This window comes from Sphingomonas sp. (genome assembly GCF_965248875.1).
Lineage (GTDB): Bacteria > Pseudomonadota > Alphaproteobacteria > Sphingomonadales > Sphingomonadaceae > Sphingomonas.
Genome location: NZ_CBDFKR010000005.1, coordinates 55,223 through 110,839, shown reverse-complemented (window position 1 = coordinate 110,839; position 55,617 = coordinate 55,223). Strand labels below are relative to the sequence as shown.

The following is a 55,617-nucleotide window of genomic DNA, read 5'->3' as shown; positions in this document are numbered from 1 at the left end:
CATCCGGACGCGCCGGGCGGCACTGCAGGCGGGCGCTCGATCTGCGCCGCGCCGTTCGACGCGCGGGAGCTTGGGGCCGAGAAGGACCGGCTGCGCCCGCCGCTGGCCGAGATCACCTTCCTGGGCATGATGATCGGCACGGGGAAGGAGCTGGTCCACTTCTTCAACGTGACGCGGTCCCTGCGCTCGGCGGCGGTGGTGGCCGGGCTGCTGGCGCGGCACGGGCGCGACCTGCTGCTGCACCGCCGCGCGATGCGGCTGACCAACGGCAACGCTTTGGTGGGGCGCCTGGCCAAGTCCGCCTTCGACCGCGGCGTGCCGATCTGGACCTCGTCCCCCGTCACGGAGCTGCTGCGGGACGGCCCGGCCGTCGTGGGTGCCATCGTCGAGCGGGACGGCCGGGCGGTGCGGGTCCATGCCCGGTGCGGCGTCGTGCTGGCCGCCGGCGGTTTCCCGCAAGACATCGCGCGCCGCAAGGCCATGTTCCGCCACGCGCCGACTGGGGCCGAGCACTGGTCCCCCGCGCCGCCGGGCAACACCGGGGACGGGCTGCGTTTGGGCGAGGGCGCCGGAGCGAAGGTCGAGGACCGCTATCCCAACGCCGCCGCCTGGGTGCCGGTGTCGCTCGTGCCTCGGCCCGACGGCAGCGTCGGGCCGTTCCCGCATTTCGTGGACCGGTCGAAGCCCGGCATCATCGCCGTCACCCGCACCGGCACGCGGTTCGTGAACGAGGCCAACTCGTACCACGATTTCATCCAAGCCCTGCTGACGGCCTGCGAAGGTGACCCGGAGCCGTGCGCCTGGTTCCTGTGCGGCCACGCGACGCAGCGGCGCTACGGCCTGGGCTTCGCCAAGCCGTTCCCTGTGCCGTTGAAGCCGGTGATCGACAGCGGCTACCTCCTCCGCGGCGCGACGCTGGAGGAGCTGGCGCGCAAGGCCGGCATTGACCCGGTAGGGCTGGCCCGGACGGTCGCGGAGTACAACGGCCCGGCGGCGCGCGGCGAGGACCCGGCCTTTGGCCGCGGCAGCACCGCCTACAACCGTTCTCTGGGCGACGCGACGGTGACGCCCAACCCCTGCGTCGCACCCATTGGGGCCGGGCCATACTACGCCGTGCGGGTGGTGCCGGGCGACCTAGGGACCTTCGCCGGGCTGCGCGGCGACGCCCATGCGCGGGTGCTGGACGGCGACAGCGCGCCGATCCCGGGGCTGTATGCCGCCGGCAACGACTTCGCCAGCATCATGGGCGGCAACTACCCCGGCGGTGGCATCACGCTCGGCCCGGCCATGACGTTCGGCTACGTCGCGGCGCACCACATGGCGGCACGCGCGGCGGCGGGACAGCAGCCCGGCTATCCCGTTTCGACGGCCTCCGATGCGGCATCCAGGGCCACCACCGCCCTGCCAGCCTGCACCGGGAACAGCGAAGCCCATCCCGTTGGCAACGCCCCGGGACAGGGTTGACCGGACAGCTTCGCCGATACGTACAATCTAGCTTGACATGCGGCGCCGTGCTGGCCCAGCCTAAGGCGAAAGCGCGGGGCAACGATGCCCAGACGGCGCGCTCGACGGGTGAGACACCAGACACCGGCAACGAAGCCACTCGCGGCGAGGCGCTATCCTGCGTCCGTCATGGAGGTTCCGCAACCTGTGTCGCATACCCGCCCCCGCATCGGCGTCCTGCTGTCGTCAACCGGCCCCTACGGCGTGGTCGCCCGCTCGATGCTCAACGGCGTCCTGCTTGCGGCCGACCGGGTCCAGGCGGAAACCGGCCAGCCGCTGGACCTGGCCGCCGTTGACCCCGGGGGGCAGCCGGACCGCTACCCCGCGCTCTGCGACGGCCTGCTGCGGTCCGGCATCCGGCACGTCATCGGCTGCTACACCTCGTCCAGCCGCAAGGACGTCATCCCGCTGTTCGAGAAGCATGACGCCCTGCTGTGGTACTCCTCGCACTACGAGGGGTTCGAGACCTCCACCAACACGATCTATACCGGCGCGGTCCCGAACCAGCACGTCATCCCGCTGATCCGCTACCTGCGGGACCAGGGCCGCACCCGCGCCTTCTGCATCGGCTCCAACTACATCTGGGCCTGGGAGAACAACCGCATCCTGCGCGACGAGCTGGCCCGGCACGGCGGCGCCGTACTCGCCGAGCGCTACGTCCCGGTCGGCGAGACGGACTTCGATGCTCTGATCCAAGCCATCCTGCAGGCGGCGCCGGACGTGGTGTTCAGCACCCTGATCGGCACGTCCTCCTATGCGTTCCTGAACGCCTTCCGGGCCGCGTGCGTGCAACGCGGGGTGGACCAGATCGGGCAGATGCCCGTCGCCAGTTGCAGCCTGTCCGAGCCGGAACTGGAGGCCATCGGCCCGGCCGCCGTCGAGGGGCACATCAGCGCCAGCGTCTATTTCGCCTCCATCGCGTCGCCGGAGAACCTCGCCTTCACCGCCGCCCACCGGCGCCGCTTCCCGGACGGCCCCACGATGTCCGCGGATGCGGAGGCGGCGTATGTAGCGACGCTGCTGCTCGCCCGCGCGCTGGACGCCGCCGGGTCGGACGATGTGGCGGCCGTGCGCAAGGCGGTCCTGGCACAGCGCCTGACGGCGCCGCAGGGGGAGGTCTGGATAGACGAGCAAACCTCGCACGCCTACCTGACGCCGCGGATCGGACGGTCGAACAAGCAGGCGCAGTTCGACATCATCATGGAGGCCCGGGCGCCGCAGCAGCCCGACCCTTACCTGGTATGCAGCTCCAGCCGGCTTGAGGCGGCGCGCGCCAGCCTGCGGCTCGTATCATGACCGCGCCGCGGCTGGTCCAGAACTTCCGCGGCGTCCGCGCCGTCATCGTCGCGGACCCTTGCGCCCAACTTGACAGCCTGGTGACGACCCTCGGGCGGCTGGGCCTGGACGTCCAGCGGCTGCCGCCCGCGGATGCGGACGGGCGCTTCGCCGCCCTGCACGAGGACCGGGACGTCCTGTTCGTGGACGGCGACCTGGCCGACCCGGTGACGGTGCCCATGAGCGCTACCGGCTGCCTGCCCCGGGCGCCGGTGATCGGGCTGGTCGGCATCGAGGCGCCGGGCCGCCTGCGCACCATCATGGGGCTGGGCGCGACGGCGCTGCTGCGCAAGCCCGTGCACACCGCCGCAGTCTATTCCGCCCTCTACCTTTGCGTGAACGAGCACCGGCGCCGGCGCGAGCTGGAGCGGCGCATCGAGCGGCAGGAGATGCGCTTGCAGGGCCGGCGCCACGTCATACGCGCCGCCGTGCAGCTCGCGGTCCGGCACGGGCTGGACGACGACCGCGCCTACGCCGTGCTGCGGCGCGAAAGCATGAGGGCGCGCCAAAGCCTGGAAGCCTACTGCGCATCCTTGGCCGCCGGCGGCTGCCCGGCGCCCAGCCCCGTCAACACCGAACCCCAGGAGGCACACCATGCGGCACTACGCCTTTAACGGCCTGCTTGCGTTGGCGCTGGCCTGCGCCGCCGCCCTCCCCGCCCGGGCGCAAGGCGGCACGCCGATCAAGCTCGGCGTGCTGGAGGACCAGTCCGGGGACTTCGCGCTGGCGACCATCGGCAAGGTACACGGCATCCAGCTTGCAACGGACGAGATCAACGCCAAGGGCGGCATTGCCGGGCGCAAGCTGGAGCTGGTGATCTACGACACCCAGTCGGACAACACCCGCTACCAGGAGTTCATGCGGCGCGTGCTGCAGCGGGATAAGGCCGACGTGGTGTTCGCCGGCTTCTCCAGCGCGTCGCGGGAGGCTTACCGCCCCATCGTGGACCAGCTCGACGGCTTCGTCTTCTACAACAACCAGTACGAGGGCGGCGTGTGCGACGGCCACATGATCGTCACCGGCGCGGTGCCGGAGCAGCAGTTCTCCACCCTGATCCCCTGGATGATGGAGCGGTTCGGCAAGCGCGTTTACACCATCGCCGCCGACTACAACTTCGGCCAGATCTCGGCGGAGTGGGTCCGCAACATCGTCAAGGAGAAGGGCGGCGAGATGGTGGGCGAGGAGTTCATCCCGCTCGGCGTGTCGCAGTTCTCCCAGACCATCCAGAACATCCAGCGCGCCAAGCCCGACATCCTGATGACCCTGCTGGTCGGCACCGCGCAGGCGTCGTACTACGAGCAGGCGGCGTCCGCCGGGCTGCGCGTGCCGATGGGCAGCTCGGTCAACGTCGGCCAGGGCTATGAGCACAAGCGGTTCCGCCCGCCCAGCCTGGCCAACATGTATGTCACCGTGAACTACGTCGAGGAGATAGACACCCCGGCCAGCCGCGACTTCGTGGCGCGCTGGCACGCCAAGTTCCCGTCCGAGCCGTACATCAACCAGGAGGCCGAGAACTCCTACCACGCGGTCTACCTCTACAAGCAGATGGTCGAGCGGGCCGGCTCCACGAAGCGGCCCGACATCCTGAAGGTCATCGCCAAGGGCGACGTCTGCGTGGACGCGCCGGAGGGGAAGGTCTGCATTGACCCGAAAAGCCAGCACGCCTCCCACACGATCTACCTGGCGAAGGTCGGGGACGACCACTCCATCACCTTCCCGACCACCTTCCCCGACATCCAGCCGTACTGGCTGGGCCAGGCCGGCTGCGACCTGACCAAGAACGACCCGAGCGCCCAGTACACCCCGAGCAACCCGCCCCCGAAGCGGTAAGCGCTCCCTGGACACCGTACCTTGATGCCAGCCGCTCTCTACCTCGACCCTTTCCGTCATTGCGAGGAGCGCAGCGACGCGGCAATCCAGGGGCCGCCAGCGCAGTCCTGCCGGCCCCTGGGTTGCCACGCCGCGAGCGGCCCGCGATGACGGCCCGCTTGCGCAAAGGTCAGTGCGGATGGCGGTTGGCATGAGCACGCTGTTCAGCATGGCCTACCAGTTCGGGGACGCCTTCGCGTTCCTGATCCTGGCGGCGGCTGGGCTTGCCGTGGTGTTCGGGATGATGGGTGTCATCAACCTGGCCCACGGCGAGTTCATCATGGCCGGCGCCTATGTCAGCGCGACCGCCGCCAGGACCGGGCTGCCGCTGCCGCTGGCAATCCTGTGCGGCGCCCTGGCCTGCGGCCTGATTGGCGTCGTGCTGGAGCGGCTGGTCATCCGGCATCTGTACGGACGGCCCCTGGACACCATCGTCGCCACCTGGGGCATCAGCCTGATCGCGACCCAGGGCACGCTGATCCTGCTGGGGTCCAGCCTGCCGGGCACCGGCACGCCGCTGGGCGGGTTCACGGTCGGCGCCTACTCCTACTCGGTTTACCGGCTGGTGCTGATGGGCGCGGCGGTGGCGCTGGTGGCGGCGCTGTATGCCGCGTTCCGCTTCACCCGCTTCGGCCTGTGGGCGCGCGCCACCATCCAGGTGCCCGGCATGGCGGAGGCGCTGGGCGTCAACACCCGCCTGGTCTATGCGCTCACCTTCGGGCTGGGCACGGCGCTCGCCGGGCTGACGGGTGGCCTGTATGCGCCGACCATGACGCTGGTTCCGACGATGGGCGCGACCTTCATCGTCGAGGCGTTCGTGACCGTCGTGGTGGGCGGCGCCGACGTGTTCCTTGGCGCGACGCCTGCTGCGGCCGGGCTGGGCGTCGTAAAGGCCGCGATGACGGGATGGCAGGGCCAGTTGGCCGGGCAGATCGCGCTGCTGGTGACGGTGATCCTGACCATCCGGATGCTGCCGCGCGGCATCTCCGGCTGGCTGCAGCAGGAGCGTGCGTGACCCGCCTGCCCCGGCTCGTCGCATCCCTGCAGGGGCCGCAGACGCTGGGGCGCGGCCCGGCGTTCTGGGCCGGGTTCGCCATCGTCGTGCTGCTGGCCGCCGCCTATCCCCTGACCACGGACGGCTACACCGTCGGCAACGTCGCCTACTTCTTCACCTGGTGCTTCATGGCGCTCGGGCTATGCCTGATCTGGGGGTATGGCGGCGCGCTCAGCTTCGGGCAGACCGCGTTCTTCGGCCTGGCCGGCTATGCCTATGGCGTCCTGACCATCAACTTCGGCGCGGGCGGCGGCCTGGGCGTCCTGTCGCTGCTCGCGGCCGTGCTGACAGCCGCGGCCTTGGCGGCAGGCGTAGGCTACTTCCTGTTCTTCGGACGCATCGCCGGGGTGTTCCTGGGCATCGTCACCCTCTCGCTCACCCTGGTGTTCGAGCGGTTCATGGCGCAAACCGCCGGCCCGGAGTGGCGGATCGGCAAGGCCCGGCTGAACGGGTTCAACGGCATGGGCGGGATGCCGGCCCTGACCCTGCCCTGGCCCGGCGGCGACCTGGTGCTGATCCCCGACACCGGCCTGTACTACGCCCTGCTCGTGCTGCTGGTGGCAGTCTATCTCGGCCTGCGCGCACTGGTGAACTCCCGCTTCGGCAACGTCCTGGTCGCCATACGCGAGAACCCGGAGCGGGCGGCGATGCTGGGCTACGACGTGCGCCGCTACCAGTTGGCGGCCTTCGTCGTGGGGTCGGCGCTCGCAGGCCTCAGCGGCGTGCTCTACACCGCATGGGGGCAATACATCACGCCGTCCAGCATGGGCATCACTGCGGCGGCGCTGCCCATCGTGTGGGTGGCGGTCGGCGGACGGTCGGACCTGACGGCGGCGCTGGCGGGCACCCTGGCCGTGCTGGCCGGGTTCCAGGCGTTGACGATCTACGGCAGCCAGTATGCCCTGGTGGCGATGGGCGCGCTGCTGCTGGCCACCGTCCTGCTGGCGCCCGAGGGCGTGTTCGTCGGCCTCGCCCGCCTGGCCCGGCGGCGCACGCCATGACCGCCCTGCTGCGCACCGTCGGCCTCAACAAGCACTTCGGCGGCCTGCACGTCACCGCCGACGTGAACCTGGACGTGCAGCCCGGCGAGGTCCACTGCCTGATCGGCCCGAACGGCGCAGGCAAGAGCACCCTGTTCCGGCTGATCCTGGGGGAGCACGCGCCGTCGTCCGGGCAGGTGCTGTACGCCGGGCAGGACGTGACCCCGCTGCGCCCGCACGAGCGGGTCCGCCGGGGCATGAGCGTGAAGTTCCAGGTGCCTGGCGTGTTCCCCTCGCTCACGGCCCGGCACAACTTGGAAATAGCGTTGCAGCACCACACCGACCGCGGCGCGCTGGCGGCGGAAACGGCCCGGCTGCTGGAGCTGCTCGGGCTGCAGGACGTGGCGGGCCAGCCCGCCGGCGCCCTCAGCCACGGCCAGAAGCAGTGGCTGGAGATCGGCATGGCCATCGCGCTGCAGCCTCGGCTGCTGCTGCTGGACGAGCCGGCCGCCGGGCTATCGCCAGAAGAAACCCATGCGACCGGCGAGTTGGTGCAGTCGCTCAACCGCGCGGGCATGACGGTGCTGGCGGTCGAGCATGACATGGAGTTCGTCCGCCAGGTCGCGCACCGGGTCACGGTGCTGCACCTCGGCCGCATCTTCGCCCAGGGCAGCATGGAGGAGGTGGTCGCCAACGAGCAAGTCGCAGCGATCTACCTTGGTGAGCAGCATGACTGAACCGCTGCTGCACGTCGCGGGGCTGCGGGGCGGCTACGGCGGCAAGCCCGTGCTGCAAGGCGTGGACCTGGCGGTGCAGGCCGGGGAGATCGTCGCCGTGATCGGCCGCAACGGCGTCGGCAAGACCACGCTGCTGCGGACCCTGATGGGCCTGCTGCCCGCCAGCGCCGGCACGGTCCGCCTGCGCGGCGCGGACCTGGGCCGGCTTGCGGCGCACCGGCGGGCGCGGCTCGGCATCGGCTACGTGCCGCAGGGGCGCGACGTGTTCCCGCGCATGACGGTGGAGGAGAACCTGCGCGTCGGCGAACGCATCCGCGGCGGCGCGGCGCCGGAGGACTATGCCGCCGTCTATGACCTGTTCCCGATCCTGCGGGAGCGGCGCAGCCAGCGCGCCGGCACCCTGTCGGGCGGACAGCAGCAGCAGCTTGCCATCGGCCGGGTCCTGGTAGGCCGCCCGGACCTGATCCTGCTGGACGAGCCGTCGGAGGGCATCCAGCCCAACATCGTGCAGGAGATCGGGCGCATCGCCGTGTCGCTGAACCGGCGCACCGGCGTGACGGTCGTGCTGGTGGAGCAGAACCTGGACCTGATCCGGGCGACTGCCGGCCGCTGCTACGTGATGGACAAGGGCCGGATCACGGCGGAGCTGGCGCCGGACGCCCTGGCGGACCGCGCGACCGTGCGCCGGCACCTTGCAGTCTAGGAACAACAAAGGGGGGACGTGCCATGGCCTGGACCGAGCACAGCATCATGGCCCGGCGCGGCGTCGCCAAGGGCCAGCCCGGCAAGCAGCACAGCATCACGGAAGCGAGCCAAGGCCGCTACCACTACGTCTATGGCCCCTACGCCGCCCCCGTCCTGCATGTGGAGCCGGGCGCCATCATCAGCGCCGAAACCCACGACGCCTTCGAGGGCCGCATCACCAGCGAGAGCGACCGGCCCAGCGAGATCCTGAACTTCCCCTTCCTGAACCCGCAGAACGGCCCGATCCACGTTCATGGCGCGGAGAAGGGCGACGCCCTGGCCGTCCACATCCGCTCCATCGCGCCCCGCGGCCCGCAGCCCTGCGGCACCACCTGCATGATCCGCGAGTTCGGCGGCCTGGTGGCGACCGGCGCCACCGCCCTGCTGAACCAGCCGCTGCCGGAGAAGGTCCGCAAGCTGCACGTCACCCAGGACGGCGTGCGCTGGAATGACCGCATCACTCTGCCCTACCAGCCCTTCATCGGCACCATCGGCACCTCGCCGGAGATCGAGGCGATCTCCTCCCTTGTGCCGGACTACTACGGCGGCAACATGGACCTGCCGGACGTGGGGGTGGGAGCCATCATCTACCTGCCGGTCAACGCCCCGGGCGGGCTGCTCTACCTCGGTGATTGCCACGCCGCCCAAGGCGACGGCGAGCTGTGCGGCGTAGCCGTCGAGCACCCGACGGTGACCACCGTGCAGGTGGACCTCATCAAGGGCTGGACCCTGGCCTGGCCGCGGCTGGAGACGGAGACGATGCTGATGTGCATCGGCTCCGCCCGTCCGATGGAGGACGCGGTCCGCATCGCCTACCGCGAGCTGATCCGCTGGATGGTGGCCGAATACGGGTTCGAGGAATCCGACGCCTACCTGCTGCTGACGCAGTGCGGGCGGGTGCGGCTGGGGAACATGGTGGACCCGAAATACACCCTGGGCGCGTCGGTGCTGAAATCCATCGCCGGGGAGGCGCGCTGACATGGACCTGGGACTGAAGGGCGGCCGCGCCCTGGTGACGGGCGGGACCAAGGGCATCGGACGCGCCATCGCCGACTGCTTCGCCGGGGAAGGCGCGGCCGTTGCGATCTGCGCCCGCAACCCCGCGGAGGTGACGGAGGCGGTGGCCGCCCTGCGCGGCACGGGCATGGCGGCGTTCGGCCAGGCGCTGGACGTGTCGGATGGCCTGGCGCTGCAGGGCTTCGTAACCGCCGCTGCCGAGGCGCTGGGCGGGCTGGACATGATCGTCTCCAACGTCAGCGCCCTGGCGATCAGCGGCGACGAGGCGGCGTGGCGCGCAGGGTTCGAGACCGACCTGCTGGGCGCCGTGCGCTTGGTGGAAGCGGCGATGCCGCACCTGGAGCGGTCGGACGCCGCCTCCATCACCTTCATCTCCAGTGTATCCGGCCGCGAGATAGATTTCGCCGCCGGGCCATACGGGGCGATGAAGGCGGCGTTGATCCACTACGCGCAGGGCTTGGCGTTCCAGTTGGCCGGCAAAGGCATCCGGGCCAACACGGTTTCCCCTGGCAACACCTACTTTCCAGGGGGCGTGTGGGAACGGATCGAGACGGGAAACCCCGACCTGTTCGCGAAGGCGATGGCGCTGAACCCCACGGGACGGATGGGCCGTCCGGAGGAGATGGCACGCCCGACCGTGTTCCTCGCCAGCCCGGCGGCGAGCTTCGTCACCGGCACCAACCTGGTCGTGGACGGCGCGCTGACGCGCGGGGTGCAGTTGTGATGGCACTTGTATCCAACTCCGGACGGTGTGCCCGTCCCGCACCCGTCATTGCGAGGAGCGCAGCGACGCGGCAATCCAGGGGCCACCAGGACAGTGCTGTCGGCCCCTGGATTGCCGTGCCGCAAGGGCGGCTCGCAATGACGGCAGCAGTCAGCGCAGGGGTGTGCCGCCCTGCCCTGCCCTACTTCCCCCAACCCGCCGCCTAGCGCATGGGTCCGGCGCTCAACCTGGCCTTCGACCTGCTCGCCTTCACCAGCATCATGGTGCTGGTCGTGATGGGCCTAGGCGTCATCGCCAGCATGATGGGCGTGTTCAACTTCGCCCATGGCGAGTTCCTGCTGCTGGGCGCCTATACCGTTTGGCGGGCGCAGGAGGCCGGGTTGCCGGTATGGCTCGGCATCGTCGCGGCGCCCTTCGCCGTGGCCCTGGTGGGACTGGTGATCGAGCAGGCCATCGTCCGCCGCTTCTACGCCGCGCCCATCGTCGGCATGTTGGGCACCTACGCCATCGGCCTCGTGCTGCGCGAGCTGATCCGCGGCCTGACGGGCGGGCAGTTCCACTCGGTGCAGGAACCCATTTCCGGCTCCTTCGCCATCGGCGGCCTGAGCATCCCGGCCTGGCGGCTGGTCATCATCGTGGTCATGCTGGCGGTCGTGGGGTCATGCTGGTTCCTGCTGGCGCGCACGACGCTCGGCCTGCAAGTGCGGGCGGCGCTGGAGAACCCGGCGCTCGCGCGGGCCTCCGGCATGTCCACGCGGCGGCTGTATGCCATGACGTTCGCGTTCGGCGCCGGGCTGGCGGGCTTGGCCGGGGCGCTGGTGGTGCCGCTGTTCTCGTTGTTCGCCGACCTGGGCCTGCGCTTCCTGGTGCAGGGCTTCCTGTCGGTGATGCTGGGCGGCCTCGGCTCGTTCGAGGGGCCGGTGGCGGGCGGGGCGGTCGTGGGACTGCTCAGCGCCGGGCTGCCCTGGGCGGTGCCGCCGGTGCTGGCTGACGTGCTGGTGTTCGTGATCGCGCTGGTGGCGATCAAGCTGCGCCCGCAAGGGATCATCAACAGAGGGGGACGCTAGGCATGGCCGACGATCTACAGAGCGAGGCGGCCGGGTTCGACCGGCGCGGCTTCCTGCGCGGGCTGCGCGCAGGGATGGGCACCTGGGTGGCGGCCGGGACCGGCGCCTGGGTGCTGCGGCCAAGCGATGGGCGCACGCCGCCGCCGGGCCGATCAAGATCGGCATCGCCACCGACATCACCGGCGCCATTGGCTACGCCGGCAACTCCTGCTGGCAAACCGCGCAGCTCGTCGCCGAGGAGATCAACGCCGCCGGCGGCATCGCGGGCCGCCCGGTCGAGCTGCACCTGGAGGACACCGCCAGCAACGAGACGACGGCGGTCGCCAACGTCCGCCGCCTGATCCAGCGGGAGAAGGTGGACGTGGTGTTCGGCGGCATCACCAGCTCCATGCGCCAGGCGATCAAGGACCCGATCGTGACGCGCGGGCGGACGCTTTACGTGTATCCGCAGCTCTACGAGGGCCAGGAATGCACGCCGTTCCTGTTCAACACCGGGCCAACGCCGGCGCAGCAGTGCGACACCTTCATCCCCTGGCTGGTCAAGCAGGGCGCCAAGCGGTTCTGCCTGCCATCCGCCAACTATGTCTGGCCGCGGCTGCTGAACAAGTATGCGCGCAAGGTGATCGAGGCCAACGGCGGCGAGGTGATCTTCGAGGAATACTACCCGATTGACCAGATCGAGTACTCCTCCACCGTGTCCCGCATCAACAGCGAGAAGGTGGATTGCGTCTTCAACACGGTCATCCCGCCGGGCGTGGGGCCGTTCTTCAAGCAGCTTTACACCGCGGGATTTTTGAACCGCGGCGGGCGGCTGGCGTGCGTTTACTATGACGAGAACCTGCTGAACGTGAACCAGCCGCAGGAGATGGAGGGGCTGGCGACCTGCCTCGACTTCTTCCAGGCGTTGGACGACCCCTTCGACAAGGCGCTGGTCGCCAAGTACAACGCCCGCTTCCCCAGCAGCCAGTACCGCTTCGTCGCCGGCAGCGCAGCCACCGGCATGTGGCGCGGCCTGAAGCTGTACGAGCAGGCGGTGAAGGCCACCAACGGCGACACCGCGCGGGAGGCCGTCGCCAAGGCCTACGACAGCGCCAAGATCGCCGAGGGACCCGGCGGCGGCGCGGCCATGGTGCCCGGCAAGTATCATTGCAGCATGAACATGTATATCGCCGTCGCCAAGAACGGCGCCTACCAGGTCCTGGAGAAGTTCGACCAGATGGACCCGAAGGAGTGCTAGACGCCAGCCCGGCCATCGCCGCACCCGTCCGGCGCCCGCGCCTGGCCGTGCTGCCGGCGCTGGAGTTGGCCGGGCTGGCTGTCCTGCTGCTGCTGCCGCTCCGGCTGGAGTCGTTCGGCCTGGCCTTCGTCACCCGGGCGATGATCCTGTCGCTGCTGGCCATCAGCTTCGACCTGGTGTGGGGCTATGCCGGCATCCTCAGCTTCGGCCAGGCGCTGTTCTTCGGCGTCGGCGCCTACGGGGTGGCGCTGCTGGGGCGGGACCTCGGCTGGATGCAGGCGGTAGTCACGCTGCCGCTGGCCGCGCTGGCGGGCGGGATCGTGGCGCTGCTGCTGGCCTGGTTCCTGCTGCTGGGGCGTCGCCCGCCGAGCGTGATCTTCGTGTCGCTCGGCACGCTGACCGGGTCCTATGCGGCGGAGCGGCTGGTGAACGCGTCGGCCTACCTGGGCGGGCGCAACGGCATCTCCGGCGTGCCGGTGCTGCAGATCGGCAATTTCGAGGTGCTGGAGGGCGCGCCATTCTACGGCCTGGCGCTGGCGTTGCTGGTCCTGGTCTATGCCGCCAGCCGGCTTGTCGTGCGGTCGCAGCTTGGGCTGGTGCTGGCGGGCGTGCGGGACGAGGAGCGGCGGCTGCTGTTCCTCGGCTACCGCGTGCCGTTGTTCAAGGCGCTGATCTTCACCTTCGCCGGGGGAGTCGCCGGGCTGGCGGGCGGGATGTACGCCTACCACGAGGGTTACGCCGGGCCGGTCAGCCTGGGAATGCAGCTTTCGACGCAGGCGGTGCTGTATGTCCTGTTCGGCGGCACCGGGACGCTGGCCGGGGCGGTGCTGGGGGCGTTCGTGATCGAGACGCTCAGCCTCGTGCTGTCCGACGCGTCGCCGAAGTTCTGGCCGGTCATCCTGGGGCTGCTGCTGCTGGGCGTCATCGTGTTCCAGCGCACGGGACTGCTGGGCCTGGTGGTGCCGGAGCGCGAGCGCGTCGGGCGGTTCGGCCGCCCACCGCGGGCGCGCTGAGGGTGGCGCTGCTCGACATCCAGGGCGTCGGCAAGCGGTTCGGCGCGTTGCAGGCGCTGGAGGGCGTGGACGTGTCCGTGTCCGAGGGCAGCTTCCACGGCCTGATCGGCCCCAACGGGTCGGGCAAGAGCACGCTGCTGAAGGCCATCGCCGGGGAGCACCTGCCGGACGCCGGGCGCATCGGCTTCCGCGGCCAGGACATCACCCTCGCCGGCCCGGCGGAGCGGGCGCGGGCCGGGCTTTCCCTGAAATTCCAGATCACCGCGGTGCTGCGGTCCCTGACCGTGTATGACAACCTGCTGCTGGCGTTGCAGGCGGCGTCCGGCGTCGGCCCGCTGCTGTTCTCCCGCACCCGCCGGGGCCTGCACGGGCCGGTGATGGAGCAGCTTGACGCCTTCCGCCTGGCGGACCGGGCGGAGGACGTGGCCGGCGTCTTGAGCCACGGGCAGCAGCAGTGGCTGGAGATCGCGATGGCCCTGGCCGCCCGCCCCAAGCTGCTGCTGCTGGACGAGCCGACCGGGGGCATGAGTCCGGAGGAGCGCCGGGCCACCGGCGAGCTGCTGCAGCCGATCCGCGGCCACTGTGCACTGGTGATCGTCGAGCACGACCTGGACTTCATCAAGGATCTTTGCGACGTGCTGACGGTGCTGGACGGCGGCCGGGTGCTGGACCACGGCACCGTCGCGGAAATCGAGCAGTCGGCGCGCGTGCAGGAGGTCTATACCCGCCGTGCCTGACCCCAACATCCTCGACGTGCAGGACCTGCAATCCGGATACGGGCGCAGCCAGGTGCTGTTCGGCGTTTCCCTGCTGGTGCCCCGGCAGGGGGCGCTGGCGGTGTTGGGCCGCAACGGCGCGGGCAAGACGACGCTGCTGCGGACGATCATGGGGGAGCTGCCAGCAACCGAAGGCCGGGTGTTCCTGGACGGCGCGGAGGTCACGGCGGCGCCGACCGAGCGCCGGGTGCGCGCCGGCGTCGGCTATGTCCCGCAGGAGCAGGCGGTGTTCGCCCGGCTGACGGTGCGGGAGAACCTGGAGGTCGGCGCGGTCTCCGCCGGGCGGGGACGGCGGGATCTGGACCGGGCGCTGTCGGCCTTTCCCAAGCTGGGGCAGCGGTTGGCTCAGGTGGCGGGCACGCTGTCGGGCGGGGAGCGCAAGATGCTGGCCATCGGCCGCGCCCTGCTGGGCGAGCCGCGCCTGCTGCTGCTGGACGAGCCGACGGAGGGGGGTGTGGATCGGGGTGATCGAGGAGATCGCCGACCGGCTGGTGGCGCTGTCGGCGGAGATCGGGGTGATCCTGGTGGAGCAGCACCTGGACCTGGCGCTGCGCGTGGGCGGGCGGGCCTGCGTGATGGACCGGGGGACCGTTGCGCTGGAAGGGGGCGAGCGCGGCGGTGCGGGATGATCCTCGGCTGCTGCGGTATTTGGCGCCGTAAGGGCTGCCCACACTGTCCGAACCCGGCGCCCGGTGCATATACTGCACCCGCTAAGGACGAGGCAGAACCGTGGCGAGCACCACCATCGCTGACCTGGACGACGTGCTGACATCCCGCCTTGAATCCCTGGCGGCCGTTCATGGCCGCTCAGTGGAGGACGAGGCGCGCGACATCCTCCATGCCGCACTCAACCGTGAGCCGCCACGCAAGGGCGGACTGGTTGAGTCCATCCGCGCCAAGATCGCGCCGCTGGGTGGAGTGGAGCTGCCCCACATCCCCCGTGAGCCGATGCGTGAGCCGCCGTTCCAGGACGAATGACCCTTTTGGACACCAACGTCTTGTCCGAGGTGCTACGCCCCCTGCCGGACATCCGCGTTGAGAGATGGCTGGACAGCCAGCCGGACGCGAGCTTGTTCACCTGCGCCATCACCGAAGCGGAACTGTGGCTTGGCGTTGGCTGCTGCGACTTAAGCTTCCGGCAAGGGCAGCGTGTTCTGCCACTACCCGGGAGTCGTCCGCTACTTTGGCCGCCTACAACGCCAACAACATGCGAGGTTTATTGTCGGACATACGATTTTCATTGTGATCCCAGACTAAAAGGTTGACGTTCGACGGAACGACACCGGGCGTCTGGGGATGGAAGCACATCATGCAGAACGCGACCACGGCAGCTTCCCAACGGATCGTCATAGCGGCCAGCGAGCCAGGACGCATCCCAATCACCCGGCGCGCTGCGATCCTCGCAACCTGCTCCGCGCTCGCCTTCCCTGAGGTCGCCGGGGCAACCGAGACAATCAAGATCGGCCAAATGGCCCCGCTCACTGGCCCCGCGGCGGAGGCTGGCCTGCGCCAAGTCAATGGCGCGAAGCAGGCGGCCGAGGCGGTCAATGCCGCAGGCGGCGTCCTCGGCCATATGATCGAGTTGTTCGTGGAGGACGATCAGAGCACCAACCCGGGTGGCGTCCTGGCCTTCTCGCGCCTGGCTGCACGCGGTGATCTCGTGGGCTTCTTGGCCTCGCAACGTTCTACGTTGCTGCATGCGATTGCGCCCGACGTCCAGAAGGTGGCCAAGCCGACCATCATGGCCGGCACTGACCCCATGCTGACCCGCCTGGGCTACCGCTGGATGTTCCGTGTGCGGCCGAGCGACCGCTACTCGGCCCGGGTGATTGCCGATTTTGGCACAACGACGCTGAACAAGCAAAAGTGGGCAATCATTCATTCCACGGATGCGTTTGGCGTCAGTGCCGTGCGCACGCTGGCCGACGCACTGGACAGGCTCGGTGCAAAGCCCGTGCTGATGCAAGGTTACACCAACCAGCAGCCGGATTTCACGCCAACTGTTTTGGCGATCAAGCAATCGGGCGCCGATGTCATTTGCACCTATTTTACGTTCGAGAACGACCTTGCGCTATTTGCACGCCAGTTGCGCCAGCTCGGTGTCAGCGCCGCTTGGATCGGCTCGCCCACGATCACTTTCACTACGACGCTCAAGCTGGCTGGCAACGCGCTGCACGGTACCTACGGTGTCACCGACTTCGCAGCCGACGCGAACTCGGAAGCTCGCAGCTTCGCCGACCGCTTCGAGCAGCTCTACAAGGAGAAGCCTGACGTGGGTGCCGCTTGGACCTACGACGGGCTGCTGGTTCTCGCCAGTGCGATCAATCAAGCCGGGAGCACCGACCCCGAGAAGGTTCGAAGTGCGGTCCTCGCAATCCGAGGCTTCAAAGGGGTTGAGGGCGAGTACAGGTTTGACGAAAACGGCGACGGCCTACATGGATACAACATCGTCAGGAACGAGAACGGCCGCATCCTCTTCGACCGGCATATTGAATTCACCGACTGAACCAGAAGCCGACCTGAAGGCCGTGCAGCCAGCCACGGAGGAACACGGCATGGATCCTGACCCCATTCCAGTTTGCTAAACCACAGAGTCCTACGCCACAGTCGCCGTTAATCTCTCTTGTTATTGAGAACAGTAGGCCACACTCGCCACGAGCAAATCCGGTTGGGGGCGATTGTGAGCACAACCAGCTGTTTGCAAGCACGAACCCGAATGATTGCGAGCGCCTATGTAAAGAGGTTGCCCTGCCTCGTGTTATCGCTCCTAGTCAAAGGGATGGCGGCCCGGCGCGGGACGACGGCGTAGAACACTTGCACCGGACGGCCACCGACCTCGCTCACAATTCGCGCATATGGCTGTGCCGGAAGCCGCTGATCCTGCTGAAGCGTGGAAACGACAGGTTGGGGCGACGTCGCTCCAGCAAGCCGATTGAGGCGGTCACGCTGGTGCGCTCGTCCTCACTCAGCGTGTCCCGCTAGGCGCCAAACTCGTTCGTGCACTCAGTTTGGTCTGCCACTCCCGACGAATATGCCCTCTGGAACAACATCAACCATGGGCGCACATCGTCCGACCGATAACCCGCTTGGGGTAAGTTCAGGTTACGTGCAAACCTGGCCGCGAGGGACCACTCGGCGCGGCATTCATCATCGCAGGCCGCCACACACCGCCACCCATCACCAGGAGAACCAGGCATGACGACGCTCACGGTCAAGACGCCCACCCTCGACGAGATGCGCGACGTCGCCTCGGAACTGGGCTTCGCCAACATGAGCGACGCCGACCTGCTGCTGCACCTCAAGATGCTGGAAGGCGGGTTCCAGGCCTACAACCTGGTTGACCAGATGCCGGACGAGCTGCCGGAGGTTCGCTACCCCCGCACGCCGGGCCGCCGGCCCGCGCCGGAGGACAACCCGCACGGCGCCTGGTACGTGAAAGGCAGCATCAAAGGCGCCGCGGACGGTCCGCTCAAGGGCAAGGCGGTCGCCATCAAGGACAACATCTGCGTCGCGGGGATGCCGATGATGAATGGCGCCTCCACGCTGGAGGGCTACGTGCCCGATGTGGACGCGACGGTGGTGACGCGCATTCTGGACGCGGGCGGCACCATAGCGGGCAAGACGGTGTGCGAGTACTTCTGCTTCTCCGGCGGCAGCCACACCAGCAGCAGCGGACCCGTGCACAACCCGCACCGGCACGGATACTCGGCCGGCGGGTCGTCGTCCGGCAGCGCCGCGGCGGTCGCGGCGGGCGACGTGCCGATGGCTCTGGGCGGCGACCAGGGCGGCTCAATCCGGATGCCGGCCTCGTTCTGCGGCATCTACGGCATGAAGCCGACGCACGGCCTGGTGCCCTACACCGGCATCATGCCCATCGAGCTGACGATAGACCACACCGGCCCGATGACCGCGACGGTCGCCGACAACGCCCTGCTGCTGGAGGTGCTGGCCGGCCCCGACGGGCTGGACCCCCGGCAGTACGGCGCCGCGTCGAAGCCCTACCGGGAGGCACTGGGCAAGGGCGCCGCCGGGCTGCGGATCGGGGTAGTGAAGGAAGGCTTCGGCTGGCCGCAGAGCATGGCGGCGTCGGACGGGATCGTGCGACAGGCCGCCGAACGGTTCCGCGGCCTGGGCACGGCCGTGGAGGACGTGAGCATCCCCATGCACTTGCTCGGCAGCGCCATCTGGCTGCCGGTCGCGGCGGAGGGCGCGACGGTGCAGATGATGCACGGCAACGGCTTCGGCTTCAATTGGCAGGGGCTTTACGTCACCAGCCTGCTGGACGCCCACAGCGCCTGGCGCACCCGGGCGGACGAACTGTCGGACAGCCTCAAGAATACCATGCTGCTCGGCCACTACATGACCACGCGCTACCGCGGGCACTACTACGCCAAGGCGCAGAACCTGGTGCGCCGGCTGCGCGCCGCCTACGACGACGCTCTCGCCCGCTACGACCTGCTGCTGATGCCAACCCTGCCGATGACGGCGTCCAAGCTGCCGGCGCCGGACGCCCCGGTGGACGAGGTGATCACCCGCGCCTTCGAGGTCCTGCCCAACACCGCCCCCTTCGACTGCACCCACCATCCCGCCATGAGCCTGCCCTGCGGCACCGTAGACGGCCTGCCGGTCGGGATGATGCTGGTGGGCGCGATGTTTGCGGAGGAGACGATCTACCAAGCCGCCGCGGCCTTCGAGGGCGGGATGGACTGGAAGGGGATCATGGCGTGACGGATGTCGTGGAGCTGACCGTCGAAGGCGCGCAGGCCGCCTTTGCCGCCGGCGTCACGTCGGAGGTGCTGACCCAGGCGTTCCTGGACCGCATCGCCCAGTACAACCCGGCATACAACGCCATCATCTTCCTGAATCCCGATGCGCTGGCCGACGCCCGGGCGATTGACCGCCGCCGCGCAGCCGGGGAGGCGCTGGGGCCGCTGGCCGGCATCCCCGTCGTGGTGAAGGACCCGATGGACATGGTGGGCTTCCCCACCACAGCCGGCTGGTCCCTGCTTCATAGCAAGTCTGGCGGGGTGGACCTGATGCCCGGCACGGACTCGCCCGTCGTCGCCCGGATGCGGGCTGCCGGGACGGTGATCCTGGGCAAGACCAACGTCCCCGTGCTGAGCCACACCGGCAGCCACGCCAACGACAGTTGGGCCGGGCCGACCTACAACGCCGCCGGCCGCGATTTCCTGCCCGGCGGCAGCAGCGCCGGCACCGCCACCGCCGTCGCCGCCAGCCTGGCCGTCCTGGGCCTGGCGGAGGAAACCGGCGGCTCCATCCAGAACCCGGCGTCCGCCCAGGCGCTGGTCGGGATCAAGCCGACCTTCGCGCTGGTGCCGAACGCCGGGGTGATGCCGCTGTCGGCCAACCGGGACGTGGTGGGGCCGATCGCGCGTTGCGTCCGCGACGCGGCGCTGACGCTGGACGTGCTGGCGGGCTACACGGCGGAGGACCCGAAGACGGTCGCGGGGATCGGGCATCGGCCCAAGCGGGGCTACGCGTCCCGCCTGCACCCGGACGCGCTGCGCGGCAAGCGCCTTGGGCTGTATGGCCCGGGCTGGCGCAACATGCCGCTGTCGGCGGAGGCGGCGGAGCTGTACGCCTGCGCCCAGCGGGAGCTGCGCGATTTGGGCGCAGAGTTGGTGGAGGACCCCTTTGCCGGCTCGGGTTTTGCGGAGCTGCGCCGGGCCACGCCACCCTTGCTGGAGTTCGACGCGCGGGGACTGGAATCCGTGCCGTACGACCTGCAGAAGTACCTGGAGCGCCTTGGGCCGGACGCCGCGCTGCGCAGCTTCGCCGAGTTTGCGGCGGCCACGGCCAAGGGGGACGCCTTCGGCCCGAACAGCGTACTCGGCTTCATGCACAACCTGCCGCAGTTCGGCCCCTGCCTGGCCGACCCGGCGCGACCGCCGGACCTGTCGGACTTCACCGCGGTGAAGGAGGCCTACCTCGAAACCTTCGGCGCCGTGTTCAACCGGGAACGGCTGGACGCGCTGGTGTTCCCGCAAATGCGCGACCAGCTTCCACCCCTGCACGGACCCGATACGATCCACGAAACCACGGTCGGCGAGATCAACATCGCCGGGCTGCCCGGCGTCACGGTCCCGGCCGGCTACTACGCCTCCAGCGCGCCGTTCTGCCTCATCTTCGTGGGGCGGATGTGGAGCGAGGCGGACCTGCTCGCCTGCGCCTACGCCTATGAGCAAGCCACCAGGCACCGCCGGACGCCTGACCTCAGCATGTCCTGAACCCTTCCGTCGTTGCGATAAGCGCGGCAATGGGGCCACCCGGGGGCTGGCAGGACTGCTTGCGGCCCTGGACCGCCGCGCCGCCAGCGGCCTGCAATGACAGGGACGCGTCGGAGCGAACGGCGGTTGCCATGCACCCATCGAGGGCCGGTAGCCAATGCGGGTCAACGGTCGCACTGCCCTGATGCGGCAGGACAGCGCCTCATTCTTAATGGAAGCTTGGGGCCGTCACGTCGTCATACCGGACGGTGATGACGATCTGGACAGCGCCCTCCTGGGACTCGATGCGCCTGGGAAGGCCGTCCTCCCCGGCCCACAGCCGGGTTGCCGCGCTGCCCGGCCCGGAGACGTCCTGCCGGTAGGTGTGCAGCCGCACGGGGACGCCATCCAGGGTGCTATCCGTGACCACGCAGTCATGCGGCGGGTAGCGGGACAGCGCGGCTGCGAGTTCCTCGCGTCCCGTCGCGTTGATCGGCAGCTTCATCCAGCGCCCGCCTGCCGGGGACGTGGCATAGAGCGTCTGTCCGATGACCACCTCCTCCCGCTCCATGGGACGCCGGCGGTTCGGCGCCTTGGCGACCATCACGGAATGGAACTGGGGTGCGGCGCCAAGGGCGCGCGCTGCGGTCAGGAGCGCGGAGCAGTCCGAGCTGCCGGCCTGGACCGGCCCGTCTGCTGCCCGAACGGCCGCGCCGGGGACGGCGAACGCTGCCGCTATGACGGCGCTCCGGCCCAGCCAGAGGACGGATGACAACGGCCCCTGCCCCCGAACGGCCCTCACTCCGACCGTCATCATGGGCCGCCCGCACCGCATCGCAAACGGGAACCCCATGGAGCGCTGCCGCTACGGCCCATCAAATCCTCCCTCGACCCGTGACGGCAGCCGCGCCCGCCGCCCTGGCGGGCGCGGCCCCGCTCAGCGCTAGCGCTTCCGCAACGCGAAGACCCAGACCACGCCGCCCTGCGGGACCTGCTGCCGGTAGTCGGCGCTGACCTTCGCCAGGCTGTCCTGCATGCGTTGGGCGTCCACGCCCCAGCCGCTCTGCACGGCGATATACTGGGTGCCGTCCACCTCGTAGGACACCGGGACGCCGGTCACGCCGCTGTTGGTCTTCTGTTCCCACAGCACCTTGCCGGTGCGAGCGTCGAAGGCGCGGAACGCCCGGTCGTTCGTGCCGCCCATGAACACCAGGTCGCCGGCGGTGGCGAGCACCGGACCCCAAAGCTGGCTCTTCTCGAACGGGTGGGTCCAGGCGCGCTTGCCCGTGGACAGGTCCCAGGCTTGCAGCTCGCCGACATGGGTCGCACCCGGACTCAACGTCAGCCCGATGTCGTCCAGCCCGGCGCCCAGGAACAGTTGGCCCGGCACGTAGTCCATCGGCTTGCCGGTCAGCGTCCCGCACAGGTTCTCGTTGGCGGGAATGTAGATCATGCGGGTGCGCGGGGAGTAGGCGGCCGGCGGCCAGTCCTTGCCGCCCCACAGCGACGGGCAGAAGTCCACCAGCTTGTTCAGGGCGGGCTTGCGGGCCTCGTCATAGGTTGGCCGTCCCGTCTTGGCGTCCAGCGACTTGAACACGTTCTGGCGTACAAACGGCACGCCGGAGACGAAGTTGATGCCCTCCGCGCCGCGCTCCAGCGTCCAGAGGTAGCCGTTGCGGCCGGGGTGGACCATGCCCTTGATGGTGCGCCCGTCGCGCTGGATGTCCACCAGCATCGGCGGGTCCACCTCGTCCCAGTCCCAGGAGTCGTTCCAGTGATACTGGTGCGACGACCGGATCGCGCCGCTGTCGGGGTCGAGGGCGAGCACCGAGGTGGTGTGCAGGTTGTCGCCGGGCCGGGCGTCACCCATCCAGGGCGCGGCGTTGCCGGTGCCCCAATAGGCCAAGTTCTGCTGCGGGTCGTAGGTGCCGGTGATCCAGATGGAGCCGCCGCCGGTCTTCCAGGTGTCGCCGGTCCAGGTGTTGCCGCCGGGTTCGTTCGGCGCCGGGATGGTGTAGGTGCGCCAGGCCTGCTCGCCGGTCTTGGCGTCGTAGGCGGCGACGAAGCCGCGCACGCCGTACTCGCCGCCGGAGCCGCCGATCATGACCTTGCCGCGAGCGACCAGCGGGGCCAGCGTCATGTAGTGGCCCTTGCGGTAGTCCTCGACCTCCTTGGCCCAGATCTCCTTGCCTGTTTTGGCGTCGAGCGCCACGAGGAAGTTGTCCACCGTGGCGACGTAAACGCGGTCGCCGAGCAGGGCGACGCCGCGGTTGGTCGGGTGAAGCTGGGTCAGGTCTTCGGGAAGCTGGCGCTTGTAGCGCCAAAGCTGGTCGCCGGTCCTAGCGTCCAGGGCGATGACCTGGGCCTGCGGCGTCGTGATGAACATGACGCCGTCGTTGACGATGGGGGGTGATTGATGGCCCTCGGTCACGCCGGTCGAGAAGGTCCAGGCCGGCTGTCAGGTCGGCCACGTTGGCTGGCGTTGACCTTATCGAGCGGGCTGTAGCCCTGGCCGTCATAGGTGCCGCGGTACATCAGCCAGTTGCGCGGCTCGGGGTTCCGCAGGCGCTGTTCCGTGACGTCGGAGTAGGCCGCCACCTGCGCCCTGGCCGGTGGCCCCCCTGCCAACCCCACGAGCGCGACGCCTGCCAGTAATGCTGTTCTCAGGTCCATCATTGCTTCCTCCCGTTTCTGGAACGCCCGTGTCAGTTGCCGCCGCGCCGCCCGTGCGGGTCTCGCGCCGCAGGCTAGGCCGTCTGCCCTCCCACCTTGCCAAGGAAGGGTTGCGCGACCTCCAGCCTGCCGTCCGCGCCGAGGCGGAGCGGCAAAGGCGGGAGACGGCGCGTTGCCGGGCCGCCCACCACGCGGGCGCCGGCGCGCGGGTCGAATTCCGAGTTGTGGCAGGGGCAGTGCAGGACGCCGGCCTCCTTCTGCCATTGCGTCACCGGGCAGAGTGCATGGGTGCAGGTGGCGGAGTATGCGACCACGCCGTCCACGGACCTTGCGAGGGTTTCCGCATCCAGGCTTGCCGGGTCGAGGCGCAGCAGGAGGACCTGGTTCAGCCGCGAGCGGTCCCGTATGGCGCCGCTCCCGGCGTCTTTCGGCCAGGCCAGAACCTGCGGCTCACCTAGCACGATGTCACCGGGGCGGAGGGCCTCGCCGCTGCTTTCCAGGCCGGCGACGCGCACGAGGCAGTCTCCCACCTGGGGACGCATGGCCTCCGGCGCACCCGCCTGGCTCCATGCCGGCCTGGCGGCCGCGGCCAGGATGCCGCCTGCAGCCAATGCGGCCCGGCGGGCGAGTAAGGGTCCAGATTGCGCCTTGGCGTCGGGCATTTCCTCACTCCCGGGCTATGACGGGTTGTGTCGTTAGGGTGATGTTTACCCAACCGTGTAGGGGATGGAAGGAATATTTGTATGCTGCCGTTACATTCCCTTTCTGGTTGCATTCCGGGTGCGTCGGTGCTGGGGTTCCGGCCAGCGGCGACCGCGGGCCTTTGCGGGACGTTCCAGGGGCCGCAACACACGGCGGCACCGGAGACGTCGCAACTTGCAGGCCGACCTATGTCCATGCCGGCGTTGTCCGGCGTCATTGCGGGCCGCTTGCGGGCCGGCAGCCCAGAGGCTGACAGGGCTGGGGACCTGGACGGCTGCGCCGCTGCGCTGCTCGCGAGGATAGGAAAGGCCGGGGCAGAGGACGCCCGAGGCCGGATTACAGGCGTGACGCGAGAGTGTGCAGGGCTGGGTCGGCGCGGTTGCCCGCGGCAGCCGCGGCTGCCGCCACCCGGCACGGGACCGCAACGCGGCCCGGCGTGAACAGCCGGACGCTGGGTGTTCCGAGTTCCCGAACCTGTGATGCCACCTGCGGTTATCGTCACGATAGCGTGCGCACGTCGGGAGGCGGCACCATGATCAAACTGCGCGTGAATGGCCAAGACCAGGCTTGGGACGGCGACCCGTCCCTGCCGCTGTTGTGGTTCCTGCGAGATGAGGCCGGGATGACCGGCACCAAGTACGGTTGCGGCCAGGCGCTGTGCGGCGCCTGCACGGTCCATATTGACGGGCAGGCCGTCCGCGCCTGCATCACCGGGATGTCGGACGTCGAGGGCCGCAACGTCACCACCATCGAGGGCCTGCATCCCACTGGGGACCATCCGGTGCAGAAGGCCTGGCGCGAACTGGGGGTGCCGCAATGCGGGTTCTGCCAGGCCGGGCAGATCATGCAGGCTGCCGCCCTGCTGAGCGAGACGTCGCATCCGACGGATGGGCAGATACGTGACAACATGTCCGGCAACATCTGCCGCTGCGGCTGCTACCAGCGCATCGAGGCCGCGATCCGCCTCGCCGCCACGGGGACCTAGCGCCATGTCATATCCGATCATCAAGAACGTGTCCCGCCGCACGCTGCTGCGCGGGACGGTTGGCGCCGGGGCGCTGGTGCTCGCGGCGCCGATGCTGCCGCGCCGGGCTTTTGCCGCTGCGGGGTATGCCACCGGGGCCGGGGCGATGCCGCACGGGACGGTCAACAACCCGCGCATCTTCGTCGCCATCGCGCCGGATGGGATCGTCACCATCGTGGCGCACCGGGCCGAGATGGGGACCGCGTCGGGCACCCGCCCCTCGTTGCGCAGGTCGATCGTGTAGCGGATCAGCGCCAGCGCCGAATCCTCCATCGCGATCGACCAGTTGAGCACCGGCCCCGACGCGGCCTCGGCCACCATCTCACCGATCGCGACACGGCGCGCCGTCGTCAGCTCGTCGCGCGGCAGCCAGCAAAAGGCGAACAGGTGCCGCCCGAGCGCCGAGCGGACCAGCACCAATGCCGGGCGCGGCCGGTCAGCCAGGCTCATCGCGGTCAGCGTCAGCTCCTCCAGCTGCTCGGGCTCGAACGCGGTGGCGAGATCGTGCGGCAGCGCGCCCAGCGCATGGGTCAACGCCTTGCCGGTATGGCCCTTGGGATCGAAGCCGAGCTTCGCCTCCAGCGCCGCCAGCCGCGCGCGCAGCACCGGCACCGCCGTCGCCGGCGCGGCGAGCGCGGCGGAGGTCCACAGGCCGACATGGATCGACAGGCCAGTGACGTCGCCGCCGGACCGGATCGGCAGGAGCACCAGATCGAGCGGCGTGGCCCGGTGAACGGTGGAGATGAGGCTCGACTTGAGCAGCAGCGGCGCCTCACCGCCCGCCGCGAACCAGCGGATCGCGAGCGTGCGCGAGAACTCGGCAAGGATCGGCGTGTCGTGCAGATTGCGCGCGATGCCGAGCGCCTCGCCGGCCGTGAACCCGTTCGCGCCGTCTGTCTGCCAGCGCTGATGCCCGAGCAAGGTCAGCCGCCCGTCGAGGAACCATTGCAGCAACGCCGCGCCCTCGCCCTGCGGCAGCGCAGCCTCATCGGCTGCGACGGCTCGCTGCAGCCGCGGCCAATCGGTCACCGCCGCGCGCACGTCGGCCAGTACGATCGCGAGGCGGGCGAGCAGGTCGCGCCGCTCGCGCGCGTCGGCGCGTTCCAGCTCCAGATAGATCATCGACTCTGCTGCGCCGGCGCCGCCGACCGCGTCCAGCACGCCGTCGGCGCTGCGCTGCGCGCGGATCACGGGGTGGATGATGCGGTCGATGTCGAGCCCCGCCTCGCCGATCGCGGCGGCGATTGAATCGACCAGGAACGGCATGTCGTCGTTGACGATCGCGAGGCGCATACGGCGGCGCGTATCCTCGCCCGTCCCGCTGATCGGCTCCAGCGCCAGGGCAGGTTCGTGCGCGCCGCGCCGGGCGGCGGTGGCGACGATGAACCTTGCCGCTGCTGTCACCTCCGCGAGACCGAAGCCGATCAGCTCGCCCGGCAGCGCGCCGCGCGTAAGGCGGGCGGCAAGGTCGCCGGCAAGAGCATCGAGGGGGATGGCGAGGGCGGCGGCGGGGGAGGGCGAAAGGGAGAGATCGGCCATCGCGGCCCTATGCGCCCGGGTTGCAGGCGGCTCAAGCTTTGTGGCGGTGTAGCATCGTGCTGCGCACGGACGCCGCGGCGCGGACGAACTGAGCTATGCCGCCGCTTTTCGGATTACCTGGTCGACCAGGGCTCCGCCAACCTGTGCGACAACGCTCAACTCCTCGCCGTCGCGCCGGGCGACGAGCAGCACGAACTCGCCGCCCGTCATTGGCTCAAGATCCTTCAGTGTAACCTGCGCCAGCACCGGGCGCGCCCGCAGCTCGGCCCGCGCCTGTTCGTAGACGTCGACCGTAGCCTGTGGCCGCCGGGCGGCGCGTTCGGCAGCGACCACGGCCTTGATGCCGCCGCGGTGCAGCTCGAGAAACTGCGGCAGCGCGCCCGGGGCGACCGCGTTGCGGCGCGCATTGTCGAGCACGGCGGCGAATTCGGTGAGCCGCGTCTTGTCGTAATCGGGCCCGAAGACGAGCTTCACCATCGGCGTCATCGGCGCGCGTGCCTGCACCCTGATCCCTGACTGCGCAAGCAGGTCCAGATAGGTGTCGCCGTCCGCATCGGCGGCGAGCGCGAAATCATGCGCACGTCCAAGTGCGCGATACAGCGCTGCACGGCTGCGGGTGTCGGCGGCGCGTACCGCCGCGGCGGACTCACGCGCCATCGCGAGCTGATCGGCCAGCGTGCGACCCCCGGTGTCAGCGGCGGCATCGTGATCCGCGGCGGGACCGTCGGCCCAGACCGGCGCCTCGACGGCAGGCGGCGCAGCGCGGGCGGCGGCGAGCTCCGCCGCAATGCCAGCCTTGGTCGCGGCGTCGGCCATCTCCTTCCAATTGATGACGCCGTAGATGAAATCGATGCAGTCGCCGTCCGACGAAAAAGGCATCAGGATGCCGCGGTACAGCGTCGGCGTGCTGCGCGTACTGACGAACTCGGCCTCGAAGCCGATCGGCGCGCGGTTGGCGATGATCTGCAGGTAATGATCGGTCAGCCGTGACAGCAGCGACCGGCTCGGCACGTCGGCGACGTGCGTCGGGGCGCCGTCCAGCCCGCACTCCTGTCGCAGCGCGGCGCCCAGCCAGGCGATGCGCGGGTCGTCGAGGCCGGCCGAGAAGTCGAGCAGCACGCTGTTGGGGCCGAAATCGGCGATCGAGGCGGGATCGAGATCGTCGATTGCCGGGTACGGGCGACCCTTCAGCAGCGACACCCAATGATTATAAGCGCGCACGTGCATGCGCCGCTCGTCACCGCCGAGATCGAACATCTGGTCGCCGACGCCTTCATCGGCGGCGTCGTTGACCACCGCATCGGCAGCGTCATCGATCTCCGGGCGCTCATCGCTCAGGCTGTGCGCGGTCATGTTGTCGGCGTCCCATCTCATCGGTCGTGCCAGCACCATGAGCCCGCCATGGTAAACGCCGCGTAAACCGTAACGCGATCCGCCATCGGCTTGCCACCCCCGCCGCCCGCTGCTATCCGCCCGCGTCTGTTTCGGCCGATGGCCGGCGCGACGGGCCGCCTTAGCTCAGCTGGTAGAGCATCGCATTCGTAATGCGGGGGTCACAGGTTCGAGTCCTGTAGGCGGCACCACCCTTCTCAAGTTATACTCAGCAGGTTGGCGGCGACGACTAATGCGAACGGGCGTTCGCGTTGGAGGCTGGCGTGGGTTCTTAATGGGACCCTTTCCGCCGTCTAAGCCTGCGAGCCAAGGTGTGGTGTGTCGCTCGTATCGACAGTGCGGCAACGGGGCTATGTGGCCACCAGTTCCGCGATTTTGGCTGCTACCTCCGCCATCGTCTCTTCGGCCGTGCTCAGCCCGGCGCGGGAGGCCAGCAGGAGACTGACCTGCTCAAGCTCGTCATAGTTCGTGCCGTGGACCACCGGGACGAGCCGCTCACGCCGGAGGAGCGCCGACAGCTCCTTGTCTGCTATCCCTTCCGCCGGCAGGCGGCGCAACATGGCCGGCGTCACCAGAACGATGCCGACGCGCGAATTTACCAAGCCCTTGTCAATCGCGCGCATCATCGGCACCCCGAGACCGAGGTCCTTCTCGCTAAACCAGACGCGGACACCGCGCGCTTCGAGCAGATCATGCAGTTCCTTGGCGGAGCCCTGCCTGTCATCCCACGCGTGACAAAGGAACACGTCTCGGAGGTCGGGCTGCGTTGCAGCTAGCTTCTCGACGTTCTCGCGAACGGGCGTGAGCGCCTGCACCTGTTCCGGCGTATACCATGCAGACGAGCCGGCTCCCGACCAGCGCGGTTTTGCGCTGCGTCGGCCGGAGCCGCCGCTGCTCCGGCCTCCGCCGCTCCCTGATGATGGATATTGCTGGGACGTATACGCCGGAGCGCTGGTGTAGTCGCCATTATAGCGGGAGTAACCGCTAGGGCGGCCATAGCGACTACTGCAGGCGGGACAGTCTGCTCCGCCGCCTCTAATGTGGCCCCTCACGGGGGCTGTGCATCTAGCCATGTAATTAGTCCTCCACTTCATCGATCGAAGGCAGCGTCGCCCGCAGTAGCAACGCTGCCCTCATTCTTACTTTTCGTGAGTGGTCGTGCCGGGGCTGCTCTTGCCGTGCGCCGCCGTTACAAATCGGCCAGTCCCTGCGCTCCGGTAGGAACCCCCGGTGCTGCCGCTCTTGCCGCCGGCTTCATGCACCGTTGTGCCAGGGCTGCGCTGTCCGTGAGCCGTGGTGACGTACCGACCTGAACCCGCGCTGCGATAGGAGCCGCCGCTGTTACCCTTGCTCATGCCAAATTCCTTCCGCCGTTTGTCAGAACCGCAGACCATCCCGCCTGACACGCCCGATTTAGAGGGCGTGCTTGCAATGTCAAGCAACATCAAGCGCGCTTGCGATTGCGGGCGCGGGAGCGTACCGCCACTATATGCAAACGGCATGTATGATTTACCGTGGTTGAGCAGACACGACGGCCTGCATCTACGCTTGGGGGCTATCTTGCGGCAGTTCGATCTGATCGGGGGCTATCGCTTCGACAAGTTGAGGAGCAGACCCGCAAAGAGGTGTCGAATGCTTATCTTAGTCAGCTTGAGAATGATAAAATTAAGCAGCCTTCGCCAAACATTCTACACTCCCTTTCGGTTACATACGGCATTGATTATGTCGGCCTGATGGAACGGGCTGGTTATCTGAATGCGCAACAAGCACCTGAAGTGAGCAAGCGACACGGGCGGCTTGCGACGTTCGCTGACATCGACCTTACTTCTGACGAAGAGGCCGAGCTGCTTCGTTTCTTAAAGTTCATGCGCAGCGAGAAGAAGTAGTCATGCGCAAGGACGATTACTCACTTAGTCATGCAGAAAGGGAAAACGTAGAGTCGGCAGCAAGAAAGCTGCTGGAGCGTTCGGATGCGTGGGGTGTCGTTCCCGTACCTATTGAGGAGCTTTTATTCACAGCTAACTTACGAGTTGCGCCCTACAGTGTTTTTGATCCCCGCGCTATTGCGGCATACGCACTCGCGCAAGGTAAAAAGGCGGCTAGCGTTGTTAAACGTGCGATTGGAAAGTTATTTGGAGTTTTGGACGTTTCTGAGCAGATAATCCATATCGACGATAGCGTCTTGGAAAGTAGACAAAGATTCTTGAAACTGCACGAGGCTGGACATTTTCGATTACCTCATCAGCGTAAACTTTTTCATTTCTTTGAAGACAGCGAGCAAGAGCTTGATCCTGATATTGCAGACAAGTTTGAACGCGAGGCAAATAACTTTGCGCGCTTTGCAATCTTTAATGGTAATAGCTACGCTGATCAAGCTGCAGACCTACCGCTCGCGTTTTCTTCGGTAAAGAAAATACATAAGTCATTTAAGGTATCGTTGTACGCTGGGTTACGTGAGTATACGAGAACTCATCGTCACGTGTGTATCGCGATGGCCGTGGAAGAACCAGCGCGGTGTCCGGTCAATGGACTATCTGCTGCGATTCGTAGGTTTGAGACATCGCTGGCCTTTGAGGAGCAGTTTGGACGCCCTACAGCTTCGCAAATCTCCAAAACGCATCCATTTTGGCCACTGATTCCGTTCGGTAGCGCAACGAAGCCGACGCTCTTCCATCTTACAGACTTAAATGGTGACCGTCACCAGTTCATCGGGGAAGCGTTGAATACAACTTTCAATATACTTTTATTTGCCTGCCCTACTTCCATGTTTAAGCAATAAACATAGTCAGACTATCTGCCGTCTTACGGCAGATGCTGGGCGAGAGTCTTAAAAGAAACAGCACGATGGGAGGGACTGCCGTTGCGAGCTCGTGCATTCTAAACGGCACATCTCGAGAGGTTCAACGATGCGCGTCATGATCTTCGCGAAGAGAGGCGCAGCCAATGTCTAAGTCCGTTCCAGGGCGCGGACCCACTGCAACAGCGCGGGACTGGTGCCGTATGCGATCTCACCCCCCGAGGTACGAGCGTAGGCATGGTCAAACCCGTCATCGGGCAAGTCCCGCGCCCAGCCTACGACCGATGCACTGTGCCGGGGTTCGATGCGCATCGGCAGTGTCCCACTCACTATGCTGTGTGGCGGAATTACAGCACGGCGGGGCAAGCTCCCCTTCGGTTTACCTACGGTCAGACCAACCTCGTTTACGGTGATCGGAAACGAACTGAGGTTCGTCACCTCAATAGATAGGCAAGTAGGCGCGGGTCCGCCAAGTCCGATCGCCTGCGTAACTCTCACCTTATATCGGACAGATCGGTCGCGCCCAGCCTGCCAAGCGTTCCATACGCCCAAGCCCGCGCCCAGGATAGCAATGCAAAGCGTGACCCAGTCAGTCCATTTCATATGACATGAGTAGCCAGTCTTGCAGCGTGATCTAGGTGTATGTGCACAGCACGCGCAATACCGGCCATCTTATATGAAGGCGTGACAGCCGGCGGGACCAGCCCGCAAACGGCTATTGCGAACCGCTCGCTTGCCTTCCATGATCGCCGAGCCTCCCGTGAAAGCCGGGGGGCGGGGCGTGGAAACCTCTTTGTACAGCAACTCGGTCGCCGCTTTGAGCGGGGCCGGGTGGCATGCGCGCATGTCCAGCCGGCAACGGTAAAGGCGCATGCGCTCTGTGCTGTGCCAGGGTTTCCAACATCCGGCTTCGGCCGCCGCCCCGAGAGGAACATAGGGGCGGCACGAGGTGCGAACCGGCGACCGCCCCGCGACAGGGGCACCACCACCATGCGGCATCAACAGCAACGTCGGCGCGTCCAGCGCATCGGCGCGATGCCGCGCGTCTGACCCACAACAAACACCGATAGGAGAGGCTAAAATGGCCACCGATAACGCACGCTCGCAGCGAACCCCGCCCGTGGGCATCGATCACCCAGTCCAGTGGGTGGTCTGCATAGCGACCGCCTTGTTTGCGGCCGTGGCGCTTATCGACTTCCCGCACCTTGACGCGCCGGGTGCTCCCGCTGGCCTACTCTACCTTGCGACCGCAGCAGTGCTGGTTGCCGCGGCGCTCAACTTCCCGCCTCTATTCTTCCGCATGCCGCACGTCGCGCGGTGGCTTTCCTTCGGCGCGGTCCTGGGCGCGGCAGCGCTGATCAGCACGGCACATGCGCAGGTAGCAGCGGCATGGACGCGGACCACGCAGGGAGCTGCAGAAGCGGTGCTACAGGCGACCGTGGAGGCTCAGGCGAAGGCGGCAGCCGCGCAGCAAGCCTCGGCAGATCGCGCCCGAACTGCTGGTGATGCAGCGGCGGCGTTGGAGGCGCGGAAACCGCACCTTTGCCAGACACTGGTCGGGCAGGTTGTCGACGGAAAGCGTGTCGTGGAGATCAACAATGTGACAGTCGCGCCGTCTGTCCAGCCGAATGAGGTGCTCACCTGCACCGGCGATGCAATTACGTCACAGGGCAACAGGCGTATTGAGTACGGGTTGGTGCTCACGCCACAGGGTCGGCAGCTGGTTTCGACCCGCTTTCCGTAAACCGCTCCAACAACGTCCGGTCACCTCGGCCCTCGGCTTCCTAGCCGGGGGCCTTTTCTTTGGAGCAAGCGAATGACCCGTCACCCAGAACAGTCAGGTACTCGCTTTCCCAGTCTGCGACCTATCAGGGTAGGAGCGCGATGACCGCGTGGAAGCTCCTAGGCTTCTTAGTCATCGTGGCACTGGCAGTGGTCGCCATCAAGATCGCCTTCGCCTTTCTCTTTCTGGCCGGGCTCATCTTCAAACCCAAAGAAACGCTGATCCTGCTTGCCTTACTCGGCATGCTGGCCTTGTTTCGGAACTACCCCGCCACGTGCTTTACTTTGGCAATCATCGTCATCGTCCTAACGCTCGGCCGGATCGTCAGCAAGGAAGGCGACACCGGCGGCTGATCCAAGCCAACCTGCACCGCCCTTCAACCCTGAAGCCCTCGCCCTGACCGGCGGGGGCTTTGTCATTTCAGGAGACATCAATGTTGATCATCGACAGCGCCTCCGCACTGGCGGCCGCCCTCGCGCGTCCGCTCGACCAACCCCTCGCCCGCTTGCTCGCGCTCCGCGGCAGTCAGCTAGGCGTGAACATAGAAGACGCCGCCCGCTTCATTATCGTGGAGCCGCCTGACACCTTGGCCGCTATCGAGCAAGCGGTTGGCTTCCCGTTTAGCTGGACCAACGCCGACCACCCCGGCCCGACTTGGGAGTGGGCGGAACGGCACGACGGCGGCTGGACCGAGATCGTGTTCGTCCTTTCCGATGACGGCGCGGCCGAAGTGCTGCTCGTGCCCGACCGTGACGACCTCGACCCGGCGCTGAGCGACATCATCCGGGAGCACGTCGCACCGGCTGACGATCGCCTGCACGCGCAGACGCCCTGAAGCGACGCGCCGCCGCCGCGTCTCGTCTGCGAACGGCTCGGAAAACCTCGAGACCCGCCCCGCCGCCCCCGCGCGGCCCCCCCCCCCCCCCCGCGTCCCGGCAATCCCGCCGAGGGCGCTTTTTCTTTGTCTGGAGAAGATCGATGCTCTCACTGTTCGACACGCCCTCACTCGAGCGCGCCCTTTCCCTCCCCCTCGACCGCAAGCTCCGTCAGCTGCTCAACGACAGCGTGACGCATATTAACGAGCTCGACTTCGACGTGCGGGAGACCACCTACTACCTCGTTGTCCCTGCCGGCTGCAGCGCTGTCGACGTTGCGGACGAGCTGGGCTGGTCCCCGCTGGTCAGCCCGCTCGACGGCAGTGTCTTCGGCAGCGAGGAGTTCCAGCCGTACCACGACTTCCTCGCCGACCAGGGCGGCTGGTTCCAGCTGATCTACTCGGCCGGCAACGACGCCGCATTCGTCATCTTCGTTCAAGACGACGGCCAAATCGAAACCGACCTGTTAGTGCTGTGCCGCCGCTACGTAACGGACTCGCGCTGAGCTACCTGTCCTGTCCCGAAACGGCAAGCCAATCCCGCAACATAAACAGAACGGGTAATCAGATACCCGTCCGGAGAATGGCAGAAATCCTGGGAAAACGAACCCGTTGTATTAGCCCTGACAGGGCGAACGCGAACGGTACCCGCGGCCGCGCGGCAGGGCCCACGGAAACAACAAAGGACAAAGACGTGAAGCTCTACACCATCAGCGACCTCGACCGAGGCGCGGGAGCCTTTGACCACGTGATGCGAAGCTTCCAGGATTTTCCGAGCCGGCACCGCGACATGCCGGGCGCGGAAGCGATCGGGTTTGTCGCGGCCGCGATGAGCAGCGGCCTGAACGAGAGGGAGGTCAACCACGTCATCAACGGATACTTCGACGACCCGACCGGCAAGCTGCTGGGGAGCGTCCGCGATATGTACTTGGGGGAAGACCAGCGGATTCACATGTGGAGCAGACAGAAAGACAAGACGTACAGCCTCTGTCCGCGCCTGCGGTGCTACTCCGCCCCGAATTGGCGTGTCGACCGGCAGAGCCCGCTAGTTCCGTACTGAATTGAGGGAGCGCGCCGTCGCCAAAAGGCGGCGGCGTGTCTTCCTGGAAGGACGCGATCACAAATGAAGATAAAGAATTTTCCTGACGATCCGATACGACCGGGCTCGCTCGTCCCGCCGACCACGATCAGGAACGTCGCGCACCTGCTCGAACGCGAAGGCATCAGGTGTCGATACAACGAAGTGAAGAAGAAGGTCGAGATCGAGCTGCCCCGGCATCACGGCACGTCCGACAACCGCGACAACGTGACCATGGCACACGTCATCAGTCGGGCTGCCGAGGAAGGAATGCAGACAGGGCACGTCGGCGAGTTCGTCAACGCCGTCGCCGACCAGCACGCATACAACCCAGCAGCCGACTGGATCAGAAGCCAACCCTGGGACGACGTCGACCGCCTGCCGTCGTTCTGCGCCACCGTCACGGCGCAGCCTGACTACCCCGAACGGCTGAAGGAGGCGCTGCTGAGGAAGTGGCTGCGCAGCGCGGCGGCGGCAGCCGCCACCAAGGGCTACAAGGGCAGGGGCGTGCTCACGCTCCAGGGAGAGCAGGGCCTCGGCAAGACCAGCTGGGTTCGGGCGCTGATCTCCGATCCCGAGCTACGTGAGTCCCTGATCAAGATCGACCACCACCTCGACGCCGGCAGCAAGGACTCGATCATCACGGCGGTGTCGCATTGGATCGTTGAGATTGGTGAACTGGACAGCTCACTGAAGCGCGATGTCGCCCGTTTGAAAGGCTTCCTAACCGCCGATAGCGACAAGTTGCGGCGTCCGTTCGACCGTCGCGACTCGGAATACGCGCGTCGCACAGTGTTCACGGCGACGGTGAACGACGGCCGGTTCCTCGTCGACCAGACCGGCAACAGCCGGTTCTGGACGATCGCTTGCGCGGGGCTCGACTACCGTCACACGATCGACATGCAGCAGCTGTTTGCTCAGGCGCTGCTTGAGGTGGACGCGGGCGAGCCGTGGTGGCTGGATCAGGAGGAGGAGCGGCTGCTCGCCGACTGGAACCAGCGCCACATGGCCGTCAGCGTCATTGCGGAGGAGCTGGAGGAATGGCTCGACCGCGACCGGATCGGCGCAGAAGGTCTGCCCGCTATGACCCCAACCGTAGTGCTCAGAGTGCTGAACTACGACCGCCCGACCAACGCACAGGCGAAGGAATGTGCCGCCGCGCTGCGTGAAGTGCTCGGCCCATCGAAGCGGATCAATGGTGCCGACAAGTGGAGGGTGCCCCTCAGGAACGCGACCGCCGCCGACCTGGAGCTGGATCCGCTGAAGGCTGCAATGGCGACCGCGCGAGCGCCAGCCGACAAGACCGTCTGCACGAACGAAATCTACTAGCCGCCTCGCTCACCCTCCTCTCACCTAATCTCTCAAGAGGTGGGGGGAGGGGTAGCAGAAAAGGCGAATGAGGGAGGGAGGGGTAAAAAGGGGAAGGGGGGCCCGGCTCCCGCCCCTCCCTCCCCCAGCGACACCGCAGAACGCGGCGTCGAGCCCCGCCGCCTGTGCCTGAACACCCCCGCTGTGACCCGTCGGGGCCCCGCCCGGCGTCGACCCGGCACGCCGCGTGCCCGCACCCCACGCGGCCGGCGGCGGGCCTCCTCGCGCCTAACGCTCAAATCACATTCAGAAAGGAACCAAGCGATGCCCAAGGCACGGCTCGACCATACCACCTGCCTGCTCGCCCGATGCGAGGAGGGAAAGAAGAAGACCGACTACTACGATGATGCGGTTACCGGCTTCGTACTGGAGTGCCGCGAGTCTGGCGGCAAGACGTACTACCTGCGCTATGACGTCAACGGCCAGCAGAAGCAGCGCAAGATCGGGCGGTACGAAGATGTGACATTCGCTCAGGCGAAGAAGGTTGCACAGCGGTTCCGTTCAGAGACTGTGCTGGGCGGCGACCCAGCGGCGGAGAAGGCGAAAGCCCGGGCAGTGCCGATCTACGCCGAACTGGCAGCCCAGCACATGACGGACGCGAAGCTCCACCAGAAGAGCTACACCACGACCGAAATGTACATGCGCCGGCACATCGTGACCCGCTGGGGCAAAGTTCGCCTCACCGACATTGACCCACGCGCGGTGGCGCAGTGGCTGGCCAACAAGCGGGGGGAGGGGCTGTCTCCAGCGACGGTGCTGAAGATCAAAATGATCTTCGGTCGCAGCTTCGAGCTTGGCCGGCAGTGGGGCGTCGCCGGCTGCGAGCGGAATCCGGTGCGCGGGGTCAAGCTGCCGCCGGTCAACAACGCCCGCAATCGCTATCTTACCGCCGAAGAAGCGGCGCGGCTGCGGGAGGCGGCGTCTGCGTCAAAGAACAAGCAGTTCAGGAGCATCGTGGACCTGTTGCTGCTGACGGGCGCACGTGTTGGCGAGCTGCTGGCCGCGCGCCGGGAGCATGTCGACATTGAGCGTCAAAGCTGGCTCATTCCGACCTCGAAGACGGGGCGGGCGCGGCACGTGCCGTTGTCAGCGGCGGCGCTGGCGGTGATCGAAGGGCTGCCCCGATTCGACGGCTGCCCTTGGCTCCTACCCAATCCGAAGACCAGGCAGCCTTTCACCGACCTGAAGCACCCGTGGCAGACGGCACGGGACGCGGCGAGGCTCCCGGGCCTGCGCATTCACGACCTGCGCCACTCCGCAGCGAGCTTCATGGTCAACAGCGGGGTGGACCTGTTCGCGGTCGGCAAGGTGCTCGGTCACGCCAGCGTGCAGTCGACACAACGCTATAGCCACCTCGCCAATGACACCCTGCTTGCCGCCGTGGAGGCGGGGGCCGCCAAGCAAGCACAACCCGCGTGATTACCCTGCTCGCACTTCGGCTTCGGCTGACGTGCGGGCAGGGGGCACCTTCTTTTTTTTACGACGCATTGCGCCCTCCGGAGTAATAGACATGCAAGACAATCAAGCATCCGCGCATTCATCACCCTCGGTTGCCTTAAAGCCGCGCAGCCAAGCCGAGACTACGGCGATGTTTCACCGATTAAGAGAGCTAAAGGGTCAATCCCAGGCGGGAGCAGATAAACACGTCCAGGCCATCGTCCTCATTTCTGCGCTTATCGAAGAGGGCGTTGACGCGGGGCGCGGTATCGTCGGCGCATTGGTCACTCTGGGCTTCAACCGAAAACACGCAGGAATGATGCTGCAGGAGGGTAAGGGGAACGACCCGGCCCGCCACCGCTGGGCGTGCGGCGACGATGGCCAGTATAGGCTGTTGACTTAGCGGCAGCCAGCATTGCCACTGCACAAGGTTCGGGGCGCAGCAGCGGGCAGAAAACATGTCAAAACGCTGTCGAGCCTTGCCCCCTCGTTGGCCGAACGTGTAGCGCGACTTTATGGGGAGGAGGGCAGTGGCGGAAGAGCAGGAAGATAAGCGCTGTCGCGCTTGCTGTGAACCGATGCCGGTGGCCGCCACGAAGTGCCTCCGGTGCAACTCAGTTCAGGGTTGGGGAAGGTTCGCCACAGTCAGCGGGACTACGCTAGCGCTCCTGACCGCGCTCGTCACTGTGACCGAGCACGCGGCCCCTACAATAATCAGCATGGCTCGGGGCACATACTCGCACTTGGAAGCGACGCCCTTAGACGCCTCTGACAACGTAATGCGTTTGATGGTCGTGAACAGCGGCACCAGCGCTGGCGCGCTTCAAGAAGGAACCTTCGCACTTAAAACTTCGGACGGCCGCATTGATGTGCCGCTTCAGGTTCAGGCCTCGTTGGGGCTTATTAAAGCGGGTGAGGTCCGAGAGATGAAATTGGTGTTGTCCGAAGGTCAGATGCCGAAGATCATTTCGGCGCTTTCGGAGGGTGACCCAGACGCAGTAGATGCCAATGGCCGCCACTGGCTGCGTGTATTTCCAACTTACCGCGCAAACATCGTGGGTTCCGCACGAAACTATGATGGATCGGGGCAACAATTTCGATGGACTGTAGGCCTGAGTTGCAACTTAAACAGTTGCGGGTTCGATCTGACCGACCCGACAACGCCGGGTCCTGCAGCGGGTAAGCCGACGGTGCGGCCGTAATGGAGCCAGGTTTGCAGCGGTAGCTTGCCATCCAGCGCCTTGTCACAGATCGCGCTGCCCGGCGCGTCATATTCGGTGGTTCGCTGACCGGAGCAGCATGGGGGGGGTGACCCGGAACGCGGATGCTGGGGCCAAATTGCGACCCGGCTTCACCTACTCCCTTGAGCTACGTTCCTGCTATGTTCTAGAAGCGGCTCGCTCAGGAGAATCAGCATGGCAACCCGGATCGACCCCGCACGTGTGGCAGAACTGATCGCCTTCAGCCCCGGCTGGGCACGGGTGGCGCTGACGGCCGGCAACGCTGAACTGAGAGAGGCCGCGGCCGATGAGATCGCCTGCATGATCGCCGATCGCCATGACGATCCGCCGCTCTGCCGGCACGTCGATCAACTCGCCCTCCCGCTCGCGTAGAACGTGGTTCCGCGTGCGTATGCGCGAGATCGCGCGCGATCGCCAACGAACTACGCTGGTTCGGCTACCGGCGGCTGGCGATCCTGCTCAAGCGGGAGGGCGCGGGCATGACCATGAAGAAGGTCTACTGGCTTTGTTGCGAGGAACGGCTGACAGTACGCAAGCGGGGCGGTCGGAACGGGTGGGCAGCGCGGCCGATTGCTCGAAGTCCACGCTGCCCTGGATGTGACAAGTCACCGCATGCATCGTGGGGCTGGGCCTGCCATTTCACCCATCCTAGCTTTACAACCGAACCAGCTAATTATTAGAACCTCGAGGAGTCCCGATTCGCTTCGGCGAGCTTTCTTCGTCGGCGCTCATTGTAGCGCGTTTCATCGGGTGGGCGGGGGAAACGCGATGCTGACAAGGCGGGACTGGCTTCGAGCGACTTTGACAGGCGTCGCGGGACTCGCTGTTCCCGGACTGGCGCAGCCTGGGTCTGATCAAAACGCCGCCGCTGCCTCACCGGGAGAACCACCTCAGGTCGCTGGCTTCGCCGACTTCGCTGGCGCGTGGAGTCCAAATACCGAAGACAGCGTTACCCTATTCGCTGCAGAACCTGACATCGCCACGGGCATCGCGGAATTGTTTGGATCGATCCGGTTCGCCAGGTATGCTGAAATTGAGTCTTACTTTCAAAGAAAGACCCAAGCGTCATATATCGATTGGTTTAATCGGACCCTCGCGGGCCGAGGGGATTGGCGAGGACGAAGAATTGGGGGCGAGGCTGCCTCCTCGAATTTCGAGCTCTTCTGGACGCAGTACCTTCAACAGCAGCCCGTGACTTTGCTTGAATTCATCGCCTATATGTCAATTTTTACAAACGAATGCGGTGGAAACTTAATTTCCAAAACCGAGGTATTTGGAAACTTTCCGGGGCATCCCGGCATTTCCTATCTATTCGACCGCATTCGTATTACCCGAAACGGGAGAATATGGTCTAAACGCTCTTACAATGGCGGCGGCAATAGAACCGCGAAATCGTTATTCAACGATGCCAAATTTAATCAGGCGCATGGGGGGCGTGTTTTAGCAGAACGACTGCGTGGAAGCACGGACGCGGTATGGGCGGGAGTCAACTATCCCCAATCGCTTTTCCCCGTGAGTGGTCAAGATACGGTGTCTGGTTATTTGCTTGAAACTGACTTCTTTAAATTTCGGGGCCGTGGCTTGATCCAAACGACTTGGCGAGAAAATTACAGCAAGCTCGTTAGATATATTCAGGCGTATAACGGAACTAGCTCTGTTGTCAGGGAATACCGCGAGCGCTGGTCTCACATGGCGGCGGACGATGTATGCACTATAAGCAGTAACGCTGATTGGGACCGCTTATTTGCGGATACGGAGCGAGTTATTTTATGTCATGCGGTCAAGCGGCATGCTGATGATGGAGGGTATTTCCCCTTAGCGCGATCGTCCGTTGGTATCAATGCTTCGGCCGATCACCGTGGGAGTATTGGCTGTATGGGACTACGAATTGGTGGGGGCAGGGACTATGCTGCAACATTTAAAGGCCGGGTTCGCACGACTTGTGAAGCTCTTGCTCTTGCCGGTGTTGGCTGGACGAAGTTTAGCTGAAAACATTGCCGTGAAGCCTCTTTTGCCTCTGTCAGCGTTGTGCTTTTCTCTTTTTTTTGCAGGCCCATCTTTTGCCAGGGCTAAGAACCCAGCTTGCGTCGAAGAAAGCGGGATCCCACCCGAATACTGCCGCTTTTACGTTCATTATGTCTCCACGAACGTGCCGAGTGACCCTCGCATATTACGGGCAATGCACATGACTGAGGCGGATCATGTGCGATCTATCGCGCTAGTTATTAGCGTATCTGAATATCCAAAATTAGGAATATCCCTTCCCGCTGCAGCAACTGACGGCGAACGCCTTCAGAATTTCTTCTCGAATGACCAAAGATTCGATGAAGTTATCGCGCTGAGCGGTAAGGATGCAACCCGACAAAACGTGGAACTGTTTTTGCGGGAACTCCTTCCGGCTAGAGGAGTCACATTTGGGAAGAATACTAGGCTAGTGATTGCGTTGAGTGTCCATGGGCACGTTGCGACAGTGACGTCACGTGCAGCATTCGTGTTTGCAGGAGCAAGGCGTATAGGGGACTCAGATGGTACTATGCTGATGTCGCAGTTCGCCCAGCTAGTTGACGACTTGTCGGAGACGAACGGACAAGTGCTCACTCTGATCAATGCATGTTACGGCGGAGCGGTATTCAAGACGAGTCAAGGGCAGATGGCTCCTCTCAACTTCACAGTTCCCACATCCTACACAATCTCAGCAGGAGAGTCTAGCGAACCAGTAGTTTCGCTAGACGCGAGGAATGGAAGTATTTTCTTCGACGAATTCATCCGTAGAGTACAGAGCTCTAGTGACGTATTCGCACCTACTGGTAGGCTGGGAGATATCATAAATACTTATGGCGTATTCTCCTTTTTGGTTAAGCGAATGGCTGAGATTAACGAAGACCACCCGGAAGGTATTGGTGGAATCGCTGAACTAAGCTCCCCGGTCATTGGGGCCAACTTTCCAAGCCGATCACTCAAGGCGGGTGGTCCACTATTTTTTCTGCGGCCTAAAGCACGGGAAGCATCGAAGTCGACTATTGGTTTGTGATACCGTCATGGTCGTTGGTCGGCGATCGCTTGGGTGTGGGCGGTCTCCGGGCCGTCGATACGGAGTGGGCTTTCAGTTTTGCAATGGCCCGTCCCATAAACTCGCAAAATGACCGCAATGGGCAATCACGCTCTGACGCACGTCCCATGGTTCGCCTTAGAGCACCGAGGATCGAGACTGATCGCCGCTCGGGATCTCGGTACCGCCTCTTGCCGGTCGCAGGTCGGGAACAGGTCACAATCGGCAAATTTTCCTAGTTAAAGCGACTTAGCTAGGAAGCGTAGCTGAGGAGGCAACAAGTCGGTTTGGGACTTGCATGGGTCAGAGCGATCGAGCAGCCGAAACGCCGATTAAATCGGCAGAAGGCCTCGACTTTTCACTGTCAGTCACACGCCTTCGTAATGCGGGGGTCACAGGTTCGAGTCCTGTAGGCGGCACCACTCACCATGATCCAGCCGGTCGGCCGAAATGTCCTGACCGGGCCGGACGCGTCTACCGTCCGGCGTCCCGCCTCGCTAAGCACAGTCCGATAATGCAAGGGAGAGGGTCGATGGAGCGCTTCGTCGTACGCAATGGGGACGTGGCGCTCAGCGTCCTGAACGCCGGGCCGGCGGATGCCGCCGCGCTGCCGATCCTGTGCGTGCATGGCTGGCCCGAGCTCGCCTGGTCGTGGCGGCATCAGCTCGCGCACTTTGCGGCCGCGGGTCGGCGCATCGCGGCGCTGGACGTGCGCGGCTATGGCGAGAGCGACAAGCCCGCTGCGGTCGAGGCCTATACGATGGCGGCGCTGACGAGCGATGTCGCGGCAATTATAGACGCGCTGGGCGGGCGCGCGATCCTGTTCGGGCATGACTGGGGGGCGCCGATCGTCTGGCAGACCGCGGTGCGCTATCCGGACAAGGTTGCGGCCGTCGCCGGGCTGAGCGTGCCGTATACGCCGACCAGCGACACATCGTTCATTGCCCTGATCCGCACCCTGTACGAGGGACGGTTCTTCTATCAACTGTATTTCCAAACGCCCGGCGTCGCCGAAGCAGAGTTCGCGGGCGATCCAGACACGCTGCTGAAAGTTTATTACGGAATTTCGGGCGAGGGGATGCGTGCGGCGGCGTCCGCCGCCAAGGGGCCGGACAGCGATTTCCTGACCGGGCTTGTCAAGCCCGATACGCCACCCGGCTGGCTGTCGGCGGAGGATCTGGCGATCTACAACGCGGCGTTCGCCAAGGGCGGCTGGACCGGGCCGCTAAACCGCTATCGTGCGCAGGAGCTGGATCACGAGGCGCGCGCGGGTGTAGTCGGCAAGCATGTCATTCAGCCTGCCGCCTTTATCGCCGGCACGCTCGATCCGGTGCGCCGATTCATCCCCGGGCATGACGGCTATGCCGACGCTGGCCGCGCTTGTGACGATTTTCGCGGCACCACATTGATCGAGGGAGCCGGGCATTGGGTGCAACAGGAGGCGCCCGAAGCGGTCAACGCCGCTCTGGGACAGTTCGTCGACGGACTGTGACCCACGACATACGGCCGCCCGGAAGCTAACAGGAAGGTCGTGCGTTTTACCGCCGGAAGGAGCCTGCGTTATGGAAATCATTACGCTGCCGTGGGGACGGCTTGCGCCAAAAGAGAGTGATTGCGTGCATGTGGAGGAGGTGGCCGACGGCCAGTGGACGTTGAATACCTCCGCGCTATCGGCGTGCTCCGCGACGGCGGAGGGTGAGTCCGACGCGACGATCGGCAGCGCGCCCTATGACAGTTACGACGCGGCCGAGGCGGCGGGTCTGGCGATCGCGGCGGATCAATGTGCGGCAACCGTGTATGTGAGCCGGGCGCGGCTGAGCAAGGAACCGGGCTGACGCGACAGGTCGTCCGCGCCGGACCAGGTTGCGGTTAATGCGGGGCTCTGGCGGCGGCGTGCGGATCGACCGAGGGCGCGCCGCTGGCGGGGCTGCCTGTGTTGGCGATATCGGCCGTCGAGGCGCGCCGGTCGGTATCGACGGCGTTGACCGCGGAGGTCGCACCCGGCGCCGCCCCGTTGCCGTGCGGCACATTGCCGCCCGTCGCCGGTGTCGCCCCTGCCGGCGCGGCGCCCGGTGCGGGGGGCGGGGGCAGCGGCAGGTTGGAGCCCTGCGCGTTGAGGTAGGCGATGACGTTGGCGCGGTCCTGCGCGTTCGACAGGCCGGCAAAGGTCATCTTGGTGCCGTCGGCCATCTTGCGCGGTGACTTCAGCCAATGGTCGATCTTCTCGAAATCCCAATTGCCGCCGACGCCGCGCAGCGCGGCCGAGAAGTCGTAACCGCCGCGCCCAGCACCGATCGCCTCACCCAGCACCGCGTATAGATTGGGGCCGACGCCGTTGGCGCCGCCCTGGTTGATGGTGTGGCAGGCCGCGCACTTCTTGAACACGTCCGCGCCCTTGGCAGGATCGGCGCTGGCGAGGCGGGTCGCGATCGGGGTATCCGCCACCTCCGCGCCGCCGCCCGCGTCCGCGACGCCCTCGACCGGGTAGCCGGGCTTGGCCGGCGCGCCATGATGGACGAAGATCATGCCGCCGACGATGGACGCCGCCAGCGCGGTGCCCAGCGCCGCGAGCGTCCAGCCGGCGATCGTGTTGGTCCTGTTGTCCATCGCGCGTCGATGTTCCCGAATGTGGTGCGTGGCAAAAGCCGGAAAAGGTCGCATCGGTCCTTAGGAAAGCGCCGCCGCCACCGCAAGCGGGCCCTACCGGTTTCGGCGCGGCCGGGCTAACGGGCGGCGGGCATGGAGAGTTTCCCCGCCCCCGCCCGCGCGCTGGTCGCCGCGATGACCGCCGCCGCCGCCGCGGCGCCCGAGCGCGCCGTCGCCTTTCAGGGCGCGCCGGGGGCCAACAGCCATGTCGCGGTCGCTCAGGCGTTTCCCGAGGGGTTGCCGCTACCCTGTTTCGACTTCGGCGACGCCATCGACGCTGTGAAGGAGGCGCGCGCCGACTGCGCGGTGATCCCGATCGAGAACTCACTCCACGGCCGCGTCGCGGACATCCACTTCCTGCTGCCGGAATCGGGGCTGGTCATCACCGGCGAGCATTTCCTCCCGATCCGCTATGCGCTGATTGGCGCGGGACCGATCGACGGCGTGACCGAGGCGGTCAGCCATCCGCAGGCGCTGGGCCAGTGCCGCCACTGGCTGAAGGCGCATGGCGTGCGGCCGGTCAGCTACCCCGACACGGCCGGCGCGGCGGCGCTGGTGGCGGAGCGCGGCGACCCGACGGTGGCGGCGCTGGCCCCTCCAGGCGCGGCGGCGCTGTACGGGCTGGCGGTGCTCGCCGACGGCATCGCCGACGCGGAGCACAACACGACGCGCTTCGTCGTGCTCGCACGCGGCGGCGCGCGACCGGTGGGGGCGGGGCCGTGGATGACGACGCTGATCTTCGAGGTGAAGAACGTCCCCGCCGCGCTGTACAAGGCGCTGGGCGGGTTCGCGACCAACGGCGTTAACATGACCAAGCTGGAGAGCTACCAGCGGGCGGGCACGTTCTCGGCGAGCGAGTTCTATGCGGACGTGGAGGGCAAGCCGGGCGACGCGGGCCTCGACCGCGCGCTCGACGAGCTGGGGTTCCACGCGAAATGGGTGCGGGTGCTGGGCACCTACCGGCGGGCGCGCGAACGGGCCTAGTCGCTGGCGGCGCGCGCGCGTCCCACCGCGCTCAGCGCCAGCAGGATCGCGGGCGCGACCACCAGCCCGGCCATGTAGAAGGGCGCGTTGCGGCTGAGGTGCGCAAAGGCGAGTCCCGCCGATAGCGGCCCGGCGAACCGCGCGAACGCCCCGCACGCGTTGTTGAGGCCCAGTACCTGCCCCTGCTTCGCCGGATCAGCGTTGCGCGAGATCAGGGCGCCGACATTGGGCCAGCTGATCGACTGGCCCAGCGCGGTCAGCGCCAGGAACGCCGTGGTCCATTCCAATCCCGTCGAGCGCGTCTGCGCTAGGCAGCCGATCACCGTCAGCGCCATGCCCACCGCGAGCACCCGCGCCTCGCCGTACCGCTCGCTCAACGCGCCGGTAACGAAGAACTGGGTCAGCGCTGAGACGATCCCGGCGGCGGCGAAGCACCAGCCGACCTGCTTCGGTCCCCAGCCGAACCGTGCCTCGCCCCACAGGCCGAACACCGACTCGATGCCGGTGAAGGCGAACCCGACCAGGAAGGTGAGCAGCATCAGACGGCCGATGACGGGGTGACGCGTCACCTCGCCCCAGGCTTGCCAGCGGCTCTGGTGCGGGCGGACGACGCGCTGCCCCCGCGGCTCGCGGATGAAGACGGCGATCGCGAGCAGGCAGGTCGCGGACAGCGCCGCCGCGATCAGCAGCGGGATGCGGAAGCCTGCGGGCCCGGCATGGGGATGCGCGAACAGGCCGCCGATCGACGGGCCGACGACCAGCCCCATGCTCGCCGCCGCGCCAATCCAGCTCAGCCGCCGCGCGCGCTGTTCGGGCGCGGTCACGTCGGCGATGTAGCCCTGCATCACCGCGCCGTTGCCCGACGCCATGCCGCCCGCGAAGCGGATCGCGAACGCGGTCCACACGTCGGGGGCAAAGGCGAGCGCCAAGTAGCAGCACAGAGTCCCGGTCACCGTGGAGAGCAGCAGCGGCTTCCTGCCCACCCGGTCGGACAGCCGTCCCCATACCGGCTCGCCGAAGAATCCGCCCATCGCAAAGGCGGAGAAGATCAGCGCGATCTGCCACGGCGCCGCGTGCAGGGCCTGGCCGTAGAACGGCAGCAGCGGGATGACGATGCCGAAGCCGAGCAGGTTGATGAACATGACGGCGACCAAGCTGGCGGCGGCGAGCGTCGAGGAGCGGTCGGGGGTCACGGGGGCAGCCCGTGCCCAGACACGCGCGCGATGTCGAGCCAATCCTCTCCTTGCAGGGGAGGGTTGATGCTAGCCGAATTGCGACGGTAAGGAGCGCCATGAACGACGACGCCTTCTTCTTCCCCGACGGCGATGTCTATCTGCCGCAGCCGATCTGTCGCGGTCCCTGGGACCCCGGCTCGCTCAACGGCCGCGTCGTCGCGGGGCTGCTCGGCGCGGTGGTGGAGGCGCGGCACGGCGGCGGCGGCTTCCGCCCGGCGCGGATGACGGTGGACATGTTCAGGCTGCCGCGCTTCGACCCCGTCGCGATCGAGACCGAGGTCGTCCGCGACGGCGGACGGCTGCGCCTCGTCACCGCGCACTTCGTCTCTGGGGGCACGCCGATGGCGCTCGCGACGGTACAGTTCCTGCGCGAGGGCGAGAATGCGGCGGGCGACGTCTGGCGGCCCGAGCCTTGGGCCGCGCCGCCGCCCGATCAGGTGCCCCGGGGTGAGCAACAGTGGCGGATGTGGGAGTTCCGGCCGGTAACGGGCGCGTTCGGCACCGATGGCCAGCGCAGCGGCTGGATGCGCGAACTGCGCCCGGCGATCGCCGGCCTGGCGCTGACGCCATGGGCGCGGGCGGCGGCGGCGTGCGACTTCGCCAGCCCCTTTTCGCACAGCGGATCGGCCGGGCTCGGCTATATCAACACCGACGTCACGCTGGCGCTGCACCGGCTGCCGGCGGGCGAGTGGATCGGGGTCGAGAGCGGGTATCACGGTGCCGATGACGGCATCGCGCTCGGCCAGTGCCGGCTCTACGACGAGGCGGGGGCGATCGGCCTCGCCACCTGCCTGGCGCTCGCGCAGAAGCAGGCGCTCAGCCCACGCTGACCTCTTCCGGCTCGCCGAGATCGGTTGCGACCACCGGCCGCACCTTGCGCCGCGGCTCGTGCACCCGGGTCAGGATCAGCACGAACGACGCGAGCAGGAACGCGCCCGCCGCGCCCATCAGCGGTCGATAGCCCAGCGTCGTCGCAACCAGCCCGCCGATCAGCGGCCCGATCGCGGAGATCGTTCCTTCGATCGTCGTCGACAGCGCCAGCCGCATCGCAACGTCGGTGCGCTCGCCGAACTCCAGCACCATCGTCTGCTGGCTCATCTGATAGCCCAACGCCCCCGCGCCCAGCCCGCAGAACGCGACGAACACCGCCCAGGGCTGATGCACCGCCAGCAACAGCGCGATTGCCGCGCCCCACAGGACGGTCGACGCCATCAAGGTCAGCCGGTAGCCGGTGCGGTCGCCCAGATTGCCCCAGAGCAGGTTCGACGCGGTGTCGGCGCCGAGGTAACAGAGCGACAGCTCGCCGATCACGCGTCCGGACAGCCCCAGCTGCTGTCCGGCATAGAGGATGTAGAAGGGCGACGCGATCCGCGCCGCAACGCACAGCGCCTCCGCGATCACGAACCAGCGATAGTCGCGGTCGGCGAGCAGCCGCGGGAAGTCGCGCAGCCGTTCGCCGAACGACGCCGCCGGGCGAACGCTCACCGGGTCGGGCTCGACCATGAACAGCCGCAGCGCGGTCAGCCCCAGGCTGGTCAGCACGAACGCAAGGAAGATGGTGGTCGCATAGCCGTTGCCGCCGACGTCGCGCTCGATCAGGTAGCGCCCGGCCGCGTAGGACAGCAATGCCGCGATCGCACCGCCGACGGTGTTGCGATACGCCTGCAGCCGCCCGCGGCGCTGCAGCGGGATCACCTTCGCCATCAGCATCTGGAAGGCGACGCGCTGCGTCCCGTTGAAGGCGCCGAGCAGGAAAAGACAGGCGAGCGTCGCGACCAGCAGCGTCCGCCCGGTCAGGAACCACCCCGCCAGCGCCAGCCCAAGGATGGACAGCCGCATCGCCATGCCGGTGCGGATCGCATAGGGCAGGATGCGCGGCTGATGCTCAAAGCGCGTGGCGCTGAAGATCGGCGAGATGATCGCGCCCAACTGGAGCAGCGCGGTGCCGAGCCCGACCAGCGCGTCGGACCCGGTCAGCCGGTGGATGTAGCTGGGGATGAAGGTCGGCGCGTAGATCAGCCGAAACCCGGTCATGCCGAGCATGCCGTGGACGAAATGGCCGGTGAAGTTGCGGCGGAGGTTGGCGGCAACGAAGGCGTGGTAGGCGGCTTCGCGCTCCCGAAGCTCCTGCGGCGCGGACCCAGCAACCGCAGCGTTACCTTCGACGGATGAAGCCGCCGCGGCGGTCACGCCGGCGCGAACATGGGGTAGGGCGCGTCGCCGTCGGAGGGGGCGAACCGCACCCGCACCCGCTGCCCGATCGCGAGCGCGTCATGGTCGCCGGTCGCGATCTCGGTCAGCACCGCCGGTCCTTCGTCCAGCGCGACATAGGCGAGCGTGTAGGGCGCGTCCTTGCCGCGGCGCATCGTCGACAGGCTGTAGATCGCGCCCGCGCCGGCCGTCTCTTCCCACCGGGTGTCGGCCGACAGGCAGAAGGGGCATAGCGGACGTGGATAGTAATGCCGCTCCCCGCACGCGCCGCAGCGTTTGATGAGCAGCCTGCCCTGAGCCGCGGCGTCCCAGAAGGGCTGGGTGTCGGGCCCGATTTCCGGCGCGGGATGGGTCCGCATCACTGGCGCTCCAGGATCAGCGTCGCCGCCGCGTGCCGCGCGCCGAGCGAGCCGCCGATCCCGGTCGCCACCGCCAGGCGGCAGTCCAGCGCCTGCACCGCGGGATGCGCCTCGCCGCGCAGCTGGCGCACCGCCTCGATCACCTTGGTGATGCCGCCGCGGTTCATCGGATGGTTGTTGCACAGCCCGCCGCCGTCCGTGTTGAACGGCAGCCGCCCGACCCCGCTGATGAGGTTGCCGTCGGCGACGAACCGCCCGCCTGCGCCCTTGGCGCAGAAGCCCAGATCCTCCAGCTGAATCAGCACGGTGATCGTGAAGCTGTCGTAGATCGACGCATAGTCAATGTCCGCAGGCGTCACCCCGGCCTCTGCGAACGCCAGCGGCCCCGACACCGCCGCGGCGGAGGTTGTCAGGTCCAGTCCCAACCCTCCCCGCGGCCCCCTCACCGCCTCGCCCGCGCCGCGCACCGCGACCAACGGGCGATTGAGTGCGCGCGCGATCTGCGGCGCGACGACGACCAGCCCGCCGCCGCCGTCCGACACGACGCAGCAGTCGAGCCGGTGGAGCGGGTCGGCGATCATCGGCGAGGCGATGACGTCCTCGACGCTCACCACGTCGCGCAGCATCGCGTGCGGGTTGTGCTGCGCATGGGCCGACGCCGCGACCTTGATCCACGCCAGCTGCTCGCTCGTGGTGCCGTACTCGTGCATGTGCCGCGCCGCGCACATGCCGTAGCTGGTGTGAGTCGTCATTCCGACCCAGTTCTCGAACGGCCCCTCCGGCGCGCCCGTCACCGGCGGACGGCCCTGCCCGGAGCGCGGCCGCCCGGCCAGCGTGATGAGCGCGACGCGGCATTTGCCCGCGGCGATCGCTTGCGCCGCGTGCGCGACGTGGAGAATGTAGGACGAGCCGCCGGTCTCGGTGGCGTCGAGGTGGCGGACTCGCAGGCCGAGATAGTCGACCATCGACAGCCCGCCGAACCCCGGCGCGTCGCCCGCGCAGAAATAGCCGTCGACGTCGCCCACGCTCAGCCCCGCATCGGCCAGCGCCCCCGCCGCGCACTCGGCATGCAGCTGCGGCGTCGACTTGTCGGGCGCGAGCCGGGTCGGGTGCTCCCACGCGCCGGCGATATAGGCCTGATTGCGGATCGTCATGCCCGGCCGCCTTGGCGGCGCGGCGGGGGCGGGGTCAAGCGGGCAGAGCGCTTGACGCGGCGCAGCCCGGCCCGCACGTCACCCAAAACAGGAGAGGCGATGTGGCGATCGACGCCGCGCTTGAACAACGGCTGGACGCCGCCGCATTGCTGGGGATGCGCTTCGCCATCTGGGCGGGGGAGCAGCCGGCGCGGACGGCGGTCATCGATCCCGACGGCACGGCGCACGCCTATGCGGCGGTTAACGCGCGCGCCAACCGGCTGGTCGGGCTGTTGCGCGCCCGCGGGCTGCGCGCGGGGGACGGCGTCGCGCTGATCGCATCGAACCGGGTCGAGTTCGTCGAGGCGTTGGCGGCGACCCAGCGCTCTGGGCTGCGGCTGACGCCGGTCAACTGGCACCTGACCGCCGACGAGATCGGCTACGTCGTCGCCGATTGCGAAGCGAGGGCGGTGATCGCCGAGGCCGGCCGCGCGCCGGTCGCGGCGGCGATGGCAGGCGCGCCGGACGTTGCGGTCCGGCTGGCGGTCGGCGGCGCGGTCGAGGGGTTCGAGGAATATGCTGCGGCGCTGGCGCCGTTCGACGGCGGCGACATCGACGATCCCGTGCTGGGCAGTCAGATGCTCTACACCTCGGGCACCACCGGCCGGCCCAAGGGCGTGTACCGACCGAACCCCGTCGTCGCGCCGCAGGCGGCGTACACGCTGCGTGGTTACGACCCGGTGACCAGCGTCCAGCTCTGCGTCGGTCCCGCCTATCATGCCGCCCCGCTGCTGTTCGACCTCAACGGCGCGATGAACGCGGGCGTGCCGCTGATCTTTCGCGACAAATGGGATAGTGAGGGGACGCTGCGCACCATCGCCGAGGCGCGCGTCACCCATCTCCACATGGTGCCGATCATGTTCCAGCGGCTGCTGGCGCTGCCCGCCGAGGTCAGGACGCGCTGGCCGGTCGACAGCGTGCGCTGGTTGATCCACGGTGCCGCGCCTTGTCCGCCGGAGGTTAAGCTGGCGATGATCGACTGGTTCGGGCCGGTGCTGACCGAATATTATGGCGGGTCAGAGGGCGGAGCGGGCTATCTCATCGACAGCCACGAATGGCTCAGGAAACCCGGCAGCGTCGGCAAGCGGCCGATACTGCTCGGCACGCGCATCCTTGATGAGCAGGGCCGCGAACTGCCCGATGGCGAGGAGGGCACGATCTATCAGGAGATCCCGCCCGGCGCGGACTTCAGCTATTTCAACGACCCGGCGAAGACCGCGGCGATGCGGGTCGACGGCTATTTCACGATGGGCGACGTCGGCTATTTCGACGCCGACGACTATCTGTACCTCACCGGGCGCAGCGCGGAGACGATCATCTCCGGCGGGGTCAACATCTACCCGCAGGAGATCGACAACGAACTCATCAAGCACGAGGCCGTCGCCGACAGCGCCACCGTCGGCGTGCCGCACCCCGACTGGGGCGAGGCGGTGCGCGCGGTGGTCGAGCTGAAGCCCGGCTACACCGCGTCGCCGGCGCTGGCCGAGGAGATCCTCGCCTTTGCGCGGCTGGCGCTGCCCGCGTTCAAGGTGCCCCGCGCGCTCGACTTCGCATCGAACCTGCCGCGGAGCGAAGCGGGCAAGATCCAGCGCGGCAAAGTGCGGGCGCCCTATTGGGCGGGGATGGATCGCAATATCTGAGCGTTGCTCGACCGGTCGCCGGTGAAGCAGGCCGGCTCAGTGCGACTACCGATGCACGATCGATGCCGCGCCGACCAAGGCAGCGACCAGCAACAGTCCGACGCACAGGATGATCGCGCTCAGCATCAGGCTCCGTGCCGGCATCCGGCGCGCCTGCTCCATGCGCGCCGCTTCCGCCTCCTCGCCGAGACCGCGCCGGTACAGCTCCTCATAGGCCGCCCGCCGCCGGTCCTCCGACCACAGGCCCGGCAGCGTGCGGAACAGCCGGATCAGTTCGCCCTTGGGCATGGCGGCGAAGCGGGCGGCGTGCTCGTCGAAACTCGGCATTGCATTACGATGTCACGATCGTCGCCACCGGTCTTGGCGGTTTCGGCCATTGCGGCGCTGGCGACCCCCGCGCCTCGCGTCAGAGCAGGGCGATCCGCATGACGACAAACAGGACAACGCCGCCCACGAGCGCCAGCATCATCAGTCCATAGAAGCGCCGCCAGCGTGACCGGCGGGCGGCGAACCCTGCCTGCGCCTCTCGCCACAGACCGCGGTGGTGAAGCTCGTCATACCCCGCCTGGATCTTACCGGGCGTCCAGATATGCCCGAGGTCGCGCCAGGCCGCGACCAGATCGTGATCGGACAGCCCGGCCAGATAGCGGCGCTGCGCCGTGTAATTGCTCGACATCGACGCATTGTGCCGCGATCGGGAGGAGCGGTATTGGCGAAAGCGGCCGGGTTGCGGGATGACGCGCGCGTGCGCACTCGATAGAAAGCCTCATGCGCGCGCTTCTTTCTCTTCTCGCTCTTCCTTTCCTGATCGGCGCGACGCCTACGCTGGTGGAGCCCGGAATCGTCCACGTCCGGCTCGACACTGCGGCGGGCGCGATCACGCTGGCGCTGGACGCGCGGCATGCGCCGCGGACGGTCGCCAATTTCATGCTGTATGTCGACGACGGGCGGCTGGAGGGCACGCGCTTCTTCCGCGCGGCGCGGTCGCGGGGACGTGCTGGCGGGTTCATCGAGGGCGGGATCGGCACCGATCCGCGCCGCGTCCTGCCGCCCGTGCCGCTGGAGCCGACCAGCCGCACCGGGCTCCATCATGTCGATGGCGCAATTTCGATGGCGCGCTTCGATCAGCCCGACTCCGCAACCGGCAATTTCTCGCTGTATGTGGGCGCCAGCCCCGGCATGGACGCGCACGGCCGCGATGGGGGCTATGCGGTGTTCGGCCGCATCGTGGGCGGGATGGACGTGGTCCGCCGGATCCTGGCGATGCCCGCCTCGGGCGGCAGCGGCGCGATGCGCGGCCAGGTGCTCGACCGCCCGGTGACGATCGTCCGCGCTGTGCGACTCGACGGCGTCGCGCACCCCACCGGGCGGCCGAAGCCGTGGACGCTGGGGTTGTGAAGACCGCGTTCATCACCGGCGTTACCGCCGGCATCGGCGCGGCGGCGGCGCGACGGTTCGTCGCGGGCGGCTGGCGCGTGGTCGGGACGGGGCGGCGGCGCGAGCGGCTCGACGCGCTGGCGCAGGAGCTGGGCGACTCGTTTCGTCCACTTGCTTTCGACATGCGCGACGAGCGCGCGCGCGAGGCGGCGGTGGTGGGGCTGCCGCAAAACTGGTCGCCCGACCTGCTCGTCAACAATGCCGGGCTCGCGCTCGGCACCGCGCCCGCGCAGACCGCCGATCTGAACCAGTGGCGGACGATGATCGACACCAACGTCGTCGCGGTGGTCGCGCTGACCCACCGCCTGCTGCCCGGGCTGATCGAGCGCAAGGGCGCGATCGTCAACCTGTCGTCGGTCGCGGCGACCTATCCGTACGCCGGCGGCAACGTCTATGGCGGCACGAAGGCGTTCGTGCGCCAGTTCTCGCTCGGTCTGCGTAGTGACCTGCACGGCACCGGCGTCCGCGTCACCTCGATCGAGCCGGGGATGGTCGAGACCGAGTTCACGACGGTCAGGACCGGCTCGCAGGATGCGTCCGATACGCTCTACGCGGGCGCCGATCCGATGACCGCCGAGGACATCGCCGAGACGATCTGGTGGATCGCGACGCTGCCGCCGCACCTCAACGTCAACGCACTGGAGCTGATGCCGGTGAGCCAGTCGTTCGGCGGGTTCCAGGTGGTGCGGACGTAGCGCTCCTCCCCGCTGGCGGGGAGGTGGCGCGCGGCGCAGCCGCGTGACGGAGGGGGCTTGCCACTAGCGGGTCGCTCGTGGCGCGCCCCCCTCCGTCACCTGCTTCGCAGGCGCCACCTCCCCGTGAACGGGGAGGAGCTATGTCGCGTTAACCATGACGCTGCTATGCGGCCGTATGGCCACCCCGCGCTACGACCTCCTTGTCATCGGCTCCGGTCCGTCGGGCCGCCGCGCCGCGATCCAGGCGGCGAAACTGGGCAAGCAGGTGCTGGTGATCGAGCGCGGGCGGCGCGTCGGCGGCGTCTCCGTCCACACCGGCACCATCCCGTCCAAGACGCTGCGCGAGACCGTCCTCAACCTGTCGGGCTGGCGCGAGCGCGGCTTCTACGGGCGCGGCTATCGCGTGAAGCAGGACATCTCGGCGGCCGACCTGATGCGCCGCCTCCACAAGACGCTCGATCACGAGGTCGAGGTGCTGGAGCATCAGTTCGCCCGCAACGGCGTCCATGTGCTCAGCGGCGCCGGCCGCTTCACCGATCCGCACACGATCGAGGTGACGAGCGCCGAGGGCGAAGCCCGCTGCGTCGCGGGCGACAAGATCCTGATTGCGGTCGGCACCGAGCCCTATCGCCCCGCCTATATCCCCTTCGAGGAACCGAGCGTGTTCGACGGCGACGAGCTGATCGAGCTGCCCCGGCTGCCACGCAGCTTGACCGTCATCGGTGCGGGCGTGATCGGGGTCGAATACGCCACCATCTTCTCCGCGCTTGACGTCGCGGTGACGCTGGTCGAGCCGCGCGACACGATTTTGGACTTCGTCGACCGCGAGATCGTCGCCGAGTTCATCCACGAGCTGCGCGACCGCAATGTCGGCCTGCGGCTCGGCACGCCGGTGGAGAGCGTCGCGGTGGAGAACGGCCGCCCGGTCTGCCGCCTCAAGGACGGGCGGGTGATCGCCAACGAGATGCTGCTGTTCGCCGCCGGACGGATCGGCGCGACCGCGCAGCTCGACCTCCCCGCCGCGGGCCTGATCGCCGACGAGCGCGGGCGGCTGCCGGTCGAGCCGACGACCATGCAGACCAGCGTGCCGCACATCTATGCCGCGGGCGACGTGATCGGCTTCCCCAGCCTTGCCTCGACCAGCCTGGAGCAGGGCCGCCTCGCTGCCTGCCACGCCTTCGGCCTCGCGCCGCCGCCGCCGCCCAAATACTTCCCCTACGGCATCTATGCGGTGCCCGAGATCAGTACGGTGGGGCTGACCGAGGAGGAGGTGCGCGCGCGGCATATTCCCTATGAGGTCGGCACCGCGCGCTTCCGTGAAACCTCGCGCGGGCACATCATGGGGCTCGATTCCGGCATGATGAAGATGCTCTTCTCGCTGAAGACGCACCGGCTGCTCGGCGTCCACATCATCGGCGAGGGCGCGACCGAGCTGATCCATATCGGCCAGGCGGTGCTCAACCTGAAGGGCGGGATCGACTATTTCATGGAGAACACCTTCAATTATCCGACGCTGGCGGAGGCGTACAAGATCGCCGCCTTGGATGCGTGGAACCGGCTGCAGGCGGCGGGCGCAAGCGTGCCGGTGGAGAGCGCGGCTTCTGCTTAAGGCGCTGTCGAAGTGTCTGGCGGCGCTGCTGCTGTTTTCATCGGCGGCGCACGCCCAGATCGAGTCCACTGACGCCGCCCGCGTCCGCGATGCGCAGACCTGGGGGCTGGCGGCGGGGCTGACCGATCGCGACGCGCAGGCGCAGCTGGCAGCGCAGCAGGCCACGATCGCCGTCACGGGTGCGATAGAGACGGAGTTCGCCGGCCGCCTCGCCGGGATCGCGGTGTTGCACCGTCCGGCGTACCGCATCGACGTGCTGCTGACCGGCGTTACACCGGAGCCTGACCGGCAGATCGACGCCGCGGGCATGCAGGTGACGGTCGCCTTCCACACCGGCGCACTCGCCACGCGGGCGCAGCTCCTCGCCG

The 55,617-nt window shown here is 67.3% G+C and carries 56 protein-coding genes, 1 tRNA gene and 2 pseudogenes (2 of these 59 only partly in view); 45 read left to right on the top strand and 14 right to left on the bottom strand.

From position 1 onward, the window contains the following. The 19 genes from ACP2AD_RS04315 to ACP2AD_RS04225 form a co-directional block, all read left to right on the top strand. Positions 1 to 1,464: the 3' portion of an FAD-dependent oxidoreductase gene (locus ACP2AD_RS04315; RefSeq protein ID WP_425228855.1), read on the top strand. 378 nt of this gene lie to the left of the window's left edge; only the last 1,464 of its 1,842 coding nucleotides appear in the window; its start codon lies off the left edge, out of view; the stop codon is at positions 1,462 to 1,464. A 168-nt stretch (positions 1,465 to 1,632) separates the two neighbouring features. Next, complete coding sequence (locus tag ACP2AD_RS04310; protein WP_425228854.1) at positions 1,633 to 2,799, top strand: transporter substrate-binding domain-containing protein; 1,167 nt, start codon at positions 1,633 to 1,635, stop codon at positions 2,797 to 2,799. Next, positions 2,796 to 3,452, top strand: coding sequence for an ANTAR domain-containing response regulator (locus ACP2AD_RS04305; RefSeq protein WP_425228853.1), 657 nt, complete (start codon positions 2,796 to 2,798; stop codon positions 3,450 to 3,452). The genes ACP2AD_RS04310 and ACP2AD_RS04305 overlap by 4 nt, the downstream gene beginning before the upstream one ends. After that, a complete protein-coding gene (locus tag ACP2AD_RS04300) occupies positions 3,433 to 4,668 on the top strand; it encodes an urea ABC transporter substrate-binding protein (RefSeq protein ID WP_425228852.1) in 1,236 nt (411 codons plus the stop codon). The genes ACP2AD_RS04305 and ACP2AD_RS04300 overlap by 20 nt, the downstream gene beginning before the upstream one ends. Positions 4,669 to 4,858: 190 nt before the next feature. After that, positions 4,859 to 5,722 (top strand): ABC transporter permease subunit, encoded by an 864-nt coding sequence (locus ACP2AD_RS04295; protein WP_425228851.1) that lies wholly within the window; start codon positions 4,859 to 4,861, stop codon positions 5,720 to 5,722. Continuing rightward, the gene (locus tag ACP2AD_RS04290) at positions 5,719 to 6,762 is read left to right on the top strand and encodes a branched-chain amino acid ABC transporter permease (protein ID WP_425228850.1); all 1,044 of its coding nucleotides are present in this window, start codon (positions 5,719 to 5,721) and stop codon (positions 6,760 to 6,762) included. The genes ACP2AD_RS04295 and ACP2AD_RS04290 overlap by 4 nt, the downstream gene beginning before the upstream one ends. Continuing rightward, the gene (locus tag ACP2AD_RS04285; RefSeq protein WP_425228849.1) at positions 6,759 to 7,478 is read left to right on the top strand and encodes an ABC transporter ATP-binding protein; all 720 of its coding nucleotides are present in this window, start codon (positions 6,759 to 6,761) and stop codon (positions 7,476 to 7,478) included. The genes ACP2AD_RS04290 and ACP2AD_RS04285 overlap by 4 nt, the downstream gene beginning before the upstream one ends. Continuing rightward, positions 7,471 to 8,181: an ABC transporter ATP-binding protein gene (locus ACP2AD_RS04280; RefSeq protein ID WP_425228848.1), complete on the top strand. Its 711-nt coding sequence runs from the start codon at positions 7,471 to 7,473 to the stop codon at positions 8,179 to 8,181. Before ACP2AD_RS04285 ends, ACP2AD_RS04280 begins: the two co-directional genes overlap by 8 nt. 23 nt (positions 8,182 to 8,204) lie before the next feature. Next, on the top strand, positions 8,205 to 9,200 hold the full coding sequence (locus ACP2AD_RS04275; RefSeq protein ID WP_425228847.1) for an acetamidase/formamidase family protein: 996 nt from the start codon (positions 8,205 to 8,207) through the stop codon (positions 9,198 to 9,200). 1 nt (position 9,201) lies between these two features. After that, complete coding sequence (locus ACP2AD_RS04270) at positions 9,202 to 9,963, top strand: SDR family NAD(P)-dependent oxidoreductase (protein WP_425228846.1); 762 nt, start codon at positions 9,202 to 9,204, stop codon at positions 9,961 to 9,963. A gap of 209 nt (positions 9,964 to 10,172) precedes the next feature. Beyond that, complete coding sequence (locus ACP2AD_RS04265) at positions 10,173 to 11,030, top strand: branched-chain amino acid ABC transporter permease (protein ID WP_425228845.1); 858 nt, start codon at positions 10,173 to 10,175, stop codon at positions 11,028 to 11,030. An 82-nt stretch (positions 11,031 to 11,112) separates the two neighbouring features. Next, positions 11,113 to 12,267 carry a substrate-binding protein gene (locus ACP2AD_RS04260; protein WP_425228868.1) on the top strand — a complete coding sequence of 385 codons (1,155 nt, stop codon included), beginning with the start codon at positions 11,113 to 11,115 and terminating at the stop codon, positions 12,265 to 12,267. After that, positions 12,261 to 13,280 carry a branched-chain amino acid ABC transporter permease gene (locus ACP2AD_RS04255; protein ID WP_425228844.1) on the top strand — a complete coding sequence of 340 codons (1,020 nt, stop codon included), beginning with the start codon at positions 12,261 to 12,263 and terminating at the stop codon, positions 13,278 to 13,280. The genes ACP2AD_RS04260 and ACP2AD_RS04255 overlap by 7 nt, the downstream gene beginning before the upstream one ends. A gap of 2 nt (positions 13,281 to 13,282) precedes the next feature. Further along, positions 13,283 to 14,017: an ABC transporter ATP-binding protein gene (locus ACP2AD_RS04250; protein WP_425228843.1), complete on the top strand. Its 735-nt coding sequence runs from the start codon at positions 13,283 to 13,285 to the stop codon at positions 14,015 to 14,017. Beyond that, on the top strand, positions 14,010 to 14,825 hold the full coding sequence (locus ACP2AD_RS04245; RefSeq protein WP_425228842.1) for an ATP-binding cassette domain-containing protein: 816 nt from the start codon (positions 14,010 to 14,012) through the stop codon (positions 14,823 to 14,825). Before ACP2AD_RS04250 ends, ACP2AD_RS04245 begins: the two co-directional genes overlap by 8 nt. Continuing rightward, the gene (locus tag ACP2AD_RS04240) at positions 14,786 to 15,034 is read left to right on the top strand and encodes a FitA-like ribbon-helix-helix domain-containing protein (RefSeq protein ID WP_425228841.1); all 249 of its coding nucleotides are present in this window, start codon (positions 14,786 to 14,788) and stop codon (positions 15,032 to 15,034) included. Before ACP2AD_RS04245 ends, ACP2AD_RS04240 begins: the two co-directional genes overlap by 40 nt. Before the next feature lie 331 nt (positions 15,035 to 15,365). After that, positions 15,366 to 16,562, top strand: a complete 1,197-nt coding sequence (locus ACP2AD_RS04235; protein WP_425228840.1) for an ABC transporter substrate-binding protein — start codon at positions 15,366 to 15,368, stop codon at positions 16,560 to 16,562. Between the two features lie 689 nt (positions 16,563 to 17,251). Beyond that, positions 17,252 to 18,784, top strand: a complete 1,533-nt coding sequence (locus tag ACP2AD_RS04230) for an amidase (RefSeq protein WP_425228839.1) — start codon at positions 17,252 to 17,254, stop codon at positions 18,782 to 18,784. Then, complete coding sequence (locus ACP2AD_RS04225; RefSeq protein ID WP_425228838.1) at positions 18,781 to 20,304, top strand: amidase; 1,524 nt, start codon at positions 18,781 to 18,783, stop codon at positions 20,302 to 20,304. The genes ACP2AD_RS04230 and ACP2AD_RS04225 overlap by 4 nt, the downstream gene beginning before the upstream one ends. Before the next feature lie 208 nt (positions 20,305 to 20,512). Here the strand turns inward: ACP2AD_RS04225 and ACP2AD_RS04220 are convergent, their stop codons facing one another. The 4 genes from ACP2AD_RS04220 to ACP2AD_RS04205 form a co-directional block, all read right to left on the bottom strand. Further along, the gene (locus ACP2AD_RS04220; RefSeq protein WP_425228837.1) at positions 20,513 to 21,058 is read right to left on the bottom strand and encodes a hypothetical protein; all 546 of its coding nucleotides are present in this window, start codon (positions 21,056 to 21,058) and stop codon (positions 20,513 to 20,515) included. 168 nt (positions 21,059 to 21,226) lie between these two features. Next, entirely contained in the window at positions 21,227 to 22,714 is a 1,488-nt protein-coding gene (locus ACP2AD_RS04215) for a PQQ-dependent dehydrogenase, methanol/ethanol family (protein WP_425228836.1), read from the bottom strand. Then, positions 22,711 to 22,956: a hypothetical protein gene (locus ACP2AD_RS04210; protein WP_425228835.1), complete on the bottom strand. Its 246-nt coding sequence runs from the start codon at positions 22,954 to 22,956 to the stop codon at positions 22,711 to 22,713. Before ACP2AD_RS04210 ends, ACP2AD_RS04215 begins: the two co-directional genes overlap by 4 nt. Positions 22,957 to 23,030: 74 nt before the next feature. Then, entirely contained in the window at positions 23,031 to 23,471 is a 441-nt protein-coding gene (locus tag ACP2AD_RS04205; protein ID WP_425228834.1) for a ubiquinol-cytochrome c reductase iron-sulfur subunit, read from the bottom strand. A 719-nt stretch (positions 23,472 to 24,190) separates the two neighbouring features. Between ACP2AD_RS04205 and ACP2AD_RS04200 the strand changes: the two genes are divergently transcribed. Further along, on the top strand, positions 24,191 to 24,643 hold the full coding sequence (locus tag ACP2AD_RS04200) for a (2Fe-2S)-binding protein (RefSeq protein ID WP_425228867.1): 453 nt from the start codon (positions 24,191 to 24,193) through the stop codon (positions 24,641 to 24,643). Positions 24,644 to 24,850: 207 nt separating this feature from the next. Here the strand turns inward: ACP2AD_RS04200 and ACP2AD_RS04195 are convergent. Both ACP2AD_RS04195 and ACP2AD_RS04190 read right to left on the bottom strand, forming a co-directional pair. Then, positions 24,851 to 26,221 (bottom strand): annotated as a pseudogene (locus ACP2AD_RS04195) (glutamate dehydrogenase); the annotation flags it as partial. A gap of 93 nt (positions 26,222 to 26,314) precedes the next feature. Further along, positions 26,315 to 27,574 carry a PAS domain-containing protein gene (locus ACP2AD_RS04190; protein WP_425228833.1) on the bottom strand — a complete coding sequence of 420 codons (1,260 nt, stop codon included), beginning with the start codon at positions 27,572 to 27,574 and terminating at the stop codon, positions 26,315 to 26,317. A gap of 154 nt (positions 27,575 to 27,728) precedes the next feature. Between ACP2AD_RS04190 and ACP2AD_RS04185 the strand changes: the two genes are divergently transcribed. Beyond that, a tRNA-Thr gene (locus ACP2AD_RS04185) sits at positions 27,729 to 27,804 on the top strand. Positions 27,805 to 27,963: 159 nt separating this feature from the next. Here ACP2AD_RS04185 and ACP2AD_RS04180 read toward each other — a convergent pair. Then, positions 27,964 to 28,428 carry a toll/interleukin-1 receptor domain-containing protein gene (locus ACP2AD_RS04180; RefSeq protein ID WP_425228832.1) on the bottom strand — a complete coding sequence of 155 codons (465 nt, stop codon included), beginning with the start codon at positions 28,426 to 28,428 and terminating at the stop codon, positions 27,964 to 27,966. 699 nt (positions 28,429 to 29,127) lie between these two features. Here ACP2AD_RS04180 and ACP2AD_RS04175 point away from each other — a divergent pair. The 17 genes and pseudogenes from ACP2AD_RS04175 (at position 29,128) to ACP2AD_RS04095 (ending at position 43,075) form a co-directional block, all read left to right on the top strand. Continuing rightward, complete coding sequence (locus ACP2AD_RS04175; RefSeq protein WP_425228831.1) at positions 29,128 to 29,499, top strand: helix-turn-helix domain-containing protein; 372 nt, start codon at positions 29,128 to 29,130, stop codon at positions 29,497 to 29,499. 2 nt (positions 29,500 to 29,501) lie between these two features. Further along, positions 29,502 to 30,392, top strand: a complete 891-nt coding sequence (locus tag ACP2AD_RS04170; protein ID WP_425228830.1) for an ImmA/IrrE family metallo-endopeptidase — start codon at positions 29,502 to 29,504, stop codon at positions 30,390 to 30,392. A 1,099-nt stretch (positions 30,393 to 31,491) separates the two neighbouring features. After that, positions 31,492 to 32,154 carry a hypothetical protein gene (locus ACP2AD_RS04165; protein ID WP_425228829.1) on the top strand — a complete coding sequence of 221 codons (663 nt, stop codon included), beginning with the start codon at positions 31,492 to 31,494 and terminating at the stop codon, positions 32,152 to 32,154. Positions 32,155 to 32,294: 140 nt separating this feature from the next. Further along, positions 32,295 to 32,546, top strand: a complete 252-nt coding sequence (locus tag ACP2AD_RS04160; RefSeq protein ID WP_425228828.1) for a hypothetical protein — start codon at positions 32,295 to 32,297, stop codon at positions 32,544 to 32,546. Positions 32,547 to 32,626: 80 nt separating this feature from the next. Then, positions 32,627 to 33,028, top strand: a complete 402-nt coding sequence (locus ACP2AD_RS04155) for a hypothetical protein (protein WP_425228827.1) — start codon at positions 32,627 to 32,629, stop codon at positions 33,026 to 33,028. 143 nt (positions 33,029 to 33,171) lie between these two features. Then, positions 33,172 to 33,573, top strand: coding sequence for a hypothetical protein (locus ACP2AD_RS04150; RefSeq protein ID WP_425228826.1), 402 nt, complete (start codon positions 33,172 to 33,174; stop codon positions 33,571 to 33,573). Positions 33,574 to 33,761: 188 nt separating this feature from the next. Continuing rightward, the gene (locus tag ACP2AD_RS04145; protein WP_425228825.1) at positions 33,762 to 34,127 is read left to right on the top strand and encodes a hypothetical protein; all 366 of its coding nucleotides are present in this window, start codon (positions 33,762 to 33,764) and stop codon (positions 34,125 to 34,127) included. Between the two features lie 63 nt (positions 34,128 to 34,190). After that, a complete protein-coding gene (locus ACP2AD_RS04140; protein WP_425228824.1) occupies positions 34,191 to 35,474 on the top strand; it encodes a VapE domain-containing protein in 1,284 nt (427 codons plus the stop codon). A 303-nt stretch (positions 35,475 to 35,777) separates the two neighbouring features. Further along, a complete protein-coding gene (locus tag ACP2AD_RS04135; protein WP_425228823.1) occupies positions 35,778 to 36,932 on the top strand; it encodes a tyrosine-type recombinase/integrase in 1,155 nt (384 codons plus the stop codon). A 91-nt stretch (positions 36,933 to 37,023) separates the two neighbouring features. Further along, positions 37,024 to 37,353 carry a hypothetical protein gene (locus ACP2AD_RS04130; RefSeq protein ID WP_425228822.1) on the top strand — a complete coding sequence of 110 codons (330 nt, stop codon included), beginning with the start codon at positions 37,024 to 37,026 and terminating at the stop codon, positions 37,351 to 37,353. Between the two features lie 376 nt (positions 37,354 to 37,729). Then, on the top strand, positions 37,730 to 38,152 hold the full coding sequence (locus ACP2AD_RS04125) for a hypothetical protein (protein ID WP_425228821.1): 423 nt from the start codon (positions 37,730 to 37,732) through the stop codon (positions 38,150 to 38,152). Between the two features lie 213 nt (positions 38,153 to 38,365). Beyond that, a complete protein-coding gene (locus tag ACP2AD_RS04120) occupies positions 38,366 to 38,563 on the top strand; it encodes a DUF6771 family protein (protein WP_425228820.1) in 198 nt (65 codons plus the stop codon). Positions 38,564 to 38,589: 26 nt separating this feature from the next. Next, positions 38,590 to 38,739: pseudogene (locus ACP2AD_RS04115) on the top strand (IS3 family transposase); the annotation flags it as partial. A 253-nt stretch (positions 38,740 to 38,992) separates the two neighbouring features. Beyond that, positions 38,993 to 40,180: a hypothetical protein gene (locus ACP2AD_RS04110; protein WP_425228819.1), complete on the top strand. Its 1,188-nt coding sequence runs from the start codon at positions 38,993 to 38,995 to the stop codon at positions 40,178 to 40,180. Next, on the top strand, positions 40,134 to 41,222 hold the full coding sequence (locus ACP2AD_RS04105; RefSeq protein WP_425228818.1) for a caspase family protein: 1,089 nt from the start codon (positions 40,134 to 40,136) through the stop codon (positions 41,220 to 41,222). Before ACP2AD_RS04110 ends, ACP2AD_RS04105 begins: the two co-directional genes overlap by 47 nt. A gap of 550 nt (positions 41,223 to 41,772) precedes the next feature. Next, positions 41,773 to 42,732, top strand: a complete 960-nt coding sequence (locus ACP2AD_RS04100) for an alpha/beta fold hydrolase (protein ID WP_425228817.1) — start codon at positions 41,773 to 41,775, stop codon at positions 42,730 to 42,732. A gap of 70 nt (positions 42,733 to 42,802) precedes the next feature. Further along, positions 42,803 to 43,075, top strand: coding sequence for a hypothetical protein (locus tag ACP2AD_RS04095; protein WP_425228816.1), 273 nt, complete (start codon positions 42,803 to 42,805; stop codon positions 43,073 to 43,075). Between the two features lie 34 nt (positions 43,076 to 43,109). Here ACP2AD_RS04095 and ACP2AD_RS04090 read toward each other — a convergent pair whose 3' ends face one another. Continuing rightward, positions 43,110 to 43,847 (bottom strand): c-type cytochrome, encoded by a 738-nt coding sequence (locus ACP2AD_RS04090; protein WP_425228815.1) that lies wholly within the window; start codon positions 43,845 to 43,847, stop codon positions 43,110 to 43,112. Between the two features lie 132 nt (positions 43,848 to 43,979). Here ACP2AD_RS04090 and ACP2AD_RS04085 point away from each other — a divergent pair, with 132 nt between their 5' ends. After that, positions 43,980 to 44,870, top strand: a complete 891-nt coding sequence (locus ACP2AD_RS04085) for a prephenate dehydratase (RefSeq protein ID WP_425228814.1) — start codon at positions 43,980 to 43,982, stop codon at positions 44,868 to 44,870. On the opposite strand, the gene ACP2AD_RS04080 is transcribed toward ACP2AD_RS04085, so the two are convergent. Continuing rightward, complete coding sequence (locus tag ACP2AD_RS04080) at positions 44,867 to 46,063, bottom strand: MFS transporter (protein ID WP_425228813.1); 1,197 nt, start codon at positions 46,061 to 46,063, stop codon at positions 44,867 to 44,869. The two genes, ACP2AD_RS04085 and ACP2AD_RS04080, sit on opposite strands and share 4 nt — an antisense overlap. Before the next feature lie 98 nt (positions 46,064 to 46,161). Here ACP2AD_RS04080 and ACP2AD_RS04075 point away from each other — a divergent pair, with 98 nt between their 5' ends. After that, positions 46,162 to 46,935 (top strand): thioesterase family protein, encoded by a 774-nt coding sequence (locus ACP2AD_RS04075; RefSeq protein WP_425228812.1) that lies wholly within the window; start codon positions 46,162 to 46,164, stop codon positions 46,933 to 46,935. Here ACP2AD_RS04075 and ACP2AD_RS04070 read toward each other — a convergent pair. Genes ACP2AD_RS04070 through ACP2AD_RS04060 form a run of 3 tightly spaced genes read right to left on the bottom strand, consistent with a single transcriptional unit; the run spans position 46,922 to position 49,829 of the window. Next, a complete protein-coding gene (locus ACP2AD_RS04070; RefSeq protein ID WP_425228811.1) occupies positions 46,922 to 48,295 on the bottom strand; it encodes an MFS transporter in 1,374 nt (457 codons plus the stop codon). The two genes, ACP2AD_RS04075 and ACP2AD_RS04070, sit on opposite strands and share 14 nt — an antisense overlap. Further along, a complete protein-coding gene (locus ACP2AD_RS04065; RefSeq protein ID WP_425228810.1) occupies positions 48,292 to 48,675 on the bottom strand; it encodes a Zn-ribbon domain-containing OB-fold protein in 384 nt (127 codons plus the stop codon). The genes ACP2AD_RS04070 and ACP2AD_RS04065 overlap by 4 nt, the downstream gene beginning before the upstream one ends. Then, positions 48,675 to 49,829, bottom strand: coding sequence for a thiolase domain-containing protein (locus tag ACP2AD_RS04060; RefSeq protein WP_425228809.1), 1,155 nt, complete (start codon positions 49,827 to 49,829; stop codon positions 48,675 to 48,677). The genes ACP2AD_RS04065 and ACP2AD_RS04060 overlap by 1 nt, the downstream gene beginning before the upstream one ends. A gap of 101 nt (positions 49,830 to 49,930) precedes the next feature. Here ACP2AD_RS04060 and ACP2AD_RS04055 point away from each other — a divergent pair, with 101 nt between their 5' ends. Beyond that, the gene (locus ACP2AD_RS04055; RefSeq protein ID WP_425228808.1) at positions 49,931 to 51,508 is read left to right on the top strand and encodes an AMP-binding protein; all 1,578 of its coding nucleotides are present in this window, start codon (positions 49,931 to 49,933) and stop codon (positions 51,506 to 51,508) included. Between the two features lie 45 nt (positions 51,509 to 51,553). Here ACP2AD_RS04055 and ACP2AD_RS04050 read toward each other — a convergent pair whose 3' ends face one another. Both ACP2AD_RS04050 and ACP2AD_RS04045 read right to left on the bottom strand, forming a co-directional pair. Next, complete coding sequence (locus ACP2AD_RS04050) at positions 51,554 to 51,835, bottom strand: hypothetical protein (RefSeq protein WP_425228807.1); 282 nt, start codon at positions 51,833 to 51,835, stop codon at positions 51,554 to 51,556. A 79-nt stretch (positions 51,836 to 51,914) separates the two neighbouring features. Next, positions 51,915 to 52,184 carry a hypothetical protein gene (locus ACP2AD_RS04045; RefSeq protein WP_425228806.1) on the bottom strand — a complete coding sequence of 90 codons (270 nt, stop codon included), beginning with the start codon at positions 52,182 to 52,184 and terminating at the stop codon, positions 51,915 to 51,917. Positions 52,185 to 52,276: 92 nt separating this feature from the next. Between ACP2AD_RS04045 and ACP2AD_RS04040 the strand changes: the two genes are divergently transcribed. The 4 genes from ACP2AD_RS04040 to ACP2AD_RS04025 all read left to right on the top strand — a co-directional run. Beyond that, positions 52,277 to 52,906 (top strand): peptidylprolyl isomerase, encoded by a 630-nt coding sequence (locus ACP2AD_RS04040; protein WP_425228805.1) that lies wholly within the window; start codon positions 52,277 to 52,279, stop codon positions 52,904 to 52,906. Then, positions 52,903 to 53,640, top strand: a complete 738-nt coding sequence (locus ACP2AD_RS04035) for an SDR family NAD(P)-dependent oxidoreductase (RefSeq protein ID WP_425228804.1) — start codon at positions 52,903 to 52,905, stop codon at positions 53,638 to 53,640. The genes ACP2AD_RS04040 and ACP2AD_RS04035 overlap by 4 nt, the downstream gene beginning before the upstream one ends. Before the next feature lie 154 nt (positions 53,641 to 53,794). After that, positions 53,795 to 55,249: a Si-specific NAD(P)(+) transhydrogenase gene (sthA, locus tag ACP2AD_RS04030; RefSeq protein WP_425228803.1), complete on the top strand. Its 1,455-nt coding sequence runs from the start codon at positions 53,795 to 53,797 to the stop codon at positions 55,247 to 55,249. After that, positions 55,185 to 55,617: the 5' portion of a hypothetical protein gene (locus ACP2AD_RS04025; RefSeq protein WP_425228802.1), read on the top strand. The gene runs 878 nt beyond the window's last position; 433 of the gene's 1,311 nt are visible here — the first part of the coding sequence; its start codon is at positions 55,185 to 55,187; its stop codon lies off the right edge, out of view. The genes sthA and ACP2AD_RS04025 overlap by 65 nt, the downstream gene beginning before the upstream one ends.

What these genes read in the sequence shown, in the direction of transcription:
- ACP2AD_RS04310 (WP_425228854.1), top strand. Translation starts at nt 1,633, where the DNA reads ATGGAGGTTCCGCAACCTGTGTCGCATACCCGCCCCCGCATCGGCGTC.
- ACP2AD_RS04305 (WP_425228853.1), top strand. Translation starts at nt 2,796, where the DNA reads ATGACCGCGCCGCGGCTGGTCCAGAACTTCCGCGGCGTCCGCGCCGTC.
- ACP2AD_RS04300 (WP_425228852.1), top strand. Translation starts at nt 3,433, where the DNA reads ATGCGGCACTACGCCTTTAACGGCCTGCTTGCGTTGGCGCTGGCCTGC.
- ACP2AD_RS04295 (WP_425228851.1), top strand. Translation starts at nt 4,859, where the DNA reads ATGAGCACGCTGTTCAGCATGGCCTACCAGTTCGGGGACGCCTTCGCG.
- ACP2AD_RS04285 (WP_425228849.1), top strand. Translation starts at nt 6,759, where the DNA reads ATGACCGCCCTGCTGCGCACCGTCGGCCTCAACAAGCACTTCGGCGGC.
- ACP2AD_RS04280 (WP_425228848.1), top strand. Translation starts at nt 7,471, where the DNA reads ATGACTGAACCGCTGCTGCACGTCGCGGGGCTGCGGGGCGGCTACGGC.
- ACP2AD_RS04275 (WP_425228847.1), top strand. Translation starts at nt 8,205, where the DNA reads ATGGCCTGGACCGAGCACAGCATCATGGCCCGGCGCGGCGTCGCCAAG.
- ACP2AD_RS04270 (WP_425228846.1), top strand. Translation starts at nt 9,202, where the DNA reads ATGGACCTGGGACTGAAGGGCGGCCGCGCCCTGGTGACGGGCGGGACC.
- ACP2AD_RS04265 (WP_425228845.1), top strand. Translation starts at nt 10,173, where the DNA reads ATGGGTCCGGCGCTCAACCTGGCCTTCGACCTGCTCGCCTTCACCAGC.
- ACP2AD_RS04235 (WP_425228840.1), top strand. Translation starts at nt 15,366, where the DNA reads ATGCAGAACGCGACCACGGCAGCTTCCCAACGGATCGTCATAGCGGCC.
- ACP2AD_RS04230 (WP_425228839.1), top strand. Translation starts at nt 17,252, where the DNA reads ATGACGACGCTCACGGTCAAGACGCCCACCCTCGACGAGATGCGCGAC.
- ACP2AD_RS04210 (WP_425228835.1), bottom strand. Translation starts at nt 22,956, where the DNA reads ATGGACCTGAGAACAGCATTACTGGCAGGCGTCGCGCTCGTGGGGTTG.
- ACP2AD_RS04200 (WP_425228867.1), top strand. Translation starts at nt 24,191, where the DNA reads ATGATCAAACTGCGCGTGAATGGCCAAGACCAGGCTTGGGACGGCGAC.
- ACP2AD_RS04190 (WP_425228833.1), bottom strand. Translation starts at nt 27,574, where the DNA reads ATGACCGCGCACAGCCTGAGCGATGAGCGCCCGGAGATCGATGACGCT.
- ACP2AD_RS04170 (WP_425228830.1), top strand. Translation starts at nt 29,502, where the DNA reads ATGCGCAAGGACGATTACTCACTTAGTCATGCAGAAAGGGAAAACGTA.
- ACP2AD_RS04165 (WP_425228829.1), top strand. Translation starts at nt 31,492, where the DNA reads ATGGCCACCGATAACGCACGCTCGCAGCGAACCCCGCCCGTGGGCATC.
- ACP2AD_RS04160 (WP_425228828.1), top strand. Translation starts at nt 32,295, where the DNA reads ATGACCGCGTGGAAGCTCCTAGGCTTCTTAGTCATCGTGGCACTGGCA.
- ACP2AD_RS04155 (WP_425228827.1), top strand. Translation starts at nt 32,627, where the DNA reads ATGTTGATCATCGACAGCGCCTCCGCACTGGCGGCCGCCCTCGCGCGT.
- ACP2AD_RS04150 (WP_425228826.1), top strand. Translation starts at nt 33,172, where the DNA reads ATGCTCTCACTGTTCGACACGCCCTCACTCGAGCGCGCCCTTTCCCTC.
- ACP2AD_RS04140 (WP_425228824.1), top strand. Translation starts at nt 34,191, where the DNA reads ATGAAGATAAAGAATTTTCCTGACGATCCGATACGACCGGGCTCGCTC.
- ACP2AD_RS04135 (WP_425228823.1), top strand. Translation starts at nt 35,778, where the DNA reads ATGCCCAAGGCACGGCTCGACCATACCACCTGCCTGCTCGCCCGATGC.
- ACP2AD_RS04130 (WP_425228822.1), top strand. Translation starts at nt 37,024, where the DNA reads ATGCAAGACAATCAAGCATCCGCGCATTCATCACCCTCGGTTGCCTTA.
- ACP2AD_RS04125 (WP_425228821.1), top strand. Translation starts at nt 37,730, where the DNA reads ATGCGTTTGATGGTCGTGAACAGCGGCACCAGCGCTGGCGCGCTTCAA.
- ACP2AD_RS04120 (WP_425228820.1), top strand. Translation starts at nt 38,366, where the DNA reads ATGGCAACCCGGATCGACCCCGCACGTGTGGCAGAACTGATCGCCTTC.
- ACP2AD_RS04100 (WP_425228817.1), top strand. Translation starts at nt 41,773, where the DNA reads ATGGAGCGCTTCGTCGTACGCAATGGGGACGTGGCGCTCAGCGTCCTG.
- ACP2AD_RS04095 (WP_425228816.1), top strand. Translation starts at nt 42,803, where the DNA reads ATGGAAATCATTACGCTGCCGTGGGGACGGCTTGCGCCAAAAGAGAGT.
- ACP2AD_RS04090 (WP_425228815.1), bottom strand. Translation starts at nt 43,847, where the DNA reads ATGGACAACAGGACCAACACGATCGCCGGCTGGACGCTCGCGGCGCTG.
- ACP2AD_RS04085 (WP_425228814.1), top strand. Translation starts at nt 43,980, where the DNA reads ATGGAGAGTTTCCCCGCCCCCGCCCGCGCGCTGGTCGCCGCGATGACC.
- ACP2AD_RS04075 (WP_425228812.1), top strand. Translation starts at nt 46,162, where the DNA reads ATGAACGACGACGCCTTCTTCTTCCCCGACGGCGATGTCTATCTGCCG.
- ACP2AD_RS04065 (WP_425228810.1), bottom strand. Translation starts at nt 48,675, where the DNA reads ATGCGGACCCATCCCGCGCCGGAAATCGGGCCCGACACCCAGCCCTTC.
- ACP2AD_RS04060 (WP_425228809.1), bottom strand. Translation starts at nt 49,829, where the DNA reads ATGACGATCCGCAATCAGGCCTATATCGCCGGCGCGTGGGAGCACCCG.
- ACP2AD_RS04050 (WP_425228807.1), bottom strand. Translation starts at nt 51,835, where the DNA reads ATGCCGAGTTTCGACGAGCACGCCGCCCGCTTCGCCGCCATGCCCAAG.
- ACP2AD_RS04045 (WP_425228806.1), bottom strand. Translation starts at nt 52,184, where the DNA reads ATGTCGAGCAATTACACGGCGCAGCGCCGCTATCTGGCCGGGCTGTCC.
- ACP2AD_RS04040 (WP_425228805.1), top strand. Translation starts at nt 52,277, where the DNA reads ATGCGCGCGCTTCTTTCTCTTCTCGCTCTTCCTTTCCTGATCGGCGCG.
- sthA (WP_425228803.1), top strand. Translation starts at nt 53,795, where the DNA reads ATGACGCTGCTATGCGGCCGTATGGCCACCCCGCGCTACGACCTCCTT.